Below are 55,514 nucleotides of genomic sequence, written 5' to 3' on the forward strand. Positions count from 1 at the left end.
CGCGAAGCGCCGGGTGAGGGCTCTCTCCACTAGGCGATTGTCCCATTGCGAAAGCACCCTCTCCCCAACCCTCTCCCGCAAGCGGGAGAAGGAGCCCACCTCTGCCGTTGCAGCTATCGAGCTTCATCTCGTCATGCTTTGGCAACGAATTGGCGGATGCCGCGTTTGCCTGACGGGCTAAGGTGCACCGTCATGCCATCTTCCGTGATCCGCTTCTTTCGCTATGCGCCCGATACGCGCGAGCTGAAGGTGACTTTCGTCAGCGGTCGCGTCTATGTCTACGAGGATGTTCCGGCCGAGCTCGCCGCCGCCCTCAAGGATGCGCGTTCAAAGGGAACGTTCTTCAACCAGCACATCCGTGACCGCTATGCCTGTCACGAGATCACGCGTGAATACTCCGGACGCGCCGGATCCTGATCACACGCTCATCGACATCGAAGAGGACGCGGTCGCGGACGCAGCCTGCGCCTGACGCTGCATCATCTGCCCGAACCAGTCGTAGGGCGAATTGCCGCCACCATTCGCGTTTGAAGAGCTGGATGCGCCAGGCACCGTCGTCGACATCTTGAAACCGTCGGCATAGGTGACGGTGGTGGTGGTCGAGCCGTCGGCATTGGTCGTCGTCGTCGAGGTCGACCCCCTGCTTGCCTTCGACGAGGACTCCGATCCGCCGCCCGACGCATCGCCCGATCCGCCGGCGCCTTGCGCGTGATGGCGGCCATGGCCGCTCGTCAGCGCCTTCGTCATTTCGCCGAGGCTGATGCCGTCATCCGAGTTCGCATCCATCTTCGAGAACACGTCGTCGGCCTGCGCCAGATTGGTGCCGCCGGCGCCCAGCGCATCCTCGAACTCGGACTTGGTGATCTTGCCGTCGCCATCCGCATCGATCTGCGAGAAAAGATCCTTCAGCGCCGCCTCCCGGTCCTTCGCGGTCGAGGACGCCGAACTCGACGAGGTCGAGCTGGTCGCGCCGCTCGCGCCGTCGGTCGACTGGCTTTGCGCGGCGATCAGCGCGCTCATAGTCTCTGGCGAGATCTGCGCGCAATTGCCCGAATTGACCGCCGAGGTCGCGCCGGCGGTCGTGTTGCTGCCGGTGTCGATCGCGAACGGATTGGTTGCGCCTTGGGAAGATCCCGTCTTCTGCGTTGCCGATGACGATTTCGAGTTCGTCAGCGACTGAATCACGTCGAGAGCGCTCGATACCGCACCGAGGGCGAACAACATTGCACAACTCCAACCGATGCGGCATGCCGCGGCCAATGTTCCGAAGACGACTTCAGCAAGAGACGACGTCAGAAAGAGACGTCAGCAAGCGTCGTGCCAGCGTGAAAAGCTCAATGAAATCCGCCTTCGCTGCGCCTTGCACGGCTAGGGAACACCGGCAATTCGTGCCGGTCGCGGCAGAAATTTCCGCCCACAGGAAGCAGCTTCCCCCTGCATTGCCCGCCGCGGAGGCCCATGTTAGGCGAGGCCATTCTTCTTTCGGCCGCCACCGGAAACTGCGCCATGACCCAAGCCTTCGCCCCTCGCCCCCTGGCCATCGCGCCCTCCATCCTCGCCTCGGATTTCTCAAGGCTCGGCGAAGAGGTGCGCGCGGTGGACGCCGCCGGCGCCGACTGGATCCATCTCGACGTGATGGACGGGCACTTCGTTCCCAACATCTCCTACGGCCCTGATGTCATCAAGGCGATGCGTCCGCATACGAAGAAGATCTTCGACGCACATCTGATGATCTCGCCCTGCGACCCCTATCTCGAGGCCTTCGCGAAAGCCGGGTGCGACCACATCACGGTGCATGCGGAGGCAGGTCCCCACCTGCACCGTTCGCTCCAGGCCATCCGCGGCCTCGGCAAGAAGGCCGGCGTCTCGCTCAACCCGGGCACGCCGATCAGCGCGCTCGAATACGTGCTCGACCTGGTCGACCTCGTGCTGGTGATGTCGGTCAATCCCGGCTTCGGCGGCCAGGCCTTCATCCCCTCCGCGATCGGCAAGATCCGTGACATCCGCGCGATGACTGCGGGACGCCCGATCGACATCGAGGTCGACGGGGGTGTCGGTCCCGACGTTGCCGGCGCGCTCGCGGCGGCCGGCGCCAACGCCTTCGTCGCTGGCACTTCCGTGTTCAGGGGCGGCACGCAGGAGGCCTACAAGACCAACATCGCGGCCATCCGCAATGCGGCGCTAGGGGCGCGCGGCGAAGCGATTTGAGCTGGATCGAGAGCCCGCAAACCTGCGGCTCCTAACGGTGTTGCGGTGCGCAATGCCTCAAACTGCAACCTTGATCCGTACTCATCCGGACTTCACTGATTCGCGCAAATCACCGCAAGTAACTCCTGCCTGCTTTTGACGGGAGCACATCATGACGACGACCCTGGTTTGGACTGGCGTAGCGTTGTGGTTCGGATTCAATGCGGCGATTGCAGCTCGCAGCCTCTACGTGGCGCGACCGGTGAAGGCCCCAACTTCGGCCCGCATCATCCCCCTTCATCGTCACCGGGGCTGAGCGCGATGCAGATCGCACTCGTGAAGCGCCAGCCGAAGCGCAGGTGCCGGATCCCGCGTCGCCCGCATCCGAGCCTCGATGACTTCTTCGGCCGCCTCGAACGCGCCGACGGCACGCTGGACAACGTTGCCAGGCCCGACAATTCGGACCTCGACCATTCGTTCTCCTCGCAGCGCCGACACTGAGATTTCCTCTTCCGGACCGCCTCCCATGAAGCCGCACTGCCCGAATTGCCTGAAGGAAATGACCAAGGCGTCCGCGTCGCGTAACCTGTTCAACTGCGAGCCCTGCCGCGAGATCATCCAGTATTTTGGCGGCGGCGCGGATCACGGCGAGCCCGGCCCGCAATTCTCCTGGCCGATCCGCCGTAAGCGCGCGGCTCACACCGTCCACGCGGCCTGATCCGCCGCTCGGAGGCGCAGCCCTATCCGGCCGCCTCGCCGGCATCCGCTTCGGCTGCATCCCCCGCCATCCGCGGCGGCCGCACCACGGTGACGGTGCAGGCTGCTTCCGAGGCCACCTTGGCCGAGACGCTGCCGAGCAGCGTACGGCGGAACGAGCTCTGCCGTGCCCCGATGATGACGTGGTCGACCTGGTTGACCGCGGCGAACTCCAGGATCGCAGCGGCGGGATCGACGGCTTCCAGCACATGAACCGACAGCCGGCTCTCGTCCAGCTTGAGCGGCGTCGCCCAATGCCGGAGCGCGACCAGGCGGTCGATATGCTTGTTGGAGCCCTGCTCGTCGAGCGTCCGGTCGATCGCGATGCGGTTGAGCTTGAGCACGTTGAGGCAGGCAAGCCGCGCCGAGGGCAGCGTGGCGAGGATGCGCTCGGTCGTCACGCGCAGCGCCTCGTTCAGCTCCGGTGCGCCCTCTACCGTGTCGAGCGCCACCGTAAGAATTGGGCTCGACGCGATCTGCGCCGCGACATCCGATTTCGCCCGTGGCTGCATGACGCCCTGATTGAAGCGGCGCCGCCACGCGATGCCCAGGGAATCACGCTTCAGCCGCTCCGCGCGCGCGGTGAGCTTGACCTGATCCGGATGGGTGAGGTCGAAGGCGAGCTGGGATGCCGTCGGATAGCGCCACACCGGCTCGATCTCGAGGCAGCGCAGCACCACCTCCTGGAGCCAGGGTGGATAGTCGGCGCGCAATGCGCGCGGCGGATAGGGATCGCGCCACAGCCGGCGCCGCATCGCGCGCAACGTCTCACCCTCGCCGAAGGGACGCTCGCCCGTGGTGAAGAAATAGAGCAGCACGCCGAGCGAGAACAGGTCACTGCGCGGATCGTCGCGAACACCAAGCAGCCGCTCGGGGGCCATGTAAGGCGCGGTCCCGTAAGGCAGGCGGAATTCTTCCTGCAACAAATCAGGCAGATGGTTGTGGTGCGACAGGCCGTAATCGATCAGCACGGCCTCGCCGCTGTCGCGGAACATGATGCTGCTTGGCTTGATGTCGTGATGAATCACGTTCTGCCGGTGCAGGTCGGCGAGCGCGGTCGCGATCTTCGCCACGAGCTGCCGCGCCTCGTCATAAGGCAGCGGCAGGTCCGGCAGCCGCTTGTAGAGCGTCGTGCCGACGATGCGCTCGATCACGACATAGGCCTGGTGCGCGAAATCCCCGGTGCCGAAACAGGCCGGCACGTGCGGCCCTGCGAGCCGCGGCAGGATCATCATCTCCATCTCGAAGGAGACGATCGCGGCGGGATCCTCGCCCTCCGACACCCGCGGGATCTTCATCAGCAAGGGCACATCGATGCCGGGATGGGTGACGGTCCACAGCGTCGCCATTCCGCCGGCATGCACGCACTCGCCGATGGTGAAGCCGTCGATCACAGCGCCTGATTTGACCAGCGGTTTCGGCATCGCCGTCAGCGCCCCTGCGAGAGGCGGTCGGCGAGCCAATGCGGCAGGCCGTTCTCGCGGATCCGGTTTGCGGCCGTCTCGATATCGTAGGGCGCGCGGCAATAGGTGATCTGGCACGAGACCGTGTCGAACAGCACGAAGGCCGCGGATGGATCGCCGTCGCGGGGCTGGCCGACCGAACCGAGCACGGCAAGCCATTGCCGCCCGCGCAAGAGCTGCACAGACACGTCGGTCTTCGGCACGAAGCTCGTCATCTTCGCCGTCACCGACATCGAATAGAGCGCCGGACGGTGGATGTGGCCGCAGAAGGTGACGTGGGCGGGCGTCGATATCAGGCTCTTGGCGGCATCGGCCGTTGATCGGACATAGTGCCAGCGCTGCGGGCTGGAGGCTTCCGAATGCACGAACAGACGGCCGTCGTCCTCCACCAGCATCGGCAATTCGGCCAGGAACCGCCGCTGCGCGCTATCGAGCCGTCCGCGGGTCCATTCGATCGCGACCTGCGCCTCGACATTCATGGTCTCGGCCGAGGAATTGACCGCCTGGTCGTGATTGCCGCGCACGGCAATGGCGCCGCCGGCGACCAGCTCCATCGCGGTGTCCACGACCCATTCCGGGTCGGCGCCATAGCCGACGAAGTCACCGAGCAGGACGAAGCGCTCCGCGCCTTTCGCGCGGGCCATCTTCAGGCACGCCTCGAACGCCTGCCGGTTGCCGTGGATATCCGAGAAGACAGCTAGGAGCACGCACCCTCCACCCTCAAATCTTATCGGAAGCCGATGAGGCCAAATTGAGGGACGTCAAGAACATGCGCCGGCGCGGGTCGGTTTTCCAGCGGGTCGCTGCCGCGATGGTGAAGGGCCTATTGCTCGTCCTTTGGCGGCATTCGGGGCGGCGGCAGCGGCGTGAACACGGCGCTTTGCGCGCCGGCCGGCGGGGCGTTGAACTCGCCGGTCGAGGAATCGCCGCCACTGGTCTCCAGGATCGTCTTCGGTGTCACATATTCCCGCACCATGTCGATCAGGCTGCCGTCACCGCCGCCGAAATCGGCGGCGCGCCCGCCCTGCGGATGCCCGGCCGCGATCTCGTTCTGCGCCGCATGGGTCTTGTCGGCCAGCCTGTCGTCGTAGGGCACCCGGAACGCTCGGGGAATGCCGCTCGGCCGATTGTCTTCGTCCAGCGCCTCGACCCACAGGTAGATCGAGCCGGGGTCGCCCTCCAGCGAATGCGGCTCGACGATGCGGGCCTGAAGCAGCTTGAAGGCGGCCGGCATCCGGTCGGAGCTGGCCCAGCCGAGCAGCCCGCGCATCTCGGTGAAGCTGACGACATAGAAGGCGCTGGTCACGACCACCGCGACCGCCTTCAGTGACCAGTGCAGCCTCGCATAGACCAGCACGACCAGCAGCAGAGCGCCTACGACGGCGTAGGCGACCGACAGCGAGAGGATGACCGTCTGCAGGCTAATCACGGCGCACCCTCGTAGCGTTCTTGCTCAAACCGGTTTTGGGGTCAAGATCGCCGCCGTTGCGCCAACTGCTGCGAAACGTCTCCAGCAGCGACTTCGGCCGCTGATCCACGTTGACCACCTTGCCCTCGGCATCGAGCCGGAACCGGACCGCGGTCTTCTCGTCGCCGGTGTGGTCGAGCGTAAACTTGTTGTCGAAGATCACCTGCGCGGTCGGATTGAGCTTCTGCACCTTCACATTGGCCGTCACGGGCTCGCCGGTCGTCGCGACGAAATGCGAGACGTTGACGGTGTATTCGCCGGCGAGGATACCGCGCACGGTGACGATCTCCTCGCGGATCGGCGAGGCGATCTTCTTGCCGGCGACGATGATGAAGTCATTGGCGCCGCCGCGATCGTCCCGGTCCAGCGTGAGGAAGCCGGCCTCGCGGTGGCGATACCAGGCGATGTTGCCGGCGGGGTCCTGCACGAACAGGTCGAGATCGTCGGGGTGATTGTCCGGCCAGTCCAGCGTGATCATGAACTCGGCCTTGGAATCGATCTTGCCATCCTTGGCGTCCGGCGAGACCGCAAGCAACGCCAGAAAGAACAGGAACGCGATCACTTGGAGCGCCTTGAACAGCATCACGCCCAGCGGATCGAACGGCTCCTCGCGCGGATAGAGACCGAAATCATCCATCATGACGGCGTTCCAGATCCCCTGCGCTCCAGGACCGGCGTCACATAGGTCTCGGTCAGCACCACCGCATCCGAGAACACCCGCTGGGTCGCAGCATCCAGCATGTAGTACTGGATGCGGACCAGGATCGAGCCGACGAGGCCCGCCAGCGTCGTGTACATCGCCACCGCCATGCCGTCGCTCATCAGCCCCATCGAGGACCGCATCGCGGTCTTGTCGGCGGCATCCAGGCCCGCGATCGGCGCCAGCATGATGATGAAGCCGATGATGGTGCCGAGCAGGCCGAGCTTCATCAGCGTATCCGAGACGAAGGCGCCGAAGCCGTTGGAGCCGCGCAGGCGGTCGGCCAGCGTCCGCAGCAGCAGCGTCTGGTCGACCGGCCGGTAGCCTTGCGCAGCGGCCTTGGTCACGAGGCTCTCGATGTGATCGCGCACGAGGCCGCGCGGCAGCGCGGTCGCCCCCGCATCCAGCGCCTTGCTGCCGCCGGCAGCCGACAGCACCGCCCGGCAGCGCCGTGCCGCGGCGCCCTCCCGCGCGATCGCCCGCGTCCGCAGGAAGCAGTGGCCGCAGGTGACGACATAAAGCACTGCGATCACGCTCGAAATGTAGGTGCGGTCCGAGGTCAGCATCAGGTGGATCAGGCCGAAGCGCCATAACAGCACGACGGCGAAGACCGAGAGCCCGGTGAAGATCATCCAGAACAGCAGCGCGCTGCGCTCGGATGGGTCGGTCGCGGTCCCTGCGATCGGTCCAATCGTCATCGAACTCATGCTGCACTGCTCCTGACTTGCGACGATCGGCTTGCGACGATTGGCCGAGAAAGATTCTTGCCCGATTAGATCAAAGCCGCGGCGCCAGGTCCAAAGACCCATGCCCAATCCGGCTTGGGAAATTTGCCCGAGCTGCCATCCTGCCGTTCCCCGCAATTGGCAAGGCGCGGCGGCGTTGTTAGGCTGAGCTTACCAAAGGTTGGGGGTGATCGCATGCGCCTCGTGCTTCAGCTCGTCGCCCGTCTGCTGCTCATCGTGGCGCTGTGCCTGGGAGCAGCGACGGTGTGGGCCACGTTTGACGCCTATCGCAGTGTCGACCGGGCGACGGCGGCCTCCGCGCAGCGGGTCGCGCAGGCGCTTCAGGCGCTGTACTGGCGTGAGCTCTTGTTGCGCAGCAGCAGAGCCCGCGAGCATCTCTTGCCGGTTCCGGATTGGCGCACGCTGGAGACGATGAAGCTGATCTCGCCCGGCGTCTGCGTCGAGTTCCAGCCAGCCGCGGCGTTCGAGAAGCCGCTCTGCGGCCAGAGCCAAGGCATCGGCAAGACACCACCGCGCTGGTTCGCATCGATCGTGCCGACCTTCCTCGGCAGCCACGCCGAGGTGGTGCGGCCTGTCAGTCCCCGCGCGGCGGCCGCCGGCACGGTGGTTGCGACGCCGGACGCCGCCGCCGCAATCTCGCTCGCCTGGGAGTACATCCTCAACGTGATCGACATTGCTCTGCTGATGGCGGCGGCAATCGCTCTGCTGGCTTCGCTCGCGATCGCGCACGCGCTGGCGCCGGCACGCACCATCGTCACCGCCTTGCAGCGCATGGCGCGCGGCCAGTATCGCACGAAGCTGCCGCGCTTCCGTTCGATGGAGCTTGCGATGATCGGTAGCGCCGTCGATGCGCTCGGCGGCCGGCTGGAGGAAGCGACCGAGCAGCGCGCGGCGCTGACACGGCGGCTGATCGAGATCCGAGACGACGAACGCCGCGCGCTCGCCCGCGAGCTGCACGACGAATTCGGACAAAATCTCTCCGCTATCCTCGCCTTCGCCAATACCATCGAGACGGCGAGCGCGAAGGACGACAGGGATAGCGGCATTGCGCAGGATGCGCGCATGATCTCGCAGGCCACCCATCATCTGATGGCCTCGCTGCGCGATGCCTTGAAGCGGCTGCGCAATCCCCTGCCCGAGGAGCTTGGGCTCGAGGCCAGTCTCGTCAATCTCGTCGACAGCTGGCGCTCGCAGAGCGCGGCGCGGCCGACGATCCAGCTCGACCTCAGGGGTGATCTCACCGACATCAGCGGACCGGCGGCCACCACCGCCTATCGCGTGGCGCAGGAATGCCTGACCAATGCCCTGCGCCACGGCTCGGCGCGCGAGATCTCGTTGCGGATCGAGCGCCAAGCCGGCGAGGACGACGCACTCCTGATCCGTGTCGAGGACGACGGCGGCGGCGATGCGGAGCGCGTCGCGCAATCGGCCGGCTTCGGCCTCACCGGCATCCGCGAACGTGTTGCAGCCGCCGGTGGATCGCTCTCGATCCTGCCAGCGACCCGGGGCCTCAGTGTGGCCGCCACCATCCCGCTCGCCGCGTGAGGCCGAGATGAGCGAGGTTGCGGCAACAGGAATCTCCGTGCTGCTGGTCGACGACCACCCCATCGTGCGGCAAGGCTACCGGCGCGTGCTGGAAAGCCAGGGCGATCTTCGCGTCGTGGCGGAAGCCGACAACGCCGCGGACGCCTATGGCGCCTTCAAGGCGCACGATCCCGACGTCGTCGTGCTTGATATCTCGATGCCCGGCGCGAGCGGGCTGGAGGCAATCCGCAACATCCGTGCGCGCAGCCCGCGGGCGCGCATCCTCGTCTTCACCATGCACAACGAAGCCGTGCTGGTGAAAGCCGCCTTCGGCGCCGGCGCCTCTGGCTTCGTCACCAAGAGCAGCGAGCCGTCGGCAGTCGTGAATGCGATCCGCAGCGTGGCGCGCGGCGAGCGCGCCATGAGCGACGACATCGCGCATATTTTAGCCGAGGACAGCCTGTCGCCGACCGGTTCGGCGCTGGATCAACTGGGCGAGCGCGAGATCGAGATCCTGCGCCAGTTCGCCGGCGGCGCCACCACCGAGCAGATCGCAACGCATCTCAATCTCAGTGTGAAGACGGTGCAGAACTATCACTATCTGATCAAGTCGAAGACGGGCGCGCGCACGGACGCGCAACTCGTGCGGCTTGCGGCGTCGTGCGGGTTGACGAGGATCTAGCAGCAGAGCTGCCACATCTCTTCAGTCCCTTGAACCTTCTCGATGTGCCGAGCGGAATGGAACGGAGACCGTTCAGTTTCGGTTAGCAACGGAGTGAAGGAGTAACGGTCATGAGTAAGGGTCATCACAAAACAGTCGACCATCCCCCGATCATCACAGTAGGCGAGCTTATTGACGAGCTTTGCCGCCTGCCGGACACCGCCGTCGTCCACTTCCGCTGCCCAATGCTCGATCAGGAACTCACATTCTACAGTCTTCGAAAGCGGTCGAAGGACGTCGTTGAAATCGCGGTCAATGCAGATCCGGAGAGTCCGCCGGTCGTGCCCTCGTCCGACCCTGCTTTCCACACGCGAAGACACCAGGCTTCCTCGCCCTCGCTTCGCGACGGCCCCCTGCTCCACAAGGCGAGAGGTTGATTAGCCGCACCGCTTTTGAAGGGATCCTGCGGCTTTAGGCCGCCTCCAGCCCACGCAGCAGCAGCGCCAGCGTCGCATCGACGCGCGCGGAGAGATCGGCATCCTTCCACTCGTCGGCATGGGCCGGATGGTGGAAGCGGACGGTGGCATCGAAGATGGCGCGCGCAGTGGTCTTGACGTCCTCCACCTCGAATACGCCCTGCTTGACGCCGTCGGTCAGGATCGCTGCGATCTGGTCGATCATGGTGTCCTTGTGACATTTGACGGCCGCACAGGCCTCGCGCGCCAGCGTCAGATAAGTCTGGAACATCTCGGGGTCGTCGAGCACGCGCGAACGCTTGGCGGCGAACAGCATGCGCAACCAGCGATCGAGCCTGTCAGGCGCGGGGCCCTGCTCCCCGGCGATCGCGCGCAACGGCGCGTCGATGCGGTCGAGCCAGCGTTTGGCAACGGCCTCGCGCAGCGAGGCCTTGCTCGGGAAATGGCGATAGACGCTGCCGTGGCTCACATCGAGCGCACGGGCAACGTCGACCACCGTGGCCTTGGCAAGTCCGAAGCGCCTGAGCACGTCCTCGGTGACTTCGAGGATCCGCTCCGGCGTCAAGACAATAGCTTCATTCATGCCAGCACCATGTTCCCGTTCAGGGCTCAGTTACCCGGCAGTAGGACCGCTTCCGAAGCGCCCTGGCCGGTCGTTCGGAAAGCCTATGCCTTAATGAGGCAGTTTTGCAGCCTGCGCCGCGATCTGGCGCGCCACCAGCAAATTGAGCCAATGCCCAATCACGCCGGTAAAATTGAGGATTTCGGTCGTCATTGTCTTAAGTCTCCATTCGTCCGCGGTCCCCGTTCTTCAATCCACCCTCCGATCCGAACTTGCTTCGGATGTCGGGCTCCCCGGGGCTTGTCGCGGGACGCCCAATCGGAGCGTCCGGAGAGGGATATACACCTCTCGATGACAGATTTCAATATCTGTCAGTCAATGATCCGTGATTGATAGCCAATTTTTGCTCCGGCGCAGGCTCGCCCCGCCCGACCGGTGGATAGTTGCCCCCGTACCCAGCTCCCTGAGCCGGATCGTTTGTTTCGCCCTCCCCGCTCTGCTAAATCGCGGCGTAAAAAGCATTTTGGCCGGAGCCCACGCCCCCAGCATCCCCAGGGGTGTCCCGCCCACCTCTTGGAGCCGTCAGATGATTCCCCGCTATACTCGCCCGGAAATGGCCTCGATCTGGGAGCCGCAGACCCGGTTCAAGATCTGGTTCGAGATCGAGGCGCATGCGGCGGACGCGCTCGCCGAGCTCGGCACCATCCCCAAGGAGGCCGCCAAGACCGTCTGGGCCAAGGCCAAGGACGCCACGTTCGACGTCGCCCGCATCGACGAGATCGAGCGCGAGACCAAGCACGACGTCATCGCCTTCCTCACCCACCTTGCCGAGATCGTCGGCCCCGAAGCGCGGTTCGTGCACCAGGGCATGACCTCCTCCGACGTGCTCGACACCTGCCTCAACGTCCAGCTCACCCGCGCCGCCGACCTGTTGCTCGCCGATCTCGACAAGGTGCTCGCCGCCCTGAAGAAGCGCGCCTTCGAGCACAAGATGACGCCGACCATCGGCCGCAGCCACGGCATCCATGCCGAGCCGGTCACCTTCGGCCTCAAGCTCGCTTATGCCTATGCTGAATTCTCGCGCGCCAAGGAACGCCTGATCGCGGCGCGCAAGGAGGTTGCGACCTGCGCCATCTCCGGCGCCGTCGGCACATTCGCGCAGATCGATCCCCGCGTCGAAGCGCACGTCGCCAAGGCCATGGGCCTCGTGCCGGAGCCGATCTCGACGCAGGTGATCCCGCGCGACCGTCATGCGATGTATTTCTCGACGCTTGGCGTGATCGCCTCCTCGATCGAGCGCATCGCGGTGGAGATCCGCCACATGCAGCGCACCGAGGTGCTGGAGGCCGAAGAGTTCTTCTCGGAGGGACAGAAGGGCTCGTCCGCGATGCCGCACAAGCGCAATCCGGTGCTGTCGGAAAACCTCACCGGCCTCTCCCGCATGGTGCGGGCCTATGTGACGCCGGCGCTGGAGAACGTCGTGCTCTGGCACGAGCGCGACATCTCGCACTCTTCCGCCGAGCGCATGATGGGGCCCGATGCGACGGTGACCCTCGACTTCGCGCTGGTGCGCCTCGCCGGCCTGATCGACAAGCTGCTGGTGTACCCCGCCAACATGCAGAAGAACCTCGACCGCCTCGGCGGCCTCGTGCACTCCCAGCGCGTGCTGCTGGCGTTGACGCAGAAGGGCGCCAGCCGCGAGGACGCCTACAAGCTCGTGCAGCGCAACGCGATGCCGGTCTGGCGCGGCGAAGGCGATTTCCTCCAGCTCCTGAAGAAGGACACTGAGGTGAAGAAGTATCTCACCGACGCCGAGATCGAGGAGCAGTTCGACCTCGGCTATCACCTCAAGCACGTCGATACGATCTTCAAGCGCGTGTTCGGGGAGTCGTAGGATCGTAGGGTGGGTTAGCCTTGCGGCTGCGCGAAACGCAGTCCGCTGGGCGTAACCCACCTCTTTCGCGTCCGCGGAGACAAACAGTGGTGGGTTACGCCGAGCAGATGCGCGTTGCGCATCTGCAGGGCGAACCCACCCTACGAGCAACAACAAAAACGGACCCCACCCAATGCCCATCGTCAACCGCATCGCCGCCCTGTCCGACGAAATGGCCGCCTGGCGCCATGACTTCCACGAGAACCCCGAGTTGCTCTACGAAGTCCACCGCACCGCCGGCATCGTCGCCGACAAGCTGCGCGAGTTCGGCTGTGACGAGGTGGTGACGGGCATCGGCCGCACCGGCGTGGTCGGCGTGATCCGCGGCCGCAAGTCGGCCTCCGGCAAGACCATCGGCCTGCGCGCCGATATGGACGCGCTGCCGATCATGGAAACCTCGGGCGTGCCTTATGCGTCGAAGGTCCCCGGCAAGATGCACGCCTGCGGTCATGACGGCCACACCGCGATGCTGCTCGGTGCCGCCAAATATCTCGCCGAGACGCGCAATTTCGACGGCACTGCGATCATGATCTTCCAGCCCGCCGAGGAAGGCGGCGGCGGTGGCAAGGCCATGGTCGAGGACGGGCTGATGACGCGCTGGAACATCCAGGAGGTCTACGGCATGCACAACATGCCCGGCCTGCCGGAAGGCCATTTCGCAACCACCGCCGGCGCGATGCTTGCATCTTCCGACAACATTCAGATCACGGTCCACGGCAAGGGCGGCCACGCCGGCGCCGGCCCGCACAAATCGATCGACAGCGTGCTGATCGGCTCGCAGATCGTCAACGCGCTGCAATCGATCGTCGCGCGCAACGTCGATCCGCTGAAGTCCGCCGTCATCTCGATTACGCTATTCCACTCCGGCACAGCCTTCAACATCATCCCCGAAATCGCCGAGCTCGCCGGCACCGTGCGCACGCTCGATCCTGAGGTGCGCGATCTCGTCGAGCGCCGCATCGGCGAAGTCGCCGACAGCGTCGCCCGCGCCTATGGCGGCTCGGCCGAGACGAAATACACGCGGATGTATCCGGTGACGATGAACCATGCGCGCGAGGCCGGCATCGCCGCCGAGGTCGCCCGCGACATCGTCGGCACCGAGCGCGTCAACGACAAGTTTATCCCGATGATGGGGGCCGAGGATTTTTCGTTCATGCTGGAAGCGCGTCCCGGCGCGATGATCCTGGTCGGCATGGGCGACGGCAACGAGTGCCATCACCCGGCCTACGTCTTCAACGACAACATTTTGGGCCACGGCGCGTCGTACTGGGTGCGCCTGATCGAGACGCGGATGCCGGCGGGATAGCGCCCCGCCCCGGCGCCGTCCGTTTCAATTGCAAACCTCAGTCAAGCCGCCGCCGTTGACGGCGACGCTTGGCGATCGTCCCAATTTGCACCCGGGACGAAGCGGCCGGCAGCCGGCATTCGTACAGACGATCTGGCCCGACGAAGTGGCTTGCGGCGCTGCTGGCGATGACTCGCCTTTCTTCCGTTCCGAGTCGCGCCTTGCGGACTCATCGCGCGTCGCGACGGGCTTCTTCTCGGGGATCTTTTCGCACTCGTTGTCGTCGCTGACACGGTAGCCTGCCCGGCATGTGATCTTGCTGCATTGGTCGCCATCGGCCCTGAAGCCATGATCGCAGACTAGTGGGCAGACCCGCCCCGACTTCGCTTTGAGGGCGTCGAACACGTCCGGGCTGGCAAGCTTCACGTCGAATTTCGTACCGGCGTATTTGTTGAACAGCGTCAGCGAACGCTGTGCCGTCTCGCTCCAGTCGCTATTCGGCTCAGTCTTCATGCAGCCGACGCGGCGCAGTTCGAGTTGGACCGATTTCGCGAGATCGGCGGGCGGCGGAGAATTGGACGGGGGCGACAGCGCAGCAACCTTCCGGCCTTCGGCGCCCGCGGCCTGCTTCGCCGCGGCCTCAGCCGCTGCCTTTTCGACCGCCTGCTTCTCCGCGAGCGACTTAGCGGCCGCGGCCTCCGCCGCCTTGCGCTCGCGTTCGGCCGCTTCAGCCTTCGCCTGCTCGATCTGCTTTTGCTTCTCCGCAGCGATCCGCGCATCTTCGGCAGCTTTCGCGGCGGCCGCGGCTTTTTCCAGCTCCGCCTTCTGAGCGCGTTCTGCGGCGAGCTTCACCTTTTCCTGCTCGGCCAGCCGCGCCTTCTCCGTCGCCGCCGTGCGCTCCTCCTCGGCGGCAATCTTCTTCAACTGCACGCGGGCAAGGTTGGCGTAAAAGCCGTCCGGATAGGTCTGCAGAAATGCTTCCCAGGCCTCACGGAGCCCAGCCTGAAGGGCAAGCTCGTAGTCTCTGCGCACGCTGTCCTGCGGATTGGCTTGCGGACCGGCAACGGCCGCCGGCTTCGCCGGCACCAGCGGCACGTCGTCGCCGCCGAGGGAACCATAGACATACGGCTCCTGCTTGTAGCTGGTGGCCTTGAGCACATCGTCGCGGACGAATCCAAAGGCCTTGCGCAGGTCTAGCCCGGGTTTCGGCAGATGGTCGCTCAATGCCACCGCAAACGGGCTGTTGCGGGAGTCACCATCCGACGCCGTCGAGCCGGCCTTGGCCGCGAACGCAATCATCGTGTTCGGACTAGTCGGCTCGACCTTGGCAAGCCCGCGGCCGATTGCGCGCGAGGCCACCGTGCGCTTCATCGTCTTGGCAAACGGATTGTCTCGGCACGCATCGAGAATGACGAGCCGCAGCTGTTTGGCCGGCTCGATGCTCACCAGCACGCGATCGATCGGCAACGCCTCGTCGTAGACGTCGGTGTCGGTCTCGAGCGCGGCATCGGTCGGGATCAGATAGTTGGTGCCGTCCAGCTCCATGCCGTGGCCCGCATAGTAGACGATCGCGACATCGGCATCGCGCGTCCGCGCGCCGAATTCGCGCAGCGCCTTGCGCATCTCAGGCGCGTTCAAATCTTGCCTGACGTCGACAGTGTCGAAGCCGGCCTTCCTCAGCATGGCGCCGATCAAGCCGGCGTCGTTCACCGGATTGGCAAGCTTCGGCACGCTCTTGTAAGCGGAATTGCCGATGACGAGCGCGACCCGCTTCTCGGCCTGCGCCGGCGCGCATGTGCAGAGAATTGTCAAAGCCAGTGCGTAGAAGAAGCGGACGATATTCACGCAATCACCTGCAGGGCCTTGATGAATTTGCATTAAACGGGTCAGGTAAGTTAGTTGCACACTTCGTAGGAACCGCCGGCGGCCGCGTTTGAGGCGGCTCGTCCAGGGATGAGCGTGTTGACGAGCCGACATCCTTTCTGCACCGGGCGGCATCCTGCCGAATTGCAGAAGATCTGCCCGCTCGCCTCCGGCTTGGAGGGCGCTGCTTCGGTTGCCTTCCGGTCTGCGTCCCGCCTCCTCGATTCCTCGCGCGTCGCGACCGGCTTCTTCTCCGGGATCTTCTCGCATTCGTTGTCGTCGCCGACGCGAAAGCCGGCGCGGCAGGTGATCTTCACGCATTGATCGCCGTCCGCTTTGAAACCGAAATTGCAAACGAGCGGGCAGACCCGTCCCGGTTTCGCCTTCAGCGCATCGAGTGCGTCGACGCTGGCCAGCTTCACGTCGAACTGGGTGCCGGCATATTTGTTGAACAGCGTCAGCGAGCGCTGCGACGCGGCGCTCCAGTCGCCGTCGGCAACAGCGGAGAGGCAGCCGACGCGGCGCAATTCGCTCTGCACGGACTTCGCCAGATCGACAGCGGATAACGTGGATGTCGGTGCAGGCGAGAGAGCAGCCACCTTCTGGGTCTCGACCTCGGGCATCTGCCGATCAGCGGCCGGCTTTGCAGGCTGCTCCGCCTTCTCCGCGGCCTGCTTGGCCGCAAGCTCGGCCTTGGCCTTCTCGGCCGCCTGCTTCTCGGCCAGCGCCTTCGCAGCCGCCGCTTCGGCCACCTTGCGCTGCTGCTCGGCCGCCTCGGCCCTCGCCTGCTCGATCTGCTTCTGCTTCTCCGCGGCGATCCGCGCCTCCTCGGCCGCCTTGGCCGCGGCGGCCGCCTTCTCCCGCTCGGCCTTCTGGGCGCGCTCAGCGATGAGCCTTGCCTTTTCCTGCTCGGCCGCCTTGGCTTTTTGTTCGGCCGCAGCGCGCGTCTCTTCGGCCGCGATCTTGTTCAGCTGACCTTTGGCCAGATTGGCGTAGAAGCCGTCGGGATACGCCGCTAGAAACGCCTCCCAGCCTTCGCGCGTGGCAAGCTGGAGCGCAAGTTCGTAATCCCTGCGAATGGCATCCTGCGGGTTGGCCTGCGGACCGGTTGCGGCTTGCTTCGCGACGAGGGGCACGTCGTCGCCGCCGAGCGAGCCGTAGACATAGGGCTCCTGCTTGTAGCCGGTACTCTTGAGCACATCGTCGCGGACGAAGCCGAAGGCCTTGCGCAGGTCAAGTCCCGGCTTCGGCAGATGCTCGACCAGTGCCGTAGCGAATGGGCTGTTTCTGGCATCGCCGTCGGACGCGGTCGACCCTGCCTTGGCCGCGAAGGCAATCATCGTGTTCGGGCTGGTCGGCTCGACCTTGGCGAGGCCGCGTCCGATCGCGCGCGAGGCCAGCGTGCGCTTCATCGTCTTCGCGAACGGATTGTCGCGACAGGCGTCGAGAATGATCAGGCGCAGCTGCTTGGCCGGCTCCACTGCAAACAGTGCACGCTCGACCGGAATGGTCTCGTCGAGAACGTCGCCGTCTGTCTCCAGCGTGGCGTCGGTCGGAATGAGATAGTTGTTGCCGTCGAGCTCGATGCCGTGACCGGCGTAATAGATCACCGCCATGTCGGCATCGCGCGACCTGCCGGCAAATTCGCGCAGCATGCGCCGCATCTCGCTGGCGCTGAGATCCAGCCTGACATCCACGGAATCGAAGCCGGCCTTCTTGAACATGCCACCGACCAGGGTGGCATCGTTGACGGGATTGCCGAGCTTCGGCGCGCTCTTGTAGGCGGAATTGCCGATCACGAGCGCCACCCGCCGGTCGGCATGCGCCGATCCGCAGGTAAGGCCCATCGCAAATATCAACAAAGCAAATAGCCGAAACGGAATCACTTGCGTCCCCCCGGATGCAATTCCACGAGACTATTCGGAAGCATCGCCGATTGCTAATCCTTCCTACGTGATGCCTGTCACATAAGACGCCCTAGTGGGGGTATGGATAATGCGGCGCACCGTCGCCCTGCTTTCGGACTGACGCCGAAGCCGTCTGTCGGGATCGCTACATCTGCACCACCTCGTGGCGCATCACGAACGGTGCAAGCAGCGCATGCACCTCGTTCGCGACTACGTCGCGCTGATCCGGTGGCAGGCCCGCAAGCGTCACGGTGGCGATCGAGCCGTGGCTGCCATGGGCACCGACCCTGACCTTGCAATCGACGCCGCGCTCGACCAGCGGCGCCAGCACCTTGGTGAACACGCGCTCGGCCGCGTCCCAGCGCAGCTGCGGCTTGAACACCTTGCCGACGCCCGTCACCGGCATCGGATTGATCGGAATCACCTGCACCGGCACGGCGGCGCGCTCCGGCGTGCGCTCGCGCACCCACGTTTCGAGCTCGCCCGGCTCGACGCTCGCGCCCGGCTTCAACTGCACGTAGCCCACCGGCAGCTCGCCAGCATAGGCGTCGGGCTGGCCGACCACGGCGGCGAAGCCGACGGCGGGATGTCTGAACATGATCTCCTCGATCGGCGCCGGATCGATGTTGTGGCCGCCGCGGATCACGAGGTCCTTGGCGCGACCGGTGATCCAGAGATAGCCGTCGGCATCGAGCCGGCCGAGATCGCCGGAATTGACCCAGACATCGTCGACGAAAGCGCCCTTGTTGTGCTCGTCGTTGAGATAGCCGCCGAACACGCCGGGCCCGGCCATGATGACGACGCCAATCTCGTCGGGCGCACAGTCGCGGATCAGCCGGCCATCGGAATCGAGCTGCACGATGCGCACGCGCGCGTAAGGCATGGGAAGGCCGACCGAGCCGAGCCGGATCGGCCGCGACGGATAGGCCAGGGTGTGCACGCTCGAGGTCTCGGTCATGCCGTAGACCTCGACCACCGGCAGCTTGAGCTTGTCCTGGATCGCCGAGCCCACGGCGACGGGAATCGCCGAGCCACCGCCCGCGGCATATTTCAGGCTGGAAATATCCGCGTCGCCCGGCGGCACCGCCAGCGTAGCGGCGAGCACGGTCGGTACACTCGACAGCGCGTCGGGCCTGTAGCGTTCGACGAGCTGCCAGATGTTCTTCACCGCATTCGGATTACGCCAGCCGCTCGGCGACAGCACGACCAGCGAGCCGCCGCTCGACAGCGTCAGCAGCACCTGCGTCAACGATCCGCCAACGTGAAACAGCGGCATTCCGAACAGCAGATTGGAGCCCGGCTTCGCCTTCAGCAGCAGATTGAGCGCCCAGGCCTGATAGACCTGGTTGGCATGGGTGTGCCGCACCAGCTTTGGCGTGCCGGTGGTGCCGCCGGTGTGGAAATAGGCGGCGATGTCGGCACCCGAAATCTTGCGCCCGCTGACAAGCCGGTCCGACGGCTGCTGCTTGATCAGGTCGCCGAAGGCAAAGATGCCGTTGGCGGGATCGCCGCCGCCGAACACCTGCACGATGGCCTTGAGATGCTTCAGTTGCGGGCGGATCTGCTCGACCTTCTGCCAGATGTCGGTGCCGGGCATCGGTCCGAGCGCCACCAGGATTTTCGTGTTCGCGGCCTCCAGGATCTCCGCGATCTGGTGCGGCTCGAGCAGCGGATTGACGGGATTGGCGATGCCTGTGGCCTCCGCGCCGAACAGCGTCACGAAGGCATCCGGCACCAGCGGCAGCATGAAGCTGATGATGTCGCCCTTCTCCGCACCCAGCGCGTGAAACATGTTGGCGGCCTGCGTGACGCGCGCGATGAAATCGCGATACGTGACCACGACCGGCGTGTCGGCGGGATCGGCGTTTTGCAGGAACTGGATCGCCGCGCCGTCGGGGTTGCGCGCTGCACCCAGCCTGATCGCGTCATAGGTGCTCTCGGCCGCGACGCGATCGGCATAAGGAATCTGCTCGAAGGCCCGGACGTCGGCGTCCGTCAAGAAATCCGGATAGTCGTTGCCGATGAGCCGATCGAGCGCATGGATGCCCGCCATGGAATTTCGTCCTCCCTCAGATGCATGTCCCCGCCCCCTGTCTTTTGACATTTTGGTTCGGCGCGGCCTCGACCGATTTGCCGGTCGAGCGGGAACACAATGATGGATGATTTGGCGTTCGTCCATCGCCTACCGGCCGCGGCGGTCGCCCTCGATCCAGACCAAATTGAACCTCCGCGCCGGATCCGGGGACCAAGAAACTGGCGCCGGACTCCCCCGCCGGCGTCCTGCCGCAAGACTTGAGGTGATCATGCCTACGCATCTGCGGAACCGCATCACAGGGCTGCTCGTCGTACTCGCCATGGCGATCGTGCTGCCTCGCGTGGCGTTCGCCGACACTCAGTTCGACAAGATGCGCGCCAAGGTCGCGGCTTTCGTCGCCGACAAGATGGAGAAGCTGGGCGGATCCCGCATCATCTACAAAGTGGACACCGATGGCTTGCGGGAGGCGGTCGTCACGGATCTGCGCGATGACGCCTACAAGATCCTGCGCGAGGGACGGATCGCCTTCTCCGGCCTTGCGATCCGCGACGGCGGCGTCGAAGTGAAGATCGCGGACGCCAAAGGTCGCGAACAGCTCACGCGCAAGCTCGCCTCGGCGGCGGAGGGATTGCCCACGCACGCGCTCACCGTGACCGACGCCGGCGACGGACTGATCAGGCTTGCGCCGACCGACGCCGCATCCGCCGCGCGGCAGCGCGATCTCGTCGAAGATTCCATCGCTATGATCGAGCAGCGCCTCAAGGACGCCGGCATCACGCTCGCCAGCGTCCAGCCCGAGGGAACGGACCGCATCCGCATCTTCCTGCCTGGCGCGATGGAGCCCGAGCGCATCACCGCGATCTTCGCCAAGAAGGTGCGGGTCAGCTTCCGCCTGATCGATCTCTCGATGCCGGCGGAGCAGGCGCGATCCGGCACGCCACCCATTGGCACGGAAGTCCTGCTCGGCTTCAAGGACAAGCTTCCTTATCTCGTTGCCAAGGACAGCGCGCTCGACGGCGACGACATCAGCTATGCGGGACCGGGATTTACGAGCGACACGAAGGAGCCGATCGCCTCGTTCCGCTTCAACGGCCGCGGCACACGGCGCTTCGCCCACATCACCGCAGAGAACGTCGGAAAGCCCTTCGCCATCGTGCTCGACGACAAGGTGATCGCCGCTCCCGTGATCCGCGAGCCCATCACCGGCGGCTCCGGCCAGATCTCTGGCAACTTCACCCTGGAAGAGGCCAACAGCGTCGCCATGCGGCTGCGCGCCGGCTCGCTGCCAGGACGTCTTGGCCTCGTCGAGCAGCAGGTCGTGCAGCCCGCCGCCAAGCCCTAAGGCGGAGATCGGGCGGCCCCCTGCGGCGTCGGGCGTCCCAGGCCCATCCGCGACGCCGAAGCCGCCCCGAATCACGGCCGCGTTGCGACCAGACGCACAACCAAAGGGGCAATTGCCGAAACGCCCGATCAAGCTAAAATTTGCCTCTTGCGGCATGACGGCCGAAGGCTTCATTCAAGCGGTCGTCATTCGATTTCGGCTATACGAATACCGAGCAGGACTGAAGGCCTTACGCGGGGTGAGTACCATGCCGTCCGGCAGCGCAGACATTTCCTCGATCCTCGACCGCATTCTCGATGCGGCAACGGACAATCTCCGGATCGCGAAAATCCTGGTCCAGATGGGCCTCGATCCGAACAACGTCACCTACGACGCGATCTTCAATCGGCTGCTGGAGATCTTTGTCCACAACATCACGCTGGCCAATATGTTCGCCGCGGTCGGCGCCGTCTTCTTCGTCGCCACCCTCTTGATGCGGACGATGGTGCCGCTGCGCGTCGCCAATATGATCGGCTGCGCGTTGTTCGCCGTTTTCGGCGCGCTCTCCGCCAATGTCTCGACGTTCCTCCTCTATCTGCTGTTGCTGCCGATCAACGCCCTGCGGCTGCGGCAGATGCTCAAGCTGGTCAAGAAGGCGCGCCATGCGGCCGAAGGCGACATGTCGATCGAATGGCTCAAGCCGTTCATGACCGAACGCAAATATCGCCGCGGTGACACGCTCTTCAAACTGGGCGATCCGGCCCAGGAGATGCTCCTCACCGTCACCGGCAAGTTCCTGGTCAAGGAGATCAACGTCGAGATCGGGCCCGGCGCGCTGATGGGCGAGCTCGGCTTCCTGACGCCGGACAACCGCCGCACCGGAACGATCGAATGCATCGAGGACGGACAGGTGCTGACCATCACCTATGACCGGCTGCTCGAGATCTACTTCCAGGATCCGCAGTTCGGCTATTACTTCCTGGTGCTGACCAGCCAGCGCCTCCTACAAAACATCGATCGCCTGCAGAAGCAGCTCGCCACGGAGCGGGCGGCCACCACGAACAGGATCGCGTGACCGCCCCGGCTCTGCGCCGCAACGCCAAAGGCGTTGCGGCCCGTCTAAGACACGATGGCTCCCCGCAATTTTGCGGATATGTCCCCGTCCGCAGCGCATTCGACCCGTCCAGATTGGCGCTGGGGCGGTCCCGCCGCAAAACCGCCCTAAAAACCGAATGGTAACCATGGCGCCTTAAGGTAATGACGTGACCAACTCCCCGACCATCCTGGTGTTCGATTCCGGCCTTGGCGGACTCACGGTGCTCCGTGAGGTCGTCGCCGCACGCCCGGACGCGCATTACGTCTATGTCGCCGACGACGCCTTCTTCCCCTACGGCCACCATGGCGAGGACGAGATCATCGCCCGCGTGGTGCCGTTGATGGGTGAATTGATCGGCACGCATGATCCCGACCTCGCCGTGATCGCCTGCAACACGGCATCCACCCTGGTCCTGTCTCACTTACGCGCCGCTTATTCCCTGCCCTTCGTCGGCACGGTGCCGGCGATCAAACCGGCCTGCGCGCAGTCGAAGACCCGCCGCGTCTCGGTGCTCGGCACCAAGGGCACGGTGAAGCGGGAATATACCAAAACATTGATCCGCGACTTCGCGCAGGGCTGCGAGGTGACGCTGGTTGGCTCGCCCGAGCTTGCCTCGCTGGCTGAAGCCGAGCTCAGCGGCGCTGCGATCAGCGACGAGGCCATCCTTGCCGAACTCGCTCCCTGCTTCGTCGGCGACGCCGCAGATGCGACATCGCGCACCGACACGGTGGTGCTCGCCTGCACGCATTATCCGCTGCTGCTCGACCGGCTGAAGCGGCTGGCGCCCTGGCCGGTCCAGTGGATCGACCCTGCGCCCGCGATCGCCCGCCGCGTCTCGGATCTGCTTGGCCCGCGCATCGGCGGCATCGTGCAGTCTGGCGGCGAGATGATCTTCACCTCGAACCGCGTGCATAGCCTCTCGGCGATGCTGACGCCCTTCTTCGGCGGCCGCGCCCTGGCCTGACTTTGCGCGGCAACGGCGCGCTGCTAGGCTTTGCCGTTGTCACCTTGCCGCAGGCCTTCCCATGTCGGTCCCCTCCACACCACTCAACCGTCTCCGCCAGCTCTGGCGCGAGGGACGCCCCGCCTTCGGCGCGATCGCGACGATCCCGAGCGTGCAGATGGTGCAGATCATGGCGCGCTCGCTCGACTGGATCATCGTCGATCTCGAACATGGCCCGATTGGATTGACCGAAGCACATGCGATGATCGCCGCGACCACGGGCACGCCATGCACGCCACTGGTTCGGATCGCCGCGAACGAGCCATGGCTTGCGAAAGCACCGATGGACATCGGTGCCTTCGGCATCAACTTCCCGATGATCACCAACCGAGACGATGCCGAGAAAGCAGTGCGCAGCGTGCGCTACCCGCCGCGCGGCGATCGGCTCTGGGGTCCCTTCCACGCGCCGTTCCGCTGGGGCCAGTCGATGCCGGACTACATGGCCAGCGCCGACGACGAGATGATCTGCATGATCACCATCGAGCATGTCGACGCCGTCAATCGCATCGACGAGATCATGGCAACGCCGGGCATCGACGTCGCGGTGATCGGTCCCGGCGATCTCGCCACCTCCATCAACAAGCGCGGTCAGATGGATGATCCGGAGCTGCTCGAGCTGGTCGCCCGCGCGGAGGCGGGCATCCTCAGAAGCGGCGTGCCGATCGGGGGCGTGGCGCGCACCGCCGACCAGGCCAACGCCCTGATCGACCGCGGCTACCGCGCGATCGCGCTCGGCTTCGACTGGTCGCTGTTCCAGCGCGGCATCATGGCAGCGTTCGAAGGGATCAGGCGCTGAACAAGCCGATCTCGGCCTTGCCGGAAACCGGGCACTGCTAGGGTCGACGGTTCCACAAGCATCTGAAGGCGGCGATTCCTACCGGGTCCCGGCAGGTGCCCGTGCACGACGCCAAAATATATGGCGGCAAGTCATTGAAACTACTAAGAATTTACGTTGTCGACAACTCCAAACCGCTGGCCTCGCCGGCGCCCCTCATGCGACGAACCGACCGAGCCCAAGCGGATTGGTTCGTGCTAGATCACGCGGGGAGCAGATGACCTGCTCGCTGCACATATTTTAATCTGCGGGAACCGGAGACCAATGCGCGGGACGCCCAAGACCATCTCGCTGCGGCGCCGCCTGATTTGCGACCTCATGCGCGCCTCGATGGGCGTGCCCTTCGTCTCGCTCTCCCGTTCGCTCGATATCCGCCCCCTGCTCGAATCCCGCGCCGGCGCGATGGCGCCTGCCGGCTGGGCGGCGATGTTCGTCAAGGCCTTCGCCCTGGTCGCCAAGGACGAGCCGATCCTGCGGACCGTCTACGCCAAATGGCCCTGGCCATCGCTCTACGAGCTGCCGAAGAGCGTGGCGCTGGTGGCAATCGCCCGGATCGAGGACGGCGAGGAATGCGTGATGCCGCAGCGGATTTCGGCCCCGGAAGCCCTGCCATTGGGCCAGATCGACGCCGAGATCCGACGCGCCAAGACGGCGCCGGTCGAGGACGTCCCGATGTTCCGCAAGATCATGCGGGCGACCCGCCTGCCCCTGCCGTTGCGGCGCCTGTCCTGGGCGGTGGGGCTGAATTTCGGCCGGCAGCGCGGCAACTGGTTCGGCAGCTTCGCGGTGAGCTCGGTGGCCGCCTATGGCGGCGGCGAGCTCCACCCCATCACGCCGGGCCCCTTCGTCATCAGCTATGGGGTGGTCGAGGCGGACCAGACCATCCATGTCGTGATCCGCTGGGACCACCGGGTGACGGATGCCGCCCCGATCGCCCGGGTCCTGACCCGGCTGGAACAGGTCCTGAACACTGAAATCGCTGCCGAATTGCGGGCGGCCGGGTCAAAGCCGATCCGCGCGATCAGGACCTGATTCCAGGGCATTCGCATTGACAGCGAGCCCCAAACTCCCCTAAAAGCCGCCTGCTCGCGGGCCGATTTCGGCCCGCGAAGCGTTTCGCGACCCGTGGTCCTGTCCCTTAAGCTTTGGGGATCGGACCTGTCGGTGCCGGGCCTAGCCCGTCACACAGGAGGGCGCGTTTCCTCAAACCATGCAACCGAAGAGGACGCGATGACTAAGCGTAGTGAGGCGAAGTACAAGATCGATCGCCGTATGGGCCAGAACATCTGGGGCCGCCCGAAGAGCCCCGTGAACCGCAGGGAATACGGCCCCGGCCAGCACGGCCAGCGCCGCAAGGGCAAGCTCTCCGATTTCGGCGTGCAGCTCCGCGCCAAGCAGAAGCTGAAGGGCTACTACGCCAACATCAGCGAGCGTCAGTTCCACGGCATCTACGTGGAAGCCAGCCGCCTCAAGGGTGACACCGGCGAGAACCTGATCGGCCTGCTCGAGCGCCGTCTCGACGCGGTCGTGTACCGCGCCAAGTTCGTCTCCACGATCTTCGCCGCGCGCCAGTTCATCAACCACGGCCACATCAAGGTGAACGGCCGCAAGGTCAACATCTCGAGCTACCAGCTCAAGGTCGGCGACGTGATCGAGGTCAAGGAAGCTTCCAAGCAGCTCGCTCACGTGCTCGAAGCCAGCCAGCTCCCCGAGCGCGATGTTCCCGACTATCTCGAAGTCGACCATGGCAAGATGACCGCAAAGTACGCGCGCATCCCCGGCCTCTCCGACGTGCCGTTCCCGGTGCAGATGGAGCCGCATCTAGTCGTCGAATTCTATTCGCGCTGATCGTTTCGGCAGATCGACGTTCAAAGGCCCCGGTTTCCGGGGCCTTTTTCGTTTCAGGCCGCCACTCCCCTGTCTCATCCCATCCGTGCTATGCTTACACGTAGCGGAGTTGACCATGACGCGTCTTCTGGAAGAGGCCTTTAGCAAGGTTTCCGGCCTGCCCGATTCAGAGCAGGATGAGTTGGCGCGAGCGCTGCTTGAACTCGCCGGAGTCGATCAGCCTCCGATCCAGCTGACGGCGGCGGAAGAGGCGGATCTCGCCGAGGCCGAAGCCGAAATCGCCCGCGGTGAGCTGGCTAGCGCCGATGAAGTTCGCGCGATGTGGGCCAAGCACGGGCTGTGAAGGTCCGCTACACGAAGCGGGCGCTTGCCTAGATCGACGTAGCCCTGACCTATATCGAAGCGCGCTCGTCCCAAGGAGCAGGCCACGTCCGCGACCGCATTGTCGCGCTTATCGCGCTGCTCCAGGACCATCCTTATGCAGGGCGGCAGACCACTCGTGCATACGTCCGCCGCTTGCCAGTCAACCCTTATCCTTATCTGATCGATTATCGTGTGACCGAGACAGAAATCGTTATTATGCGGTTTCGTCATGCCGCCCGGCGTCCACCTAGAATTCGCTGACCGCGAGTGAATGCCAATCCCTCAGGGAGCAAGTTGATGCTCTACACCCCTCCCCCCCTCGACCCCAAGGCGCCGCCGGTGCGCATCAATCTGCTCTCGGACACGCAGACGAAGCCGACGGCCGCGATGCGCGAGGCGATGGCGCGGGCGGAGGTCGGCGACGAGCAGGTCGGCGACGATCCGACCGTGAATGCGCTGTGCGAGCGCGTGGCCGATCTGCTCGGCAAGGAAGCCGCGGTGTACATGCCCTCTGGCACGATGTGCAACGTCACCGCGACGCTGGTGCATTGCCGTCCCGGCGACGAGATCCTCGCGCACGAGACCGCGCACATCATCGCCCGCGAAGGCGGCGCGCATGCGGCGATCGGCGGCTTCCAGGTCACGCAGCTGAAGGGCGCCGACGGCCAGTTCACGCCCGACACGTTGCGCAGGGCGCTGCATCCGCGCACGCGCTACCAGCCGCCGCAGACCGTCGTCAGCGTAGAGCAGACCGCCAATATTGGCGGCGGCACGATCTGGAAGAAGGCGGCACTGGACGAGATCGTCGCGATCGCCAAGCAGCACGGCCTCATCACCCACATGGACGGCGCGCGCCTGCTCAACGCCACCGTGGCAAGCGGAATCTCGCCGCGCGACATGACCGCCGGATGGGATTCGGCCTGGATCGACTTCTCCAAGGGCCTCGGGGCGCCGATCGGCGGCGTGCTTGCAGGCTCACGCGCCTTCATCGACGCGGTATGGCAATGGAAGCAGCGCCTCGGCGGCTCGATGCGGCAGGCCGGCATCTGCGCCGCGGCCTGCATCTACGCCCTCGACCATCACGTCGAGCGCCTTGCCGACGACCACGCCAATGCGCGCGCGCTCGCCCGCGGGCTGTTGCAGATCTCTGGCATCGAGGTGCAGGAGCCCGAGACCAATTTGGTGTTCTTCAAGCCCGACGGCGCCGGCGTTGCCGGCGACAAGATGGTCGCAGCGCTGCGCCAGCGCGGCGTGACGCTTGCGATGATGGACGGCCGCATCCGCGCCTGCACCCATCTCGACGTCAATGCGAGCCAGATCGAGGAGACGATCGGATACGTCAGGGAGATCGTGCGCGGGGCGTAAGTCAGGTAGCCCGAGCGGCGTAATGGTCGAGCTCACCGCCCCATCGCCTGATAGATCAGCGTCTTCAGCGCCAGCTGGATCCGGCCGCGCTGTGAGGGGGTCTGCACCATGAAGATCCCGAACAGATCGTCTTCGGGATCGATGAAGAAGAACGTGCCGCCGACGCCGTCCCAGCGATACTCGCCAAGCGGCCACGCCGTACCCGACGGCACCGCGGTGCGTACGGCAAAGCCGAGGCCGAAGCCGGAGCTGTCGCCCGGGTAATAGTTCTGGTCGCGCGCGATCTTCGTCTCAGCTCCGATGTGATCGGATGCCATCAGCGCGATAGTCTCGGGCTTGAGATAACGCCGTCCCTCGTAGATGCCGCCATTCAGCAGCATCTGCGCAAAACGGGCGTAGTCGCCGATCGTGCCGACCATGCCGCCGCCGCCCGATTCCCACTTCGACGGCCGCCTGATGTCGCGAACCGGCGTGGTCGGGTTGATGTTGCGATCCTCCGGCATCGGCTCGGCAACGCGCTGGAATTTGGCGGGATCGGCAACGAAGAACGCGGTCTCGGTCATGCCGAGCGGATCGAGCAGCCGCTCCTTCTCGAACTGGAGCAGCGTCTTGCCGGAAGCGACCTCGACGACGCGGCCGAGCACGTCGGTGGAAAAGCCGTAATCCCACGCGGTGCCCGGCTGCTCGACCAGCGGCAGCGTGGTGATCTTCGCGACGAAGTCGGCATTGCTGAGATTGCTTTGAAACAGATTGGCCTCGGCATAGAGCTCGCGCACCAAGCCGCCACCATGATAGCCATACGGCAGACCCGAGGTGTGGCGCAGCAGGTCCTTGATCGTGACGGGACGATTCTGCGCTTCCAGCGCCAGCACGACCTTGTCGTCCTCCGCCTTCGTCTCAACCCCGACCTTCATGCCTGCGAAGGCCGGAATGTATTTCGAAACCGGATCGTCGAGCGAAAGCTTGCCCTCCTCGACCAGCATCATCGCCATGACCGAGGTGATCGGCTTCGACATCGAATAGAGGCGGAAGATCGTGTCCGCGCTCATCGAGATCTCGGTCGCGACGTCACGGACGCCGAAATTCTCATAGTAGACCGGCTTGCCATGCTGCTGGAGCAGCAGGATGGCGCCGGGAATCTTGCCGGTGGCGATCTCGTTCCGGATGTAGTCGGAGATCTTTGCGAGGCCTTCAGGCGAGAATTTGTGCGCGGCGCGCTCGGAGCCCGCACGCGCACCGACCACTCCAAACAGAACAACGAGCGCCGCGATCACCGCGCGGCGCCCGCGCACATCACTTCTCCATGGCTTCATAGACCAACTGCTTCAATGTCCGTTGCACCCGCTGGCGCTCGGTAGGAGTCTGCTCCAGGAGGACGAAGAACATGTCCTGCTTGGGGTCGATCACGAAATAGCAGCCGGAGGCGCCATCCCACTTCAATTCGCCGAGATCGCCGGGTGGCGGCGGCTTGGCATTGCCGGGATCGGTGCGGACTGCAAGGCCGAGGCCGAAGCCAAAACCGTCACCGGGGAAGTAGAAATAGTCGCGGTCGACGCCCGATTTCGGGCCGACCTGATCGGTCACCATCAGCTTGAATGTCTCGGGCTTGAGGATGGTCTTGCCGTTGAGGCTGCCGCCGTTGAGCAGCATCTGCGCAAAGCGCTCATAGTCGGCCATGGTCGTCACCATGCCGCCGCTGGCGAATTGGATTTTCTTGACGGTGGTCGGATCGTTGATCCGGCCGACCCGGAAATCGCTGTCGTTCGGCACCGGCTGCGCCAGGAGCTTTTGCTTCTCGGGGGCCGTAACGAAGAAGCCGGTATCGACCATGCCGAGCGGGTCGAGCAGCTTTTCCCGCATGATGTCGATCAGCGGCTTGCCGGCCGCAATCTCCATCACACGCGCCAGCACGTCGGTGGAATGGCCATATTGCCAGAGCGCACCCGGCTGGTTGTGCAGCGGCAGTTTTGCGATCCGCTCGGCGAACTCGGCAAGGTCGAAATCGCCAGCATAGATATTGGCCTCGCGATAGGCTTTGCGCACCAGGCTGTCGCCATAGAACCCATAGGTGATGCCCGAGGTGTGGCGCATCAGGTCGAGCACGGTCATCGGCCGGTTGGGCGGCACCAGTTCGAGCGACTTGCTGCCGTCCTCCGCCTTCTTCTCGACGCCGACCTTCACATTGGCAAACGACGGGATGTATTTCGAGACGGGATCATCTAACTTGATCTTGCCATCCTCGATCAATCGCATCGCGACCACCGAGGTGATCGCCTTGGTCATCGAGAACAGGCGGAAGATCGTCTTGTCGGTGATCGGCGCCTTGCTGACCACGTCCTGCACGCCGAAGGCTTCGTGGTAAACCGGCTTGCCGTGCTGCTTGATCAGCACGGTGGCGCCGGCGATCTTGCCGGTGGCGACCTCGTTCTTGAAGAACTCGCTGACCTTCGCGAGCTTGTCCTGGTTGAAATGCGCGCCGGCCGGAATCTCGTAGGTGCCCTCCGCGTGCGCGGACGACATCGCACCAAGCGACACCAGCGTGCCGCAGACCAGCGCACGCAGTCCAGACTGTGAAATCATACCCCCTCCCCGGAACATGGTCCGGCGGAGTGTACTGACCGCGTCGTCACGCACAAGGGCTGCCGTACCGCGCCAACACGTCCATGTGAAGGGCCGCGCTTCGCTCCGAGAAACAACAGAATATGACACGGCTGACCGAGGGCGCGGCCGGCAGCGTGTCGATGGTCGTATGAACCGCAATCTTCGCGGCCTGGCCGGCCGGAAAACGATAAACGCCAGTGGAGATCGCGGAGAAGGCCAGCGAGGTCAGCCCATTGGCCTGACAGAGCTCGAGCGCGCGACGATAGCACGAGCGCAGCGCCTCCGCCTCGCCGCGGCTGCCGCCATGCCAGACGGGGCCGACGGCATGGATCACATGGCGCGCAGGCAGAAGATAACCCTTGGTGATCTTGGCATCGCCGGTCGGGCATCCTCCGAGCGTCCGGCACTCGGCGAGAAGCTCGGGACCGGCAGCGTCGTGGATCGCCCCATCGACGCCGCCCCCGCCAAGGAGAGACGAATTTGCGGCGTTGACGATGGCGTCAACGCCGAGCGTGGTAATGTCGGCAACGATGACCTCGAGCTCGGCGCCACTGACCCGGCGCGTCAGCTGGGTCATGCATCAAGCCGCAACGACGACGCCCTTCTCGGAGAAGAGCTGCTGCAATTCGCCGGCCTGGAACATCTCGCGGACGATGTCGCAGCCACCGACGAACTCGCCCTTCACATAGAGCTGCGGGATGGTCGGCCAGTTCGAATATTCCTTGATGCCGTTGCGCAGCTCGGCGGATTCCAGGACGTTGAGGCCCTTATAGCCGACGCCAATATGGTCGAGGATCTGGACGACCTGGCCGGAGAACCCGCACTGCGGAAATTGCGGCGTGCCCTTCATGAACAGAACCACGTCGTTCGACTTCACTTCGTTGGCGATGAATTCCTCGATGCTCATTTCCATGTCCTTCCGGGGCGGAGCCCCCACCAATTGTCTCGGGCCGGCTCAGCCGATCTAACCCGACATCTGCCCATATATGTAGCCCAAACCGTTGTGCATCCAAAGTAAAATGGCGGCGAAGGGCCCTCGTCCTGGACTTGGGCGGCCGGTCTGAGCCCCGCCGGTCCATAGGCTGATGACATCAATATCATCGCCGGAGAGGACTTTCATACCGTAACGGAGCCCCTATCTAGGACGAACCTTGGTTTTGGAACCGGGTAGCGCCAACAACGTTCTCTTGTCCTGTCTGGAGAAAAACGTGACGAAACAAGCCTCAGCTACGGCCGCCGCCCTGCTTTCGTCACCGTCCTCCGACCCGGGCAAGCTCGCCCAGCGGCTGGGAGACGCGTTTCTCACCGTCCGCAACGAGACCGAACGCAGGGCGGTGCCACTCTCACCCGAGGACCAGCAGATCCAGTCCATGCCGGATGCGAGCCCGATCAAATGGCACCGGGCGCATACCACCTGGTTCTGGGAGCAATTCCTGCTCGGCGAGCACTGTCCGGGCTACCAGCCCTTCCACCCCGATTTCGCATTCCTGTTCAATTCCTATTACGTCAGCGCCGGCCCACGTCATGCCCGGCATCGCCGCGGCGACATCACCCGTCCCAGCGCCGACCAGGTCGGCGCCTATCGCAGATATGTCGATGCGGCCGTCGTCAAATTCTTCCGCGAAGCCGGCGCGGCCAAGCTGCGCGAGATCGCGCCGCTGGTCGAGGTCGGGCTCAATCACGAGCAGCAGCATCAGGAATTGATGTTCACCGACATCCTGCACGCCTTCGCACAGAATCCGGTCTCCCCGGCCTATGATCCGGACTGGCGCTTCCCGGCTGCGACCCGTGCCGGCGAGGATTGGCTGTCACTGAACGAAGGCATCCACACCGTTGGCCATGTCGACGACAGCTTCCATTTCGACAACGAGAAGCCGGCGCATCGCGCCCTCGTTGGTCCGGTCAAGATCGCCCGCCATCTCGTCACCAATGGTGAATGGCTCGCCTTCATGCGCGACGGCGGCTACCGGACCGCAACGCTGTGGCTGATGGACGGCTTTGCCACGGTGAGCAACGAGGGCTGGGACGCTCCGGGCCACTGGCGCGAGGTCGATGGCGCGTGGCACGTGATGACGCTTGCCGGCCTCAAGCCGATCGATCCGAATGCGCCGGTCTGCCACGTCAGCTATTACGAGGCGGACGCGTTCGCCCGCTGGACTGGAAAACACCTGCCGACCGAGATGGAATGGGAGGTCGCCGCGCGCGCCGACCAGCTCAACGATGCCTTCGGCATCGTCTGGCAATGGACCCGCTCTTCGTACGCGCCATATCCCGGCTACCGCGCCGTCGAAGGCGCGCTCGGCGAATACAACGGCAAATTCATGGTCAACCAGCTGGTGCTGCGCGGCTCCTCGCTTGCAACCCCTGAAGGCCACAGCCGTATCACCTATCGCAACTTCTTCTATCCGCACCACCGCTGGCAGTTCACGGGGCTGCGGCTCGCCGACTACGACTAAACATTCCGACGACAAATGCGCGCCGGACAGCGCGTTCAGGAGAGTATCATGAATGTGCACGCCAGCGCTTTGGCCGAAGCCCATCTCCCCGACGAGCAGACGACTGCCTTCGCCCGGGAGGCGATCGAGGACCTCTCGCAGCAGCCGAAAAAGCTGTCGCCGAAATATTTCTACGATGCGACGGGGTCAGAGCTGTTCGAGGCGATCACGCGCCTGCCGGAATATTATCCGACGCGCACTGAGCTTGCGATCCTGAGGGAGCGCGGCAGCGACATCGCGAAGATCATCCCGGAGCATGCGGCGCTGGTCGAGTTCGGCGCCGGCGCGACCACCAAGGTTCGCCTGCTGCTGGGCCATTGCAAGTTCGCGGCCTATGTGCCCGTCGACATCTCCGGCGACTTCTTGAAGGCGCAGGCGAACGGCCTGAAGCGGGACTTCCCGACGCTCGGCATCTATCCGGTCGCCGCCGACTTCACCACGCCGTTCGAACTGCCCAGGGCGGTCGCATCCATGCCCAAGGTCGGATTCTTCCCGGGCTCGACCATCGGCAATTTCGAGCCGCAGGAAGCCCAGGCGTTTCTGAAGAGCGCGCGCAAGATCCTTGGCCGCGGCGCGCAGATGATCATCGGCGCCGATCTCGAGAAGGATGAGCGGGTACTGCACGACGCCTACAACGATGCCGCCGGCGTCACCGCGCGCTTCAATCTCAATGTGCTGGTGCGCATCAACCGCGAGCTCGGCGGCAATTTCGACCTCTCCGCCTTCACCCATCGTGCGATCTACAACCGCGAGCGGCACCGGATCGAGATGCACCTGATCAGCAGGAGGAGCCAGACTGTGCGTCTGCTCGGCACCAGCTTCTCGTTCCGCCCGGGCGAGAGCATCCACACCGAGAACAGCTACAAATACAGCATCGAGCGTTTCGCATCACTGGCACAGGGCGCGGGCTGGCGTGTGCGCGAAAGCTGGACCGACGCGGCCAAGATGTTCTCCGTGCATGCGCTGGAGGTGGCGGAGTAGGCCTCCGCGCCTACTCCTCGGTTGCCGCCCCCAGCGACACCGACTCCCACACTGCCACGACGATCATGATCACCGTTGTTGCGACCGAAAGCCAGAGCGGCGATAGCTCCGACGCGAACCAGCTCAGCACCAGCAGCAGGATGATGCCGATGCCGTGGGAGAGCTGGAGGAAGCCGCGGATGGCGTGCTTGAACAGGATGGTGCCGACCAGGAACACCAGCGGACCGCCGATCGTGCTCACGATGGTGCGCAGGTCGGAATGGCCGGCGGGATGCTTCAGCACCAGCTCGTCCGAGACCGCAGTCAGGATGATGCCGGCGACGATCGGCATGTGCAGATAGGTGTAGGCGAGCCGCGCCAGCCGGCCGGATTCGGTGGACTTCGAGATGCGCTCGGAGCCGGCCTCAGCCCCTTTGTGGAAATAGACCCACCACATCGCGATGGCGCCGACCAGCGCCGAGACGAAGGCGAGGATGTTGTCCGCGGTCCACGTCAGCTCGGCAAAAGTGGCACCGTTGACGACGATGGCCTCGCCGAGCGCGATGATGACGAACAGAGAGCAGCGCTCGGCCATGTGCGCGCCTTCGACGGCCCAGGCCTCGACCGACGAGAAGCCCAGCTTCGGGACCCAGAAGCGCGCCGCCGGGGAGATGTACTCCCAGGTCACCGCCGCGATCCACAGCCATAGCCGCGTATCACCCTCGGACAGGCCGCCAGCGATCCACAACACCGCGGAGATCGAGAGCCAGGTCAGGATGCGAATCGCATTGTGCCGCACCGCGGTGCGGTGATGCGGGGTCGCGAACAGCCAGAACGCGGTACGCCCCACCTGCATGGTCGCATAGGCGATCGCAAACCACAGGCCCCGCCCCTCGAAGGCGGTCGGAATCGTCGTCGACAGCACGAGGCCGCCCAGCATCATCGCGAAAAGCAAGATGCGGACCGGCGTCAGCTCGGGATTGAGCCAATTGGTGACCCAGGCGGTGTAGACCCACACCCACCATACCGCGAGAAACAGCACCGCGACATGCACCGCGCCGAGCGGCGTAAAATGGTGCAGCAGAGTGTGCGAGACTTGTGTGACGGCAAAGACGAAGACGAGGTCGAAGAACAGCTCGGCATTGGTGACACGGCTGTGCTGGTTCGGACCGATGACGCGAAACATCGCGCCGCGCGGGTTCTCCGCCGCCATCTTCGTGCCCCGTCGCGCTTGGATCAGGTGCCCGTCAGATCAAGCGCCCGGCCCGCCGGGTACCCCGGTTTGCAGCGCCAGCGCATGCAGCACGCCGCCCATCTGGCCGCGCAGGGACTGATAGACGATCTGGTGCTGCTGGACGCGGGATTTGCCGCGGAAGGATTCAGAGATCACAGTCGCAGCATAGTGGTCGCCATCGCCGGCGAGGTCTCGGATGGTCACTTCGGCATCGGGGATTGCTGCCTTGATCATCGCCTCGATATCGTGGGCGTCCATGGGCATTCTGGTCTCGCTCCTTCTGGTCTCGAATCGCTTGCCGGGGTCCCCTCACCGGCACGGCCAAACTTAGCGTGAACGGCCTTCACCGTCACGCACTCAGGCACTATATCCCTGATCCCAACAGGAAGGCACGACAAAGTGCCGCGCGCGGCAGGTTGATCGAAAAGGCGTGACATCATGAAGCTTCCAGGGCCCGACCACCCCATCACCATCACCCAAAATCCCCGGCGCGTCCGCGTCACGGCCGGCGACATCGTGATCGCCGAGACCAGCAAAGCGCTGACCTTGAAGGAGGCCAAATATCCGGCGGTGCAATATGTGCCGCGGGAGGACACCAATATGGCCCTGCTCGAGCGAACCGACCGCGTCACCCATTGTCCGTACAAGGGCGACGCGAACTATTACAGCGTCAAAGCCGACGGCAAGACGCTGGACAACGCGATCTGGACCTACGAGACGCCCTTCCCCGCGATGACGGAGATTTCCGGCCATCTTGCCTTCTATCCGGACAAGGTGAAGATCGAGGAGGTGGGGTAACGTCATGGCCGGGCATAGCCGTCCGAAGGACGGCGTCGCTTCCGCTCGCCTTTGTCCCGGCCATCCACTTTCTTAGCTTCGGGCATAGAAGACGTGGATGCCCGGGCCTTTGCCTCGCCGAAGCGGCTTCGGCCGCGCTGGCGGGTCCGGGCATGACGAGTGTAAGCGTGGAAGCTGCGCAGCTACGCCCTGAAGATCGTGAGCCCCAGGATCAGCAGCACCAGGAAGATCACGACGAAAACGTAGAACAGGAAGCGGGCGATATCGGCGGAGGCGGCCGAAATGCCGGTGAAGCCGAGTACACCGGCCACGATCGAAACGAGTAAGAAGATCAGCGCCCACTTCAGGATCGTCATCGCCAGCTCCGAATTGGTGCCGCCCCTCGCGGCCTCACGCCCTTTTCGCGAACCCTAACTTCGTCACGCGGAACTGGTTCCTAAGGGTCCGGGACTGAAGAGCGACCCAAACGGCCCTTGCTGAATCAGGTTCCCGGCGGCACAGTCCAGCCGGGGCGGGAGCGCGGGGCAATCATGATGACGATGTCACATTCGGCGACGATCGGCGCAGAGGCACACGCCGCACCCAAGGCCAAGACGCGCAATTTGTCGCTCGATCGTGCCCGTACCTTCCTGACGCTGGTGGTGCTGCTGCACCATGCCGTCATCCCCTATACTTACTTCGGTCATACCGACCCGAAATTCTTCTTCGGCTTCGACATGATCGTGCTCGCCACCGACAGCTTCTTCATGGCGATGTTCTTCTTCCTGTCGGGCTTGTTTGCGTGGTCGGGCATCTCCCGCAAGGGACCGCTGAACTATTTGGCAGATCGCCTGCTTCGGCTTGGCCTGCCGTTCGTGATCTGCGCATTCACGATCATTCCGCTCGCCTATTACGCCATCTCGCTCAGACACCATCCCGAGATCGGCTTTTCGGAATATTGGTGGAATATGGTCACGAAGGGCCCGTGGCCGAGCGGGCCGATCTGGTTCCTTTGGGTCCTGCTCGGATTCGACGTGGTCGCCTGCATATTGCATCGGCTGTCACCCACCCTGCTCGATCCGATCAACCGCCTCTCGCTGCACGGTCGCCGTCGGCCCGCCGTGTTCTTCGCGGTCATGCTTGCCGTCACCGCAGCGTTCTATGTTCCCGGGCTGATGTATTATGGACCAGGCAACTGGTTCGAGTTCGGGCCGTTCTCGGTGCAGCACGGGCGCGTGATGCTCTATGCGAGCTACTTCTTTTTCGGTGCCGGCATTGGCGTCGCGAATATGGATCGCGGCCTGCTCGCGGCAGACGGCCGGATGGCGAAGGTCAGCTGGGACTGGATGGTCTTGACGATCGTTCCGTATTGCCTGCTCTGGGGACTGATCTTCATCAAGCGCGAAATATTGGGAAATCCGTCGCCGCTGCCGAACTGGTATGAGGGGCTCTATGCCATCTGCTTCGCTGTCTTCAGCGTGGCCATCATGTTTCTAATCCTCGCCTTTTTCCAGAGGTTCAGACAATCAGGCTCAGCCAAGCTACTCGATCCGATGCAGTCGGACGCCTACGGCATGTTTTTGGTGCACTACCCGATCGCGCTTTGGCTGCAATATTGGCTGTTTGAATATGACCTGCCAGCGATCGTCAAGGCGACGATCGGCTTCGTGCTGACAGTCGCGTTCAGTTGGGCGCTAACGCGCGCCTTGCGCCAGATCCCCGGGGCAACGAAGGTGCTGTGACCCAGTAGATGGGATGGAGCGCAAGCGCAATCCGGGGTCTTGCCACAAGCGGCAGTGGTCCCCTTATCGCGAGGCCAAGGTCTCTCAACTCGTCATTGCGAGGAGCCGCTTGCGACGAAGCAATCCAGAGTCCCTCCGCGGAGACCGTCTGGATTGCTTCGTCGCTTTGCTCCTCGCAATGACGGAGAGCGCGGGAACGCCTTACGCCGCCTTCCCGCCCATATACTCCGGCAGCCAGTGCTCGAACGATTTGCGCAGCGTGTCGATCGCCACCGGCGCCTCGCCCGCGATGGCGATCGCATCGCTCCCGGTGGTGCCGATCCGCACGCAGGGCACCTCGCATCCGCGCATCTTGGCGAGCACGCGGCCGGCCTCAGTTTCCGGCACAGTGACGAGATAGCGTGCCTGGTCCTCGCCGAACCAATAGGCCTGCGACACAAGCGCGGTCGGCGCGGCGAGCAATTTTGCGCCGATGCCGCTCGCCATCGCCATCTCGGCGAGCGCGATCAGGAGACCGCCGTCGGAGAGGTCGTGCACGGCCGTCGCGGTACCCGCATGGATCATGCCGCGCACGCAATCGCCGTTGCGCTTCTCGGCTGCGAGATCGACCGGCGGCGGGGCGCCCTCCTCGCGGCCGCAGATGTCGCGCAAGTAAACCGACTGGCCAAGCCAGCCATGGGTCTCGCCGACAAGCAGGATCGCCTCACCCTCGGCCTTGAAGGCGAGCGAAGCGGATTTGGTGAAATCGTCGAGCAGGCCGACGCCGCCGATCGAGGGCGTCGGCAGGATCGCGCGGCCATTGGTCTCGTTGTAGAGCGAGACGTTGCCGGAGACGACCGGGAAGTCGAGCGTGCGGCAGGCTTCCGAGATGCCCTTCAGGCAGCCGACGAACTGCCCCATGATCTCGGGCCTTTCAGGGTTGCCGAAATTGAGGTTGTCGGTGATCGCCAGCGGCTTGCCGCCGACCGCGGTGATGTTGCGCCAGGCTTCCGCCACCGCCTGCTTGCCGCCCTCAAACGGATCGGCCTCACAATAGCGCGGCGTGACGTCGACCGTCAGCGCCAGGCCCTTCGGTCCGTCCTGCACGCGCACCACGGCGGCATCGCCGCCGGGGCGCTGCATGGTGTTGCCGAGGATGACGTGGTCGTACTGCTCCCACACCCACCGCTTGCTGCACATATCCGGCGTACCGATCAGCTTCTCCAGCGCCGCGCCGAGGCCTATCGGCGCCGCAACGTCACGCGCATGTACGATCGGCAGCGCGGCGGAGGGGACATGCGGGCGGTCATAGACCGGCGCTTCGTCACCGAGCTCCTTGATCGGCAGGTCGGCCATGACGTCGCCGCCGTGCTTGACCACGAAACGCTTGCTCGGCGTGGTGTAGCCGACCACGGCAAAGTCGAGGCCCCACTTCGTGAAGATGGCCTCCGCTTCCTTTTCCTTCTCGGGCTTGAGCACCATGAGCATGCGCTCCTGGCTCTCCGAGAGCATCATCTCGTAGGCGCTCATGCCGGTCTCGCGCGTCGGCACCGCATCGAGATCGAGGTCGACGCCGAGATCGCCCTTGGCGCCCATCTCGACCGCCGAGCAGGTCAGGCCCGCCGCGCCCATGTCCTGGATCGCGATGACGCAGCCCTTCTCCATGATCTCGAGGCAGGCTTCCAGCAGCAGCTTCTCGGCGAAGGGATCGCCGACCTGCACGGTCGGGCGCTTCTCCTCGGACTTGTCGTCGAACTCGGCCGACGCCATCGAGGCGCCGTGGATGCCGTCGCGGCCCGTCTTGGAGCCCAAATAGACGATCGGCATGTTCACGCCGGAGGCGGCCGCATAGAAGATCTTGTCGGCATCGGCGAGGCCGACGGCCATCGCGTTGACGAGGATGTTGCCGTCATAGCGGGTGTGGAAGCGGACCTGGCCGCCGACCGTCGGCACGCCGAAGGAATTGCCATAGCCACCGACGCCGGCAACGACGCCGGAGACGAGATGCCGGGTCTTGGGATGTTCCGGCGCGCCGAAGCTAAGCGCATTGAGGCAGGCGATCGGGCGCGCGCCCATGGTGAAGACGTCGCGCAAAATGCCGCCGACGCCGGTGGTCGCGCCCTGATAGGGCTCGATGTAGCTTGGGTGGTTGTGGCTCTCCATCTTGAAGACCACGGCCTGGCCGTCACCGATGTCGATCACGCCAGCATTCTCGCCCGGGCCCTGGATCACCCAGGGCGCCTTGGTCGGCAAGCCGCGCAGATGGATACGCGACGATTTGTACGAGCAATGCTCGTTCCACATCGCCGAGAAGATGCCGAGCTCGGTGAAGCTCGGCTCCCGCCCGATCAGCTTGAGGATGCGCTCATACTCGTCGGGCTTGAGCCCGTGGGCGGCAACCAGTTCGGGGGTGATCTTGGGTTCATTCTTCATGGATTCGGGGCTTTCGGCGGGCTTTGGCCGTTCTTAGGAACATCGGAGGGCTTGGAAAAGCCCTTTATGGCGCATTTTCCCGCTGTCCCACGTTTTGCGCCGGGGGCCCCGCGGGAACAGGAATTGCACGGCGCGGACGGATCGGATTTAAGGGCTAAAGACCCGTAATTGAAGGCCCATTTCCTTGCACGAATTGACCAAAGCGCCCGCTCCCCGCCGCCCCGACCTCCATGTTGCCACCGAGGGAGAATTTAAGGGCTGGCGGACCTGGATTCGGGACAGTTTTGAGTCCCATGTCGGCCCCTTCTGGCACCGGATCGAGGCGGACGGCAGTGTCCGCAGCGCCTTCCGGGTCGAGAAAAAGCACCTCAACGGCTCCGGCAACGTCCATGGCGGCTGCTACATGGCCTTTGCCGACTACTCCTTGTTCGCGATCGCCACCCACGTCCTGGACAGCCGGGCGGTGACGACCAATTTTGCCTGCGAATTCCTCGACGCGGCGCGGGAGGGCGAGCTGATCGAATGCACCGGCGAGGTCAGCCGCGCCGGCGGCTCGCTGATCTTCCTGCGCGGCAAGATGATGTCCGGCGAGCGGCTGCTGCTCACCTTTTCCGGCACGATCAAGCGGATGAAGCGGAGGCCGCAGCCCCAGCCAAACGCATAGCTCGACGCCTTCCCTTTTCACGCCCCCTCGCCCAGAGTTGCACCAAGCGCTTGTGCGCCGGGGAGCAGGAACAAGGTGCCGCAGAGCACATCTGAGGCGGGTCGCGCGATGGCGTCCGCATCAACGCCGTCGTCCATGGCCGCCACCGGCGCGCGCAACTGGCGCGACTATGCGTTGCTGTTCGCGCTCGCCTGCTGCTGGAGCTCGACCTATCCGCTGGCCAAGCTGGCGCTGGACACGATTCCGCCCATCACCTTCATCGCGGCGCGCTCGCTGATCGCGGCCGCCTTCCTGTTCGCGATCCTGTGGATGCGCGGCGTCAGGATCCCGACCGACGCCAAGGCCTGGAAGCTGTTCGCGACCCAGCAATTGATCAACTCGACCTTCCCGTTCCTGATCATCACCTGGTCGCAGCAATACGTGCCGGCATCGAACACGGTGGTGCTGGCGTCGACGACGCCGATCTTCGCCTTCCTCATCACCTCGCTGATCACACGGCACGAACCGGCAACGCTGCTGAAGCTCGCGGGCGCGATCCTCGGCCTTGCCGGCACGATTCTCATCGTCGGCCTCGATGCGCTACGCGGTTTTGGAAGCGAGATCATCGCGGAGATCGCGATCCTCCTCGCCACCATCTCCTTTGCTTGCGCGACGATCTTCGGCCTCAGGCTGTCCGACTACGACCCGATGGTGGTGGCAGCGGGCTCGCTGCTGTTCGGCGGCATCATCCTGCTGCCGCCCTCGCTTGTCATCGATCAGCCCTGGACTCTGCACCCGACGCCGACAGCGATCATCGCCACCATCGTCATGGGCATCGTGTCGAGCGCATTGGGCTTGATGCTGTTCTACGTCTGCCTCGGCCGGCTCGGCACGCTGACCACGAATGCGCAAGGCTATTTGCGCATCCCGATCGGCGTCGGCCTCTCCGTGCTGCTGCTCGGCGAGAGCGTGCCATCGAACCTGGCGCTGGGCCTGCTGCTGGTCATGGCCGGCGTTGCGGCCATGACGGTGCCGGCGGAGCGGCTGAAGCTACGATAGCGTGAAGCGCTTTTTGCGAGCGCCAATCAAGCAGCCACGTTCGGCTGCCGGAAGGCCGCTTCCATCTCGCGGCGCACCCGCACGGCGAGACTATTGGGATCGTATTCGACGTCCTCCCATCTCAGGCGCTGACCTGGCTCGATATCGGTCTTGAGCTTGACATGGTGGGCGAGGCCGAGCGGCAAGTAGCCCTGCTTCAGTGAAGCGTCAGCTGGGGTCTGCTTGCCCCAGACGCAGAAGCCGCCTTCGCCGTCGAGCATCTCGCCGGCCTTCAGCTTGCGCTTGGCGGTCGCGACCACGTCAGAGTTGAACACGATCGGCGCGCCGGTCGGCTCCTTGCGCAGCGCTGCGGAGGCGACGGAGATGCCGAGCTCGAGCCCGATCATGTGGATCGGCCGGTACAGCGAGGCATATTTGCCGGTCTTGTCCGGCAGCATGCTGTATTCGCGGAAGCATTCCTCGGAATAGGCGCTGTCAGTCTCGAACACGACATAGGTCCCCATCACGAGGCTCTGCGGCACGTCGGAGCCGTCCCGATAGACCGACGACGTGACCTCGGTGACGCCTGACTTCTCCAGCATGCCGCCGTCGGATTTCGGCTTGCAGATTTCGGCGTGCTCGAAGCGCGTTGCTGGCGGGAACGACAGGCCCTCACTCTGCGCATGCAGCCCCGTCGCATTACATACCGCCGTCATCTCGATGCCCGACTTGGTGCCGTCGACGAAGGAGTTGAACATCTTCGGGTTGATCGAGTTGCGATCCTTGATCTTCATGTACTTGTCGAGAATGTCCCACACCGTATCCGGCGTCGACTGGTGATAGGTCGGGTGATAGCGCGTTCCCTTGCCGGCAGCGACGACCTTGAAGCCGGCAGCACGCGCCCAGTCGACGTGATCGGCGATCAGCGCCGGCTGGTCGCCCCAGGCGAGTGAATAGACGACGCCGGCCTGCTTCGCCTTGCGCGCCAGGATGGGGCCTGCGACTGCGTCCGCCTCGACATTGACCATCACGATGTGCTTGCCGTTCTCGATCGCCTTCATCGCGAAGCGGATGCCGGCGCCGGGATCGCCGGTCGCCTCGATGATCACCTCGATGGCCGGGTGCGTGATCAGCGCGTCGGCATTGTCGGTGACGACGGTGCGGCCATGCTTGAGCGCGTCGTCGATCGAGGTTGCCGCATATTGCTCCTCCGGCCAGCAACCGAGCTTGAGCTGCGCGCGGGCACGGGCGGTGTTCAGGTCGGCGACGCCGACGAGATGCATGCCGTCGGTCTGGCGCACCTGCGACAGGAACATCAGGCCGAATTTTCCGGCCCCGATCAGGCCGATGGTAACAGGTTTGCCGGCCGCCTTGCGTTCCAGCAGCATGCGATGGAGATTCATCTGGATTTCCTTAAGCGTTCCTCGGATGACGGCGTTGTTGCAGCCGTGAAGTCCGGCCGCGCTCGCCTTGCACGGAAACGTTAGGCAGCGGCGAATCCGGGGGCAATTCAGATTATCTGCCGCGACGATGTAGGCGCGCTAAACAATCGACACGGTCTGCTGCCCGCTCCAGGCGTCGCGTTCCCCGCGCAACCAGTCGAGGAAGGTGCGGGTCTTGCGATGGCGCAGATGGCCGTGCGGACAGACGATCCACTGCGTGGTCAGCGCGACCTCCGGCGGGTTCTTCACGGGGCAAACCAGGCGACCGTCGCGCAATTCGCGCCAGGCCAGCAGTTCGCTTTCCAGCCCAATGCCGAGGCCGTCGACCGCAGCGTCGATCGCCATGTGGCTGCGGTCGAACAGCACGCGCTTCCAGCGTTCCGCAGGCTCGATGCCGGCCTCCGTGAACCAGCGCGGCCATTGCATCTGCGATTTCACCGAATGGATCAGCCGGTGCTTGAGCAGGTCTTGGGCTACGAGACTCCCCGCAGCAAACGAGGAAGGCGAACACAGCGGAAAGAAGCGCTCCTTGCCGAGACTTTCCACGAACAGACCAGGCCAGCTGCCTTCGCCATGGCGAATCTCGAGGTCGACATTCTCCTTGCGGAAATCGGCCGGCTCATTGGTGCCGTCGAGCCGCAATTCGATGTCCGGATTGGCGTTGACGAAGCTTGCCAGTCGCGGCAGCAGCCATTTGCTCGATACGCTCGGCGCGGCGCGCACCGTCAATGTGGTGGCGGAGCGGATGCCGCGGACATGCTGCGTGACGTCGGTGACGTGCTCGATCTCGCGGCTGATCATCTCGAAATAGCGTTCGCCGGCCTCGGTCAGGGTAATGTTACGCCCCACCCGAGAGGTCAGCGCCGTGCCGAGATGCAGCTCCAGCGCCTGGATCTGCTGGCTGACCGCCGACGGGGTGACCCGCAATTCATCCGCCGCACGGGAAATGCTGCCCGCGCGCGCCACCGCGTGGAAGACGATGATGGCGCGAAACGGTATCTGCATCAGGAAACCTTTTAGGCCAGCTAAAGTGACGGCGAATATAATTCAATTGTCGCCCATGGCCAGCGATCTAGGCTTCAGGCTCAAGGCGACCCGCGGCAGACGGGTGCTGATCGAGGAAACAGGACGGCGCGGAGCGCCGGTTCGCCCGGGGGGAAGGACGCAAGGCTAAGCCCTTTCACCAGACAAGCGATTTTGAGAACACCGGCGCAGGGTTTGCGCGCGGCAACGAAGACGTGCGCCGACAAGACAAGGCGCGGCACAACAGCATCAGGGGAGGACGAACGATGTCGGGTCAGCGCCACACCATCTCGCGCCGCAATTTCATGGCTGCCGCTGCCGCGGCTGTACCTCTGGTCGCCGTTCGCACCAGGCCGGCGCAAGCGGCCGAGTTCGAGTACAAGCTCGCCACCGGCCAATCGCTGACGCAACCGATCAACACCCGGCTCGACCAGGCTGTGAAGCGGATCAAGGAGGCGAGCGGCGGGCGCCTCGAGATCAAGTTCTTTCCGGCCTCGCAGCTCGGCTCGGACACCGATCTGTTGACCCAGATCCGCAGCGGCGGCGTCGACTTCCTCAACATCGCCGGCTCCGTGCTGTCGACCGTATCGCCTGTGGCCGGAATCGCCAATGTCGGCTTTGCCTTCTCCGACTACAGCCAGGTCTGGAATGCGATGGATGGCGATCTCGGCAGGCTGATCGCAACCCAGATCGAGAAGACCGGCGCGCTAGTGATGGCCAAGCCGGCCGACAACACGTTTCGGCAGATCTCGTCGTTTACCAAGCCGATCAAGACGCCGGGCGATCTCGCTGGCTATCGGATCCGCGTGCCTGTTTCGCCGATCTTCACCTCCCTGTTCAAGTCGCTGGGTGCCAACCCGACCTCAATCAACTTCAACGAATTGTACACGGCGCTGCAGACGCATCTGGTCGATGGGCAGGAGAACGGCCTCGTCACCATCGAGGCTGGCAAGATCTATGAGGTGCAGAAGTACATCTCCGAGACCAATCACATCTGGGATCCCTTCTTCATCCTCGGCAACCGCCGTTCGGTGAAGGCACTGCCTGACGATCTACAGGTGATCGTCCGCAAAGAATTCGACCAGGCCGCGATGGAGCAGCGCGCCGATACCGCGAAGCTCAACACGACCCTGAAGGATCAACTGGTCGCCAAGGGCATCAGCTTCGAGGTGTCCGATAAGGAGGCCTTCCGCAAGGGATTGTCGAGCGCCGGCTTCTACAAGGAATGGCGCGGCAAGTTCGGTGAGGACAACTGGAAAACACTCGAGGCCGCCGTCGGGGCGCTCGCATGAGCGCGGTCGTCGACATGCCCGAGGCGGTCACGCTCGGTGACGCGCGGGCGATCCGGGGACGCTGGCCGGAGCAGGTGCTGCGCTGGCTGGTGGAGATCCCGGCGGCGATCGCCGTGGTCGCCGAGGTGATCATCCTGTTCGCCGGCATCGTCGCACGCGGAGTCTTCCATCGGCCGATCGTCTGGTCGGACGAGCTCGCCTCGATCCTGTTCCTCTGGCTCGCCATGCTCGGCAGCGCCATCGCGGTGCAGCGCTCGGCGCATATGCGCCTGACTTTCTTCACCTCCCATTTGTCGCCACGCGCGGAGGCGTGGGCCTCGACGCTCGCAGCCGGCTCCGTCGCGCTGTTCCTGGCGATCATCCTGCATCCGGCGCTGGACTATGTGGAAGATCAGGCGTTCGTGGAGACGCCGGCGCTCGGCTGGTCGGGCGTGGTCCGCGCCGCGGCAATTCCGGTCGGCTGCGTCGTCGCGCTGGCCAGTATCTGCCTCATGCTGGTCAAGCGATCGGCGAAGGACCTGTTGGCCGTTGGAATGTTGTTTGCCGCGATCGCCGGCGCACTCTATTTCGCCGGGCCTTGGCTGAAGTCGCTCGGCAACTGGAACCTGCTGATCTTCTTCGTCGGGCTGCTCGGCTGCGCCGTGATGGCGGGCGTGCCGATCGCGTTTTCCTTTTGCCTTGCGACCGTCGCTTTCCTGCTGACCACGACGCGCACCCCGTTGCTGGTCGTGGTCGGGCGGATCGACGAAGGCATGAGCTCGCTGATCCTGCTCGCAGTGCCGCTGTTCGTGCTGCTGGGCCAATTGGTCGAGCAGACCGGCATGGCGCGGGTCATGGTCGCCTTCCTCGCCTCAGTGCTCGGCCATGTCCGCGGTGGGCTGTCCTATGTGATGCTCGGCGCCATGCTGCTGGTCTCGGGCATCTCCGGCTCCAAGACCGCCGATATGGCGGCGATCGCACCGGTGCTGTTTCCCGAAATGCGCAAGCGCGGCATGAAGGATGGCGAATTGGTTTCGCTGTTGGCGGCATCGGGCGCGATGAGCGAGACCATTCCGCCATCGATCGTGCTGATCGCGATCGCCTCCGTCACCGGCGTGTCGATCGCGGCTCTCTTCACCGCCGGCATCCTGCCGGGGATCGTGCTGGCGATCGTGCTTGCTTTCGTTGCGCGCTATCGGGCGGGCGCGGAGGAGAATGGCGCGGCCAAGGTCGCTCGCGCGCCGCTATCCGTGGTCGCAAGAACGTTCTGGGTGGCGCTGCCGGCGCTCGCCCTGCCGTTCCTGATCCGCAGCGCCGTGGTCGAGGGCGTTGCGACCGCGACCGAAGTCTCGACGATCGGCATCGCCTACTGCCTCGTGCTCGGCCTGATCATCTATCGCGGCAGTCTGACATGGAAGAATGTGCTGCCGATGCTGGTCCAGACCGCCTCGCTCTCCGGCTCGATCTTGTTCATCGTGGGCGCCGCGAGCGCGATGGCCTGGGCGTTGGCGCAATCCGGCTTCTCGCATGATCTCGCCGCGCGCATGGCGGGCGTGCCAGGCGGCGCCTACGGCTTCCTGCTGATCTCGGTGCTAGCTTTCATCGTGCTTGGCAGCGTGCTGGAGGGCATCCCGGCCATCGTGCTGTTCGGCCCCCTGCTTTTTCCAGTGGCGGCGCAGTTCGGCATCCACGAGGTGCACTATGCGATGGTGGTGATCCTCGCCATGGGCCTCGGCCTGTTCGCGCCGCCGTTCGGCCTTTGCTACTACGCCGCCTGCATCATCGGCAACGTGCCGCCGGATGCAGGCATGCGCCGGATCTGGATCTATCTCGCCTGGCTGTTCCTGGGCCTGTTGCTGATCACTTTCGTACCCTGGATATCCCTAGCGTTTCTATGAGATTGGCACGCCCCCTTCAGGTCGAAAGCTGCTTCTCGGCGATCGACAGCCATTCGGCCTGCGCCTTGCGCAGATATTTCGGCGCGCGCCGCATCTGGATCAGGAGCTCGTTGAAGACCATGCGCGCTTTGGCCGTGCGGCCGACCATCTGCAGCAAGTGCGGCCATTGCTTCTGGAGATCGTCCAGCGTCGCGACGAGGGTCAGTCGTCTCAAACGCGATGCAAGTTCATGAAATCGCAGCCGAATGCCGCTATTACTTGGCGTCGTCCGCCAGCATCTTCCGGTACTTCTCGACGTCACGCGTCACGAGCTTTTGCAGCACCTCGGGCGTGTGCTCGTCGGGGTCGGGCGCAACGGTCGAGAGGTCGGCAAAGCGCTTCTTCACCGCGTCGGTTTCCACCGCCGTGCGCGCGGCGGCACTGAGCTTGGCGATCACCGCCGGCGGGGTGCCTTTGGGCGCGAACAGGCCGTTCCAGCCCTGCGCCTCGAATTCGGGCAGGCCGGCTTCGGCCGACGTCGGAAGATCCGGCAGCGTCGCGAGCCGCACCGTCGAGCCGACCACGAGCCCCTTCACCAGCTTCTCGTTGATCGACTGTGAGACGGACGCCGCCGCATCGCAGACGCCGTCGATCTGACTGCCGACCGCATCGGTCAGCGCGGGCGCGGCGCCGCGATAGCCGACCAGCGTCGCGTCGATCCCGGCGGCGGTGACGAAGCTCTTGCAGATCAGGTAATTCGAGGAGCCGACGCCGGCATGGCCAAGATTGATCCTGCCCGGATTGGCCTTGGCATAGGCGATGAACTCCTTCAGGTCCTTCGCCGGAAGATCCTTGCGCACGGCGATGATGCCGAACGTCTTCGCCACCATGGCGATCGGCACGAACGAGTCCGGCGTGAACGGCAGTTTTGGATAGATCGTATAGGTCGCGGCATTGGTGCCGGCATTGCCGATCGCGATGGTGTAGCCGTCAGGCTCGGCACGAGAGGCGCGTGCCAGCGCGGTCGAACCGCCGGCGCCGGCGACGTTCTCGATCACGATGGTCTGGCCGAGCGCAATGCCCATCTGCTCGGCGACGGTCCGCGCGATCACGTCCGAGGTGCCGCCGGCCGCGAACGGCACGATCATGGTAACAGGACGTTTGGGATAATCCTGCGCGAACGCAGCGGTCGCGAACGACAGCGCCGCGAGCGCGGCGAGCGACCGCTTCAGCATGAACGAAATCACGCGGCTTTTTCCAGATGCTGGACCAGACCGGCGAACAGGCCGCGGCCGTCGGTGCAGCCCATGATGTCTTCGACGTGGTTTTCCGGATGCGGCATCATGCCGAGCACGTTGCCCTTGTCGTTGACGATGCCGGCGATGGAATGCGCCGCGCCGTTGATGTTGCTGTCATCGTCAACGACACCGTCGGCCGAGCAGTAGCGATAGAGCACCCGCCCCTCGCCTTCGAGCCGCTTGATGGTCTCTTCGTCCGCCTCGTAATTGCCCTCGCCGTGGGCGACCGGCACGCGGATCACCTGCCCGGCATTGTAGCCGCGGGTGAACGGCGTGTCGGAACGCTCGACCCGCAGATGCACGTCGTGGCAGATGAATTTCAGCCGCGCATTGCGCATCAAGACGCCCGGCAAAAGGCCGGACTCGCAGAGGATCTGGAAACCGTTGCAGACGCCGAGCACAAGGCCGCCCTTGGCTGCGTAGTCGCGCACCGCGTCCATCACCGGCGCCCGCGCCGCAATCGCGCCGCAGCGCAGGTAATCGCCATAGGAGAAGCCGCCCGGCACCACCACGAGATCGGTGCCCGCAGGCAGTGAGGTCTCGGCGTGCCACACCATTGCCGGCTCGCTGCCGGAGATCAGTCTCAAGGCACGCGCCATGTCGCGCTCGCGATTGATTCCGGGAAAGACGAGGATGGCGGCTTTCATGGCTTAAGTTCCGACGGTGGCTGGAATCGGGGGGCACGGAGGGGCCAATTCGCCAAGAGACATAACCATTTGACGGGGATTTTACCAGTGCTAGCCTCGGCAAAGGGCCTTGTACACAGGCTCTGGCCGCACGCAGTCTGACCGCTCGATTTGCCCGGGATCGAAGCCATGAATATCCCGTCGCTGCCCGCATCCCCCTCCGAGCCGGTGCCCACCGAGGGCGTCGTCGCTGCCGGCGCCTATGTCGACGGCCGGCGCGTCGCCAATATCGCCATCAGCGAGGCCTCGAGCTGGCGGGCCAAGCCCGGCCATGTGGTCTGGATCGGCCTGCACGAGCCGGACATGGCGCTGCTCGGCGCGGTGCAGAAGCAGTTCGATTTGCACGATCTCGCGATCGAGGACGCCAACCACGCCCATCAGCGGCCCAAGATCGAGCAGTACGGCGAGGCTCTGTTCATCGTCGCGCGCACCGCGCAACTGGTCGAAGGCCGGATCGCCTTCGGCGAGACGCACATTTTCGTTGGCGACGGCTATCTGGTCTCGGTGCGCCACGGCGCTTCGACGTCCTACGCGCCGGTGCGCGAACGCTGCGAAAGCTGCCCGCGGGCGCTCGCTCGCGGCGAGGACTACATCCTCTATGCCATTCTCGATTTCATCGTCGACAATTACTCGCCCGTGCTGGAGAGCATTCACGAAGAGATCGAGGAGATCGAGGACGACGTGCTCGCGCACGCGATCACCAAGGCGCAGATCGAGCGGCTCTATATGCTGCGCCGCGACCTCCTGCGGCTCCGCAACGCGATCGGACCGCTGGTGGAGGTCTGCCGCCGGCTGGAGCATGACGAGCTGTCGATGGTGCGGCAGGCCATGCAGCCACTGTTCCGCGACGTCACCGACCACGTCCGCAACATCCAGGAGCGGATCGATTCCATGCGCGAGGTGCTGGCCTTCGCTTTCGAAGCGAGCCTGCTGGTCGGCCAGGCCCAGGAGACCGCGGTCTCCAAGAAGCTCGCTTCCTGGCTCGCGATCATCGCGATCCCGACCGCGCTCGCCGGCATCTACGGCATGAACTTCAAGCACATGCCGGAGCTGGAATGGGAGTACGGCTATTACATGCTGCTCGGCGTGATGCTGGCGGCGTGCGTCGCGCTGTACTGGCGTTTTCGGCGTGCAGGGTGGCTGTAAGCCGCCCCGCGCGTCAGACGATCTCGACCCGATAATTCTCGATCACGGTATTCGCCAAGAGCTTATCGGCGGCTTCCTTCAGTGCGACTTCCGCCTTGGCCTTGTCGGCGCCGGCGAGCTCGATGTCGAACACCTTGCCCTGGCGGACGCTGGCGACGCCGTCGACGCCGAGCGACTTCAGCGCGCCTTCGATGGCCTTGCCTTGCGGATCGAGGATGCCCGTCTTCAGGGTAACGGTGACACGTGCCTTCACGTCAAAGATCCTCTCTCAGCTCTTCACCAGCACCGGGCCGGAGCCCTGCGGACGCTCGTTCTCCATGAGGATGCCGAGGCGCTTTGCGACTTCGGTATAGGCCTCGAGCAGGCCACCGAGATCCCTGCGGAAGCGGTCCTTGTCGAGCTTCTCGTTCGACTTGATGTCCCACAGACGGCAGGAGTCCGGCGAGATCTCGTCGGCGACGATGATCCGCATCATCTCGTTCTCGAACAGGCGGCCGCACTCCATCTTGAAGTCGACGAGACGGATGCCGATGCCGAGGAAGAGGCCGGTGAGGAAGTCGTTGACGCGGATGGCGAGCGCCATGATGTCATCGATCTCCTGCGGCGTCGCCCAGCCGAAGGCCGTGATGTGCTCTTCCGACACCATGGGGTCGTTGAGCTGGTCGTTCTTGTAGTAGAATTCGATGATCGAGCGCGGCAGCTGGGTGCCCTCCTCGATGCCGAGGCGCTGCGACAGCGAGCCGGCGGCAACGTTCCGCACCACCACCTCCAGCGGCACGATCTCGACCTCGCGAATCAACTGCTCGCGCATGTTGAGGCGGCGGATGAAATGGGTCGGCACCCCGATGTCGTTGAGGTGCTGAAACAGGTACTCCGAGATCCGGTTGTTGAGGACACCCTTGCCCTCGATCACCTGATGCTTTTTCGCATTGAATGCGGTGGCGTCGTCCTTGAAGTGCTGGATCAGGGTACCGGGCTCCGGGCCTTCATAGAGAACCTTTGCCTTGCCTTCATAAATGCGACGCCGACGGCTCATTGGGATGTACCGTGTTTTGTTGAAATCCATGAATTTGGTGTGCTCCGGTTGACTAGGATTAGGACCCACAGCGGAGCTGCCGTGAACGGCTGGGAACCCGTCTCGAATCCTTGGAAACAGAACGGGAACCAAGCCTTAGGCAACCTATCCGATTGGCTGTCCAAGCACAATCGATCCGGCCGTCCGGCACCAACTTATACCGTCTTGCCTGCGGCTTAACGGCCCGTTGTTTTGCCTATTTCTGCTCTCTATGTAGGCATGCAGCCGGGTCGCCGCAACGGAAGGCTCCCGCTCCATTCAGAGGGATTTGGAACAAAGCATGAGCGAGTTCGACAAGCGCGAGGAAGGTTTCGAGAAGAAATTCGCCCTCGACGAGGAGCAGAAATTCAAGGCGGAGGCCCGCCGCAACCGGCTGCTCGGCCTGTGGGCGGCCGAACAGCTCGGCATCACCGGTGACGCCGCCACCGCCTATGCCAAGGAGGTGGTCGCGGCCGATTTCGAGGAGGCCGGCGATGGCGACGTCCTGCGCAAGGTCATGGCCGATTTCGCCGCCAAGAAGGTCGCCGTCACCGAGCAGGCGATTCGCGCCAAGATGAGCGAGTTGATCGCGGTGGCGGCCGCCGAGGTGAAGGCCGGGAAGTAACTGATTCAGGCGAGGCGCCGGCGCACAATTCCCTTGCGCGCCGGCGACCGCTTTCTGGCGTCCCGCATGGTCGAGACATCCGGCCCGGCATAGTTGCGGCGGATGGTCTCGAGCAGGCGATCGGCGGCCGCGCTCAGAAAGCCGCCACGACGCGTGACAAGGACGATGTCCTGGTTCGCGGCAAGATCGCCCACGGCGATCGTCGCGATCGAGGCCGCACGCAGCTCCTCCGCGACGTGGCTTCTCGCCAGGAGTGCAAGGCCAAAGCCCGATTCCACGAGCCGCTTCTGCGCGGTGAGGCTGTCCACGGCCGTCCACTCGATTGCGCCGAGTCCCTGCGTCAGAAACAGCGCGAACACGTGAGCGGCGGCGATCTCGCGACGCCCGCGAGTCTCCGGGAATGCGATCCAGCGCTCGCCGCGCAGCTCGGCGAGGCGCTTCACGCGCTTTCCGGCCAGAGGATGGTCGGGCGCACAGACGACCTGCAACGCCTCGCTCAGCACCTGCTCGCAGGCGAGATCGCCGGAGCGGTCGGTGTTGTAGCGCAGGCCGATCGTGGCCTCGCCGCGCCGGATGAGATCGCTGACCTCCGCGCTGGTCGCTGTCTGCAGCGCCAGCGTGACGGCGGGATTTTCCCTGGCAAACCGCTTCATGATGGTCGAGAGGCGGCCATCGGCCAGCGTGCCTGTGACGGCCAGCGATACCGGCCCCGAATTCCGCTTGGTCAATGCGCGGATCGCCTGTTCGGCGTCCTGCGCCGCGGCAACCGCGCGCTCGGCATAGGGGATCAGCACGCGCCCGGCATCGCTGAGCCGGGTGCGGCCTGCCACCCGGTCGAACAGGGGCACGCCGAGCTCCTGCTCCAAGAGGGCGATACGGCGCGAAATCGCCGGCTGCGAACGATGCAGGAACTTTGCGGCATTCGAGATCCCGCCCCTGCGATGCACCGCCAGGAAGGTGTTGAGGGCATCACTGTCCATCGCGACCTCATGCAAAAAACTGATGATCACTGAAGGAATAACAAATTTGGCGGATGACGGAAACGCTCCTAAGGCTGCTTGGACGAACAACACGGAGACGAGCCATGACGAGCCAGCTGGACAAGGCGACGGCGTTTCGCGCACTGCACGAGCGCGCCGGCGCTTTCATCATTCCCAATCCCTGGGATGCCGGTACGGCCAAGCTGCTCGCGGCGATGGGCTTCGAGGCCCTGGCGACCACGAGCCTCGGGGTGGCCAACATGCTCGGCAGCGGCGGCGTCAGTCTCGACGTCATCCTCGCCAACGTGCGCGCGATCGTCGAAGCCACCGACCTGCCGGTCAGCGTGGACCTCGAGAATTGCGGCGCAGATGAGCCGAAGCGTGCCGCCCAAGCGATTCAGCGCGCCGCCGAGGCTGGCACGGTCGGAGGTTCGATCGAGGATTTCAGCGGCGACCGTGATCGTCCCATCTACGACTTCTCCCACGCCGTCGAGCGCGTCCAGGCCGCGGTCGAAGTGGCGCGCGCGCTGCCAATTCCGTTCACGTTGACCGCGCGGGCCGAGAACTTCCTGCACGGCCGCAAGGACATCGACGACACAATTCGCCGCCTGCAGGCCTTCGAGGCCGCGGGTGCCGATGTCCTGTATGCGCCGGGCCTATACGATCTCGCCACGATCCGGACCGTCGTCGCCTCGCTCGGCAAGCCGTTCAACCACGTGATGGGCTTTGCCGACCCGACGCTGACAGTCGGGCAATTGTCCGCCGCCGGCGTCAAGCGCATCAGCGTCGGCGGGGCCATGTCACGCTACGCGCTCGCCGCGTTCCTGAACTGCGCACGCGAGATGAAGGACAAGGGATCCTTCACCTATATTCGCGACATGGCGCCCGTCGGCGAGCTGCGCGCCGCCTTCGCCGCGGTCACTCCTCCTTAAAGCCGTACTCCGGCACGTTGCCGCTGGCACCGTAATATTTGTACGGCAGGAACTTGCCGCTCATGGTGATCTTGACGCGGTCGCCCTTCGGGTTGGCGACGCGCTCGATGCCCATGTCGAAGTCGATCGCCGACATGATGCCGTCGCCGAACTCTTCCTCGATCAGCGCCTTCCAGGCCGGGCCGTTCACCATCACCATCTCGTAGAAGCGGTAGATCAGCGGATCGGTCGGCGGCATCGGCGTGCCGGTGCCGCGCATCGGCACCTCGTTGAGCATGGCAACTTCCGCCTTCGACAGGCCGAACAGCTCGCCGGCATTGGCGGCCTGCGGCTTGGTCAATTTCATCTGACCGAGGATCGCGCCAACGATCAGCACCTCGGAATAGCCGCCAATCTTGTCGCAGATGTGTTTCCAGCTCCAGCCCTTCTCGCGCTTGATGTCGAGCAGCTTTTCGGTGAGGTCTTCGCGTTTCATGTCAGGGTCTCCTCTTCAAAAGCATGATCCGGAAAAGTGTGAAGCGGTTTTCCGTAGATCATGCGTCTATAAAATCACGCAGTCAGTCCGGGGCTGGGCCCGGGTATCCATGGCTGTCGTTGCTCTTCGCCATTCGACGCGATCGTCAGTCCGGGCTTGCCGATCTGAACCACCGGCACGTTGCGCGGATCATGACCGGGCGTCTCGGCGGCAAAGGTCTTGCTGCGGGTCACCAGGAAATCGATGATGTGGTTGCGCAAGGCGTAGTACAGCGGATGGCGGTGCAGATCGGTGCGGCCGCGATCCCTCGGCAGCGGGTTCTCGACGACTTCGGCGAGCACCGCGCCCGGACCGTTGGTCATCAGGAAAATCTTGTCGGCGAGATAGATCGCCTCGTCCACGTCATGGGTGATCATGAACGCGGTCTGCCCAGTCTCGAGGCAAATCCGCCGCACCTCGTCCTGGAGCGTGCCGCGCGTCAGCGCGTCGAGCGCCGAGAACGGCTCGTCCATCAGCATCATCTTCGGCGTGATCGAGAGCGCGCGGGCGATGCCGACGCGCTGCTTCATGCCGCCCGACAGCTCGGAGGGACGCTTGTGCTCGGAGCCGGTGAGGCCGACGAGATCGATGAAACTCTGCGCGTGCGCCCTGACCTTGGCGCGATCCCAGCTCCGCCATTTCGAGCTGACGGCATAGGCGACGTTGCCGAGCACGGTGCGCCAGGGCAAAAGCGCGTGGCTCTGGAAGATCACGGCGCGGTCGAGGCTGGTGCCGGAAATCGCCTGCCCGTCGACGATGACGGCACCTTCGCTCGGCGCATCGAGGCCGGCAAGGATGTTGAGCACTGTGGTTTTGCCGCAGCCGGAATGGCCGATCACGCAACAGAACTCGCCGCGGGCCATCGACAGCCACAGATTCTCGAACACGGTCGTGGTGGCGCCGCCCGCGCCCGGATAGCGCTTCGCGATGCCTTCGATGGAGATGAATTTATCGGTCACTGCCCTACTCCGGAAACGTAACCATGCGCGTGAATCGCGCCAGGATCTGGTCAAGCAGCATGCCGACGATCCCGATCAGGAGGATCGCGATGATGACATTGGTGATCGAGAGGTTGTTCCACTCGTTCCAGACGAAATAGCCGATCCCGGTGCCGCCGACGAGCATTTCGGCGGCGACGATCACGAGCCAGGCAATGCCGATCGAGATGCGCATCCCGGTCAAGATCGTCGGCGCTGCCGCCGGCAGGATCACGGTGAAGGCGCGCCTGACGGTGCCGACCTCCAGCGTGCGCGCGACGTTGATCCACTCCTTGCGCACGCCGGCAACGCCGAAGACGGTGTTGAGCAGCATCGGCCAGATCGAGCAGATGAAGATGACGAAGATCGCCGAGATCGAGGAATCCTTGA

Annotated in this window: 57 protein-coding genes (1 of these 57 running past the window's edge); 28 read left to right on the plus strand and 29 right to left on the minus strand. The window is 64.5% G+C overall.

The window, feature by feature from the left end:
* The first annotated feature begins 192 nt into the window (after positions 1-192).
* Entirely contained in the window at positions 193-417 is a 225-nt protein-coding gene (locus tag CWO91_RS13965; RefSeq protein WP_130213981.1) for a KTSC domain-containing protein, read from the plus strand.
* Here the strand turns inward: CWO91_RS13965 and CWO91_RS13970 are convergent, their stop codons facing one another.
* Entirely contained in the window at positions 418-1,224 is an 807-nt protein-coding gene (locus CWO91_RS13970; protein WP_130213982.1) for an EF-hand domain-containing protein, read from the minus strand.
* A gap of 282 nt (positions 1,225-1,506) precedes the next feature.
* Here CWO91_RS13970 and rpe point away from each other — a divergent pair, with 282 nt between their 5' ends.
* From rpe to CWO91_RS13985, 3 genes are all read left to right on the plus strand, one after another.
* On the plus strand, positions 1,507-2,208 hold the full coding sequence (gene rpe, locus CWO91_RS13975; protein ID WP_130213983.1) for a ribulose-phosphate 3-epimerase: 702 nt from the start codon (positions 1,507-1,509) through the stop codon (positions 2,206-2,208).
* A 300-nt stretch (positions 2,209-2,508) separates the two neighbouring features.
* Positions 2,509-2,688 carry a hypothetical protein gene (locus CWO91_RS13980; RefSeq protein ID WP_130213984.1) on the plus strand — a complete coding sequence of 60 codons (180 nt, stop codon included), beginning with the start codon at positions 2,509-2,511 and terminating at the stop codon, positions 2,686-2,688.
* Positions 2,689-2,713: 25 nt separating this feature from the next.
* Positions 2,714-2,905, plus strand: a complete 192-nt coding sequence (locus CWO91_RS13985; protein ID WP_130213985.1) for a hypothetical protein — start codon at positions 2,714-2,716, stop codon at positions 2,903-2,905.
* A gap of 22 nt (positions 2,906-2,927) precedes the next feature.
* On the opposite strand, the gene CWO91_RS13990 is transcribed toward CWO91_RS13985, so the two are convergent.
* From CWO91_RS13990 to CWO91_RS14010, 5 genes are all read right to left on the minus strand, one after another.
* A complete protein-coding gene (locus CWO91_RS13990; protein WP_130213986.1) occupies positions 2,928-4,367 on the minus strand; it encodes a serine/threonine protein kinase in 1,440 nt (479 codons plus the stop codon).
* A 5-nt stretch (positions 4,368-4,372) separates the two neighbouring features.
* Complete coding sequence (locus tag CWO91_RS13995; protein WP_130213987.1) at positions 4,373-5,113, minus strand: metallophosphoesterase family protein; 741 nt, start codon at positions 5,111-5,113, stop codon at positions 4,373-4,375.
* A 116-nt stretch (positions 5,114-5,229) separates the two neighbouring features.
* Positions 5,230-5,835 (minus strand): hypothetical protein, encoded by a 606-nt coding sequence (locus tag CWO91_RS14000; protein WP_091888981.1) that lies wholly within the window; start codon positions 5,833-5,835, stop codon positions 5,230-5,232.
* Complete coding sequence (locus CWO91_RS14005) at positions 5,828-6,514, minus strand: hypothetical protein (RefSeq protein WP_130213988.1); 687 nt, start codon at positions 6,512-6,514, stop codon at positions 5,828-5,830. Before CWO91_RS14005 ends, CWO91_RS14000 begins: the two co-directional genes overlap by 8 nt.
* Entirely contained in the window at positions 6,511-7,281 is a 771-nt protein-coding gene (locus tag CWO91_RS14010) for a MotA/TolQ/ExbB proton channel family protein (RefSeq protein ID WP_130213989.1), read from the minus strand. Before CWO91_RS14010 ends, CWO91_RS14005 begins: the two co-directional genes overlap by 4 nt.
* A 213-nt stretch (positions 7,282-7,494) precedes the next feature.
* On the opposite strand from CWO91_RS14010, the gene CWO91_RS14015 reads away from it, so the two are divergent.
* Complete coding sequence (locus CWO91_RS14015) at positions 7,495-8,865, plus strand: sensor histidine kinase (RefSeq protein WP_130213990.1); 1,371 nt, start codon at positions 7,495-7,497, stop codon at positions 8,863-8,865.
* Positions 8,866-8,872: 7 nt separating this feature from the next.
* Positions 8,873-9,526: a response regulator gene (locus CWO91_RS14020; RefSeq protein WP_130213991.1), complete on the plus strand. Its 654-nt coding sequence runs from the start codon at positions 8,873-8,875 to the stop codon at positions 9,524-9,526.
* Positions 9,527-9,976: 450 nt separating this feature from the next.
* On the opposite strand, the gene CWO91_RS14030 is transcribed toward CWO91_RS14020, so the two are convergent.
* Positions 9,977-10,564 carry a TetR family transcriptional regulator gene (locus CWO91_RS14030; RefSeq protein WP_165405441.1) on the minus strand — a complete coding sequence of 196 codons (588 nt, stop codon included), beginning with the start codon at positions 10,562-10,564 and terminating at the stop codon, positions 9,977-9,979.
* A 565-nt stretch (positions 10,565-11,129) separates the two neighbouring features.
* Here CWO91_RS14030 and purB point away from each other — a divergent pair.
* Together purB and CWO91_RS14040 are read left to right on the plus strand one after the other, a co-directional pair.
* A complete protein-coding gene (gene purB / locus CWO91_RS14035) occupies positions 11,130-12,437 on the plus strand; it encodes an adenylosuccinate lyase (RefSeq protein ID WP_091888994.1) in 1,308 nt (435 codons plus the stop codon).
* 172 nt (positions 12,438-12,609) lie between these two features.
* Complete coding sequence (locus CWO91_RS14040) at positions 12,610-13,782, plus strand: M20 aminoacylase family protein (RefSeq protein ID WP_130213994.1); 1,173 nt, start codon at positions 12,610-12,612, stop codon at positions 13,780-13,782.
* Between the two features lie 24 nt (positions 13,783-13,806).
* Here the strand turns inward: CWO91_RS14040 and CWO91_RS14045 are convergent, their stop codons facing one another.
* The 3 genes from CWO91_RS14045 to CWO91_RS14055 form a co-directional block, all read right to left on the minus strand.
* Complete coding sequence (locus CWO91_RS14045) at positions 13,807-15,639, minus strand: caspase family protein (RefSeq protein ID WP_130213995.1); 1,833 nt, start codon at positions 15,637-15,639, stop codon at positions 13,807-13,809.
* 17 nt (positions 15,640-15,656) lie between these two features.
* Positions 15,657-17,471: a caspase family protein gene (locus tag CWO91_RS14050; protein WP_130213996.1), complete on the minus strand. Its 1,815-nt coding sequence runs from the start codon at positions 17,469-17,471 to the stop codon at positions 15,657-15,659.
* Between the two features lie 205 nt (positions 17,472-17,676).
* The gene (locus CWO91_RS14055; protein WP_130213997.1) at positions 17,677-19,584 is read right to left on the minus strand and encodes an acyl-CoA synthetase; all 1,908 of its coding nucleotides are present in this window, start codon (positions 19,582-19,584) and stop codon (positions 17,677-17,679) included.
* A 250-nt stretch (positions 19,585-19,834) separates the two neighbouring features.
* Here CWO91_RS14055 and CWO91_RS14060 point away from each other — a divergent pair, with 250 nt between their 5' ends.
* From CWO91_RS14060 to CWO91_RS14100, 9 genes are all read left to right on the plus strand, one after another.
* Positions 19,835-20,908 (plus strand): SecDF P1 head subdomain-containing protein, encoded by a 1,074-nt coding sequence (locus CWO91_RS14060; protein WP_130213998.1) that lies wholly within the window; start codon positions 19,835-19,837, stop codon positions 20,906-20,908.
* 247 nt (positions 20,909-21,155) lie between these two features.
* Positions 21,156-21,962 (plus strand): Crp/Fnr family transcriptional regulator, encoded by an 807-nt coding sequence (locus tag CWO91_RS14065; RefSeq protein WP_165405442.1) that lies wholly within the window; start codon positions 21,156-21,158, stop codon positions 21,960-21,962.
* A gap of 187 nt (positions 21,963-22,149) precedes the next feature.
* Positions 22,150-22,947 (plus strand): glutamate racemase, encoded by a 798-nt coding sequence (murI, locus tag CWO91_RS14070; protein ID WP_130213999.1) that lies wholly within the window; start codon positions 22,150-22,152, stop codon positions 22,945-22,947.
* Between the two features lie 61 nt (positions 22,948-23,008).
* Positions 23,009-23,782, plus strand: coding sequence for an HpcH/HpaI aldolase family protein (locus CWO91_RS14075; RefSeq protein ID WP_091889011.1), 774 nt, complete (start codon positions 23,009-23,011; stop codon positions 23,780-23,782).
* A gap of 303 nt (positions 23,783-24,085) precedes the next feature.
* Positions 24,086-24,853, plus strand: coding sequence for an acyltransferase (locus tag CWO91_RS14080; RefSeq protein WP_091889013.1), 768 nt, complete (start codon positions 24,086-24,088; stop codon positions 24,851-24,853).
* A 198-nt stretch (positions 24,854-25,051) separates the two neighbouring features.
* Positions 25,052-25,669, plus strand: coding sequence for a 30S ribosomal protein S4 (rpsD, locus tag CWO91_RS14085; RefSeq protein ID WP_018647416.1), 618 nt, complete (start codon positions 25,052-25,054; stop codon positions 25,667-25,669).
* 115 nt (positions 25,670-25,784) lie between these two features.
* Positions 25,785-26,012, plus strand: a complete 228-nt coding sequence (locus tag CWO91_RS14090) for a hypothetical protein (RefSeq protein WP_091889015.1) — start codon at positions 25,785-25,787, stop codon at positions 26,010-26,012.
* Between the two features lie 53 nt (positions 26,013-26,065).
* Entirely contained in the window at positions 26,066-26,293 is a 228-nt protein-coding gene (locus CWO91_RS14095) for a type II toxin-antitoxin system RelE/ParE family toxin (protein ID WP_349525246.1), read from the plus strand.
* A 36-nt stretch (positions 26,294-26,329) separates the two neighbouring features.
* The gene (locus tag CWO91_RS14100; RefSeq protein ID WP_091889017.1) at positions 26,330-27,397 is read left to right on the plus strand and encodes a threonine aldolase family protein; all 1,068 of its coding nucleotides are present in this window, start codon (positions 26,330-26,332) and stop codon (positions 27,395-27,397) included.
* A 32-nt stretch (positions 27,398-27,429) separates the two neighbouring features.
* Here CWO91_RS14100 and CWO91_RS14105 read toward each other — a convergent pair whose 3' ends face one another.
* Genes CWO91_RS14105 through grxD form a run of 4 tightly spaced genes read right to left on the minus strand, consistent with a single transcriptional unit; the run spans position 27,430 to position 30,905 of the window.
* Positions 27,430-28,689: a serine hydrolase domain-containing protein gene (locus CWO91_RS14105; protein ID WP_176945660.1), complete on the minus strand. Its 1,260-nt coding sequence runs from the start codon at positions 28,687-28,689 to the stop codon at positions 27,430-27,432.
* 1 nt (position 28,690) lies between these two features.
* Positions 28,691-29,977 carry a serine hydrolase domain-containing protein gene (locus tag CWO91_RS14110; protein ID WP_165405443.1) on the minus strand — a complete coding sequence of 429 codons (1,287 nt, stop codon included), beginning with the start codon at positions 29,975-29,977 and terminating at the stop codon, positions 28,691-28,693.
* A gap of 46 nt (positions 29,978-30,023) precedes the next feature.
* Entirely contained in the window at positions 30,024-30,575 is a 552-nt protein-coding gene (locus CWO91_RS14115; RefSeq protein WP_091889023.1) for an O-acetyl-ADP-ribose deacetylase, read from the minus strand.
* A 3-nt stretch (positions 30,576-30,578) separates the two neighbouring features.
* Positions 30,579-30,905 (minus strand): Grx4 family monothiol glutaredoxin, encoded by a 327-nt coding sequence (grxD, locus tag CWO91_RS14120; protein WP_061883061.1) that lies wholly within the window; start codon positions 30,903-30,905, stop codon positions 30,579-30,581.
* Between the two features lie 250 nt (positions 30,906-31,155).
* Here grxD and egtB point away from each other — a divergent pair, with 250 nt between their 5' ends.
* Positions 31,156-32,454, plus strand: a complete 1,299-nt coding sequence (egtB, locus tag CWO91_RS14125; RefSeq protein ID WP_165405447.1) for an ergothioneine biosynthesis protein EgtB — start codon at positions 31,156-31,158, stop codon at positions 32,452-32,454.
* 48 nt (positions 32,455-32,502) lie between these two features.
* On the plus strand, positions 32,503-33,474 hold the full coding sequence (egtD, locus tag CWO91_RS14130) for an L-histidine N(alpha)-methyltransferase (protein ID WP_165405444.1): 972 nt from the start codon (positions 32,503-32,505) through the stop codon (positions 33,472-33,474).
* Positions 33,475-33,484: 10 nt separating this feature from the next.
* Here the strand turns inward: egtD and CWO91_RS14135 are convergent, their stop codons facing one another.
* Positions 33,485-34,666: a low temperature requirement protein A gene (locus CWO91_RS14135; RefSeq protein ID WP_091889029.1), complete on the minus strand. Its 1,182-nt coding sequence runs from the start codon at positions 34,664-34,666 to the stop codon at positions 33,485-33,487.
* 39 nt (positions 34,667-34,705) lie between these two features.
* Positions 34,706-34,951, minus strand: coding sequence for a BolA family protein (locus CWO91_RS14140; RefSeq protein WP_091889031.1), 246 nt, complete (start codon positions 34,949-34,951; stop codon positions 34,706-34,708).
* 174 nt (positions 34,952-35,125) lie between these two features.
* Here CWO91_RS14140 and CWO91_RS14145 point away from each other — a divergent pair, with 174 nt between their 5' ends.
* Entirely contained in the window at positions 35,126-35,485 is a 360-nt protein-coding gene (locus tag CWO91_RS14145; protein ID WP_091889032.1) for a DUF427 domain-containing protein, read from the plus strand.
* Positions 35,486-35,667: 182 nt separating this feature from the next.
* On the opposite strand, the gene CWO91_RS14150 is transcribed toward CWO91_RS14145, so the two are convergent.
* The gene (locus CWO91_RS14150) at positions 35,668-35,841 is read right to left on the minus strand and encodes a DUF1328 domain-containing protein (RefSeq protein ID WP_007612121.1); all 174 of its coding nucleotides are present in this window, start codon (positions 35,839-35,841) and stop codon (positions 35,668-35,670) included.
* A gap of 174 nt (positions 35,842-36,015) precedes the next feature.
* On the opposite strand from CWO91_RS14150, the gene CWO91_RS14155 reads away from it, so the two are divergent.
* Positions 36,016-37,206 (plus strand): acyltransferase family protein, encoded by a 1,191-nt coding sequence (locus CWO91_RS14155; protein WP_091889034.1) that lies wholly within the window; start codon positions 36,016-36,018, stop codon positions 37,204-37,206.
* A gap of 201 nt (positions 37,207-37,407) precedes the next feature.
* On the opposite strand, the gene purL is transcribed toward CWO91_RS14155, so the two are convergent.
* Positions 37,408-39,618, minus strand: coding sequence for a phosphoribosylformylglycinamidine synthase subunit PurL (purL, locus tag CWO91_RS14160; protein ID WP_130214002.1), 2,211 nt, complete (start codon positions 39,616-39,618; stop codon positions 37,408-37,410).
* Between the two features lie 184 nt (positions 39,619-39,802).
* On the opposite strand from purL, the gene CWO91_RS14165 reads away from it, so the two are divergent.
* Both CWO91_RS14165 and CWO91_RS14170 read left to right on the plus strand, forming a co-directional pair.
* Complete coding sequence (locus tag CWO91_RS14165; protein WP_165405445.1) at positions 39,803-40,282, plus strand: PaaI family thioesterase; 480 nt, start codon at positions 39,803-39,805, stop codon at positions 40,280-40,282.
* A gap of 75 nt (positions 40,283-40,357) precedes the next feature.
* Positions 40,358-41,320, plus strand: coding sequence for a DMT family transporter (locus CWO91_RS14170; RefSeq protein ID WP_091889038.1), 963 nt, complete (start codon positions 40,358-40,360; stop codon positions 41,318-41,320).
* A gap of 26 nt (positions 41,321-41,346) precedes the next feature.
* Here the strand turns inward: CWO91_RS14170 and CWO91_RS14175 are convergent, their stop codons facing one another.
* Positions 41,347-42,702: an NAD(P)H-dependent oxidoreductase gene (locus CWO91_RS14175; protein WP_091889040.1), complete on the minus strand. Its 1,356-nt coding sequence runs from the start codon at positions 42,700-42,702 to the stop codon at positions 41,347-41,349.
* A 138-nt stretch (positions 42,703-42,840) separates the two neighbouring features.
* The gene (locus CWO91_RS14180; protein WP_130214003.1) at positions 42,841-43,746 is read right to left on the minus strand and encodes a LysR substrate-binding domain-containing protein; all 906 of its coding nucleotides are present in this window, start codon (positions 43,744-43,746) and stop codon (positions 42,841-42,843) included.
* A gap of 284 nt (positions 43,747-44,030) precedes the next feature.
* On the opposite strand from CWO91_RS14180, the gene CWO91_RS14185 reads away from it, so the two are divergent.
* Both CWO91_RS14185 and CWO91_RS14190 read left to right on the plus strand, forming a co-directional pair.
* Positions 44,031-45,056, plus strand: a complete 1,026-nt coding sequence (locus CWO91_RS14185; RefSeq protein ID WP_091889044.1) for a TRAP transporter substrate-binding protein — start codon at positions 44,031-44,033, stop codon at positions 45,054-45,056.
* Entirely contained in the window at positions 45,053-46,933 is a 1,881-nt protein-coding gene (locus CWO91_RS14190) for a TRAP transporter large permease (RefSeq protein WP_091889046.1), read from the plus strand. The genes CWO91_RS14185 and CWO91_RS14190 overlap by 4 nt, the downstream gene beginning before the upstream one ends.
* Positions 46,934-46,949: 16 nt before the next feature.
* Here the strand turns inward: CWO91_RS14190 and CWO91_RS14195 are convergent, their stop codons facing one another.
* Genes CWO91_RS14195 through purQ form a run of 3 tightly spaced genes read right to left on the minus strand, consistent with a single transcriptional unit; the run spans position 46,950 to position 48,857 of the window.
* A complete protein-coding gene (locus tag CWO91_RS14195; RefSeq protein WP_091889048.1) occupies positions 46,950-47,147 on the minus strand; it encodes a hypothetical protein in 198 nt (65 codons plus the stop codon).
* Between the two features lie 40 nt (positions 47,148-47,187).
* Positions 47,188-48,159 carry a tripartite tricarboxylate transporter substrate binding protein BugD gene (locus CWO91_RS14200; protein WP_091889050.1) on the minus strand — a complete coding sequence of 324 codons (972 nt, stop codon included), beginning with the start codon at positions 48,157-48,159 and terminating at the stop codon, positions 47,188-47,190.
* On the minus strand, positions 48,156-48,857 hold the full coding sequence (gene purQ, locus CWO91_RS14205; RefSeq protein ID WP_091889052.1) for a phosphoribosylformylglycinamidine synthase subunit PurQ: 702 nt from the start codon (positions 48,855-48,857) through the stop codon (positions 48,156-48,158). The genes CWO91_RS14200 and purQ overlap by 4 nt, the downstream gene beginning before the upstream one ends.
* A 168-nt stretch (positions 48,858-49,025) precedes the next feature.
* Between purQ and CWO91_RS14210 the strand changes: the two genes are divergently transcribed.
* Positions 49,026-50,042, plus strand: coding sequence for a magnesium and cobalt transport protein CorA (locus CWO91_RS14210; protein WP_130214004.1), 1,017 nt, complete (start codon positions 49,026-49,028; stop codon positions 50,040-50,042).
* 13 nt (positions 50,043-50,055) lie between these two features.
* Here the strand turns inward: CWO91_RS14210 and purS are convergent, their stop codons facing one another.
* A complete protein-coding gene (purS, locus tag CWO91_RS14215) occupies positions 50,056-50,295 on the minus strand; it encodes a phosphoribosylformylglycinamidine synthase subunit PurS (RefSeq protein ID WP_130214005.1) in 240 nt (79 codons plus the stop codon).
* A gap of 15 nt (positions 50,296-50,310) precedes the next feature.
* Positions 50,311-51,078: a phosphoribosylaminoimidazolesuccinocarboxamide synthase gene (gene purC / locus CWO91_RS14220; protein ID WP_173015815.1), complete on the minus strand. Its 768-nt coding sequence runs from the start codon at positions 51,076-51,078 to the stop codon at positions 50,311-50,313.
* Between the two features lie 319 nt (positions 51,079-51,397).
* Between purC and CWO91_RS14225 the strand changes: the two genes are divergently transcribed.
* A complete protein-coding gene (locus CWO91_RS14225; protein WP_128932894.1) occupies positions 51,398-51,721 on the plus strand; it encodes a DUF1476 domain-containing protein in 324 nt (107 codons plus the stop codon).
* 5 nt (positions 51,722-51,726) lie between these two features.
* Here CWO91_RS14225 and CWO91_RS14230 read toward each other — a convergent pair whose 3' ends face one another.
* Positions 51,727-52,701 (minus strand): LysR family transcriptional regulator, encoded by a 975-nt coding sequence (locus CWO91_RS14230; protein WP_130214006.1) that lies wholly within the window; start codon positions 52,699-52,701, stop codon positions 51,727-51,729.
* A 104-nt stretch (positions 52,702-52,805) separates the two neighbouring features.
* On the opposite strand from CWO91_RS14230, the gene CWO91_RS14235 reads away from it, so the two are divergent.
* Complete coding sequence (locus CWO91_RS14235; protein ID WP_130214007.1) at positions 52,806-53,633, plus strand: isocitrate lyase/PEP mutase family protein; 828 nt, start codon at positions 52,806-52,808, stop codon at positions 53,631-53,633.
* Here CWO91_RS14235 and cynS read toward each other — a convergent pair.
* The 3 genes from cynS to ntrB all read right to left on the minus strand — a co-directional run.
* The gene (cynS, locus tag CWO91_RS14240; protein WP_104462481.1) at positions 53,620-54,108 is read right to left on the minus strand and encodes a cyanase; all 489 of its coding nucleotides are present in this window, start codon (positions 54,106-54,108) and stop codon (positions 53,620-53,622) included. The two genes, CWO91_RS14235 and cynS, sit on opposite strands and share 14 nt — an antisense overlap.
* Before the next feature lie 74 nt (positions 54,109-54,182).
* The gene (locus tag CWO91_RS14245; RefSeq protein ID WP_130214008.1) at positions 54,183-55,106 is read right to left on the minus strand and encodes an ABC transporter ATP-binding protein; all 924 of its coding nucleotides are present in this window, start codon (positions 55,104-55,106) and stop codon (positions 54,183-54,185) included.
* A gap of 4 nt (positions 55,107-55,110) precedes the next feature.
* Positions 55,111-55,514 carry the final stretch of a nitrate ABC transporter permease gene (ntrB, locus tag CWO91_RS14250; protein ID WP_130214009.1) on the minus strand. The gene runs 436 nt beyond the window's last position, so the window shows 404 of its 840 coding nt (coding positions 437-840); its start codon lies off the right edge, out of view — the gene reads right to left on this strand; the stop codon is at positions 55,111-55,113.

The sequence above is a fragment of the Bradyrhizobium genosp. SA-3 genome, assembly GCF_004212635.1.
In the GTDB taxonomy this organism is placed as follows: Bacteria; Pseudomonadota; Alphaproteobacteria; order Rhizobiales; family Xanthobacteraceae; genus Bradyrhizobium.

Bases quoted from the DNA above. Each gene is read 5' to 3' on its own strand.
- CWO91_RS13965 (WP_130213981.1), top strand. From the start codon at position 193: ATGCCATCTTCCGTGATCCGCTTCTTTCGCTATGCGCCCGATACGCGC.
- CWO91_RS13970 (WP_130213982.1), bottom strand. From the start codon at position 1,224: ATGTTGTTCGCCCTCGGTGCGGTATCGAGCGCTCTCGACGTGATTCAG.
- rpe (WP_130213983.1), top strand. From the start codon at position 1,507: ATGACCCAAGCCTTCGCCCCTCGCCCCCTGGCCATCGCGCCCTCCATC.
- CWO91_RS13980 (WP_130213984.1), top strand. From the start codon at position 2,509: ATGCAGATCGCACTCGTGAAGCGCCAGCCGAAGCGCAGGTGCCGGATC.
- CWO91_RS13985 (WP_130213985.1), top strand. From the start codon at position 2,714: ATGAAGCCGCACTGCCCGAATTGCCTGAAGGAAATGACCAAGGCGTCC.
- CWO91_RS13990 (WP_130213986.1), bottom strand. From the start codon at position 4,367: ATGCCGAAACCGCTGGTCAAATCAGGCGCTGTGATCGACGGCTTCACC.
- CWO91_RS14005 (WP_130213988.1), bottom strand. From the start codon at position 6,514: ATGATGGATGATTTCGGTCTCTATCCGCGCGAGGAGCCGTTCGATCCG.
- CWO91_RS14010 (WP_130213989.1), bottom strand. From the start codon at position 7,281: ATGAGTTCGATGACGATTGGACCGATCGCAGGGACCGCGACCGACCCA.
- CWO91_RS14015 (WP_130213990.1), top strand. From the start codon at position 7,495: ATGCGCCTCGTGCTTCAGCTCGTCGCCCGTCTGCTGCTCATCGTGGCG.
- CWO91_RS14020 (WP_130213991.1), top strand. From the start codon at position 8,873: ATGAGCGAGGTTGCGGCAACAGGAATCTCCGTGCTGCTGGTCGACGAC.
- CWO91_RS14030 (WP_165405441.1), bottom strand. From the start codon at position 10,564: ATGAATGAAGCTATTGTCTTGACGCCGGAGCGGATCCTCGAAGTCACC.
- purB (WP_091888994.1), top strand. From the start codon at position 11,130: ATGATTCCCCGCTATACTCGCCCGGAAATGGCCTCGATCTGGGAGCCG.
- CWO91_RS14040 (WP_130213994.1), top strand. From the start codon at position 12,610: ATGCCCATCGTCAACCGCATCGCCGCCCTGTCCGACGAAATGGCCGCC.
- CWO91_RS14045 (WP_130213995.1), bottom strand. From the start codon at position 15,639: ATGCAAATTCATCAAGGCCCTGCAGGTGATTGCGTGAATATCGTCCGC.
- CWO91_RS14050 (WP_130213996.1), bottom strand. From the start codon at position 17,471: ATGGGCCTTACCTGCGGATCGGCGCATGCCGACCGGCGGGTGGCGCTC.
- CWO91_RS14055 (WP_130213997.1), bottom strand. From the start codon at position 19,584: ATGGCGGGCATCCATGCGCTCGATCGGCTCATCGGCAACGACTATCCG.
- CWO91_RS14060 (WP_130213998.1), top strand. From the start codon at position 19,835: ATGCCTACGCATCTGCGGAACCGCATCACAGGGCTGCTCGTCGTACTC.
- CWO91_RS14065 (WP_165405442.1), top strand. From the start codon at position 21,156: ATGCCGTCCGGCAGCGCAGACATTTCCTCGATCCTCGACCGCATTCTC.
- CWO91_RS14075 (WP_091889011.1), top strand. From the start codon at position 23,009: ATGTCGGTCCCCTCCACACCACTCAACCGTCTCCGCCAGCTCTGGCGC.
- CWO91_RS14080 (WP_091889013.1), top strand. From the start codon at position 24,086: ATGCGCGGGACGCCCAAGACCATCTCGCTGCGGCGCCGCCTGATTTGC.
- rpsD (WP_018647416.1), top strand. From the start codon at position 25,052: ATGACTAAGCGTAGTGAGGCGAAGTACAAGATCGATCGCCGTATGGGC.
- CWO91_RS14090 (WP_091889015.1), top strand. From the start codon at position 25,785: ATGACGCGTCTTCTGGAAGAGGCCTTTAGCAAGGTTTCCGGCCTGCCC.
- CWO91_RS14100 (WP_091889017.1), top strand. From the start codon at position 26,330: ATGCTCTACACCCCTCCCCCCCTCGACCCCAAGGCGCCGCCGGTGCGC.
- CWO91_RS14110 (WP_165405443.1), bottom strand. From the start codon at position 29,977: ATGATTTCACAGTCTGGACTGCGTGCGCTGGTCTGCGGCACGCTGGTG.
- CWO91_RS14115 (WP_091889023.1), bottom strand. From the start codon at position 30,575: ATGACCCAGCTGACGCGCCGGGTCAGTGGCGCCGAGCTCGAGGTCATC.
- grxD (WP_061883061.1), bottom strand. From the start codon at position 30,905: ATGAGCATCGAGGAATTCATCGCCAACGAAGTGAAGTCGAACGACGTG.
- egtD (WP_165405444.1), top strand. From the start codon at position 32,503: ATGAATGTGCACGCCAGCGCTTTGGCCGAAGCCCATCTCCCCGACGAG.
- CWO91_RS14135 (WP_091889029.1), bottom strand. From the start codon at position 34,666: ATGGCGGCGGAGAACCCGCGCGGCGCGATGTTTCGCGTCATCGGTCCG.
- CWO91_RS14140 (WP_091889031.1), bottom strand. From the start codon at position 34,951: ATGCCCATGGACGCCCACGATATCGAGGCGATGATCAAGGCAGCAATC.
- CWO91_RS14145 (WP_091889032.1), top strand. From the start codon at position 35,126: ATGAAGCTTCCAGGGCCCGACCACCCCATCACCATCACCCAAAATCCC.
- CWO91_RS14150 (WP_007612121.1), bottom strand. From the start codon at position 35,841: ATGACGATCCTGAAGTGGGCGCTGATCTTCTTACTCGTTTCGATCGTG.
- CWO91_RS14155 (WP_091889034.1), top strand. From the start codon at position 36,016: ATGATGACGATGTCACATTCGGCGACGATCGGCGCAGAGGCACACGCC.
- purL (WP_130214002.1), bottom strand. From the start codon at position 39,618: ATGAAGAATGAACCCAAGATCACCCCCGAACTGGTTGCCGCCCACGGG.
- CWO91_RS14175 (WP_091889040.1), bottom strand. From the start codon at position 42,702: ATGAATCTCCATCGCATGCTGCTGGAACGCAAGGCGGCCGGCAAACCT.
- CWO91_RS14180 (WP_130214003.1), bottom strand. From the start codon at position 43,746: ATGCAGATACCGTTTCGCGCCATCATCGTCTTCCACGCGGTGGCGCGC.
- CWO91_RS14185 (WP_091889044.1), top strand. From the start codon at position 44,031: ATGTCGGGTCAGCGCCACACCATCTCGCGCCGCAATTTCATGGCTGCC.
- CWO91_RS14190 (WP_091889046.1), top strand. From the start codon at position 45,053: ATGAGCGCGGTCGTCGACATGCCCGAGGCGGTCACGCTCGGTGACGCG.
- purQ (WP_091889052.1), bottom strand. From the start codon at position 48,857: ATGAAAGCCGCCATCCTCGTCTTTCCCGGAATCAATCGCGAGCGCGAC.
- CWO91_RS14210 (WP_130214004.1), top strand. From the start codon at position 49,026: ATGAATATCCCGTCGCTGCCCGCATCCCCCTCCGAGCCGGTGCCCACC.
- purC (WP_173015815.1), bottom strand. From the start codon at position 51,078: ATGAGCCGTCGGCGTCGCATTTATGAAGGCAAGGCAAAGGTTCTCTAT.
- CWO91_RS14225 (WP_128932894.1), top strand. From the start codon at position 51,398: ATGAGCGAGTTCGACAAGCGCGAGGAAGGTTTCGAGAAGAAATTCGCC.
- CWO91_RS14230 (WP_130214006.1), bottom strand. From the start codon at position 52,701: ATGGACAGTGATGCCCTCAACACCTTCCTGGCGGTGCATCGCAGGGGC.
- CWO91_RS14235 (WP_130214007.1), top strand. From the start codon at position 52,806: ATGACGAGCCAGCTGGACAAGGCGACGGCGTTTCGCGCACTGCACGAG.
- cynS (WP_104462481.1), bottom strand. From the start codon at position 54,108: ATGAAACGCGAAGACCTCACCGAAAAGCTGCTCGACATCAAGCGCGAG.